The organism is Georgenia thermotolerans (assembly GCF_009193185.1).
Classification (GTDB): domain Bacteria; phylum Actinomycetota; class Actinomycetes; order Actinomycetales; family Actinomycetaceae; genus Georgenia; species Georgenia thermotolerans.
In genome coordinates, this window is sequence record NZ_VUKF01000008.1 from 57,672 (window position 1) to 115,342 (window position 57,671).

Genomic DNA, 57,671 nt, shown 5'->3' on the forward strand with positions numbered 1-57,671 from the left:
AGGCCAGCGCCCTGGTCAACGTGCGGCTGTACCGCACCTCCGAGCGGGGCCTGGCCCAGCTGCGGGTGCGCACCTTCCGGCACGTCCACGACCTGTCCGCCCTGACCCAGTCCGCCGAGCGGCGCGGCGCCCTGGTCTCGCGGGTCACCTCCGACGTGGACACCATCTCCATGTTCGTCCAGCGCGGCGGCCTCACGCTGCTGCTCAACGCCGCCCAGCTGCTGCTCGCCACCGTCGCGATGGCCCTCTACGACTGGCGGCTGGCCCTGCTCGTCTGGTTGTGCTTCGCCCCGATGGCCGTGCTCGCCCCGCGCGCCCAGCGGGCCATCTCCGGCGCCTACGCCGCGGTGCGCGTGCGGGTGGCCGCGCTGCTCGCCGCGGTCGGCGAGTCCGTCGTCGGGGCCGAGACGATCCGCGCCTACGGCGCCGCCCGGCGCACCCAGCGGCGCATCGACGACGCCGTGCGGGCCCACCGCGCCGCGGCGGTGCGCGCGCAGACCCGGGTGTCGCTGGCGTTCTCCTCCGGGGTGGTGCTCTCGGGGGTGGCGCTGGCCGCCGTCGTCGTCGCGGGCACGCTGCTCGGCGCGGCCGGGCAGCTGAGCGTCGGCGCGCTGCTCGCCGTCCTCTTCCTCGTGCAGATGTTCACCGGGCCGGTGCAGAACGCCACCGAGATGCTCAACGAGCTGCAGAACGCCGTCGCCGGCTGGCGCCGGGTCATCGCGGTGCTCGAGACCCCCGCCGAGGTCACCGACCCGGCCCGCCCCGTCCCGGCGCCGCGCGGGCCGGGCCGCCTGGAGCTGCGCGCGGTCCGCTTCGCCTACCCCGGCGGGCCCGAGGTGCTCCACGGCGTCGACCTCGTCATCCCGGCCGGCGCCCGCGTGGCGGTCGTCGGGCGCACCGGGTCGGGCAAGACCACCCTGGTCAAGCTCCTCGCCCGGCTCATGGACCCCGCGGCCGGGCGGGTGCTCCTCGACGGCGTCGACCTGCGCGACCTGGCCCTGCGCGACCTGCGCACCCGGGTGGTGCTGGTGCCCCAGGAGGGCTTCCTCTTCGACGGCACCCTGGCGGAGAACATCGCCTACGGCCCCGTCCCCGCGCTGCCCGACCGGGTGCGTCACGCCGTCGCCGCGCTGGGCCTGGACGCGTGGATCGACGCCCTGCCCGCCGGCCTCGACACGCCGGTGGGCCAGCGCGGGGAGTCGCTGTCGGCGGGGGAGCGGCAGCTCGTCGCGCTCGCCCGCGCCTACCTCGCCGGCGCCGGCGTCCTCCTGCTCGACGAGGCCACCTCCGCCGTCGACCCGGCCACCGAGACCCGGGTCAGCCGCGCCCTCGACCGGCTCACCGCCGGCCGCACGTCGGTGACGGTCGCGCACCGCCTCGCCACCGCCGAGAGCGCCGACCTCGTCGTCGTGGTCGACGACGGGCGCGTGGTCGAGGTCGGCGCCCACCCCGACCTCGCCGCCGCCGGGGGCACGTACGCGCGGATGCACCGCTCCTGGGTCACCCAGACGGCGTAGAGCGGACGGAGGGGGGGGCGGCGTCACCGCGGACGGTCCCGGTGCGGCCGCCGGACCGTCCGGGGCGCCGCCGCCGGACGGCTCCGGCACCACCTCGCGCCCGCGTGGCAAGATCGAGCGGTGCAGAAGACCTCCCTCGATCCCGCCATCGCCGCCCGCCTCAAGCGCGACGAGCACGGCCTCGTCGCCGCCGTCGTCCAGCAGCACGACACCGGCGAGGTGCTCATGGTCGGCTGGATGGACGACGAGGCGCTCGCCCGCACCCTGACCACCGGGCGCGCCTGGTACTGGTCGCGCTCGCGGCAGGAGTACTGGCGCAAGGGGGACACCTCCGGGCACACCCAGCACGTGAAGTCCGTGGCGCTGGACTGCGACGGCGACACCCTGCTGGTCCGCGTCGACCAGGTCGGGCCCGCCTGCCACACCGGCACCCGCACCTGCTTCGAGGCCGGCGGCGACCTCGGCGCCGTCGTGGGGGAGGCGGACGCATGAGCACCGAGACCACGTATCTGAGCAGCGCGCGGGTGGAGTGGGGCGAGACCTGGCCCGCCCTGCCCGAGTTCCGGCGGATGGCCGCCGACCGGCGGGTCATCCCCGTGGTCCGCCGCCTGCTCGCCGACGACGTCACCCCCGTGGGGCTGTACCGCCAGCTGGCCGGCGGGCGCCCGGGCACGTTTATCCTCGAGTCCGCCGAGCACGACGGCGCGTGGGCGCGCTGGTCCTTCGTCGGCGCCGCCTCCCGGGCCACCCTCACCAGCCGGGACGGGCACGCGACCTGGCACGGCGACGTCCCCGTCGGCATCCCGGCCGCCGGGCCGGTGCTGGAGGTCCTCGGGGCCGCGCTCGCCGAGCTGGCCACCCCCGCCATCCCGGGCCTGCCGCCGCTGACCGGCGGGCTGGTCGGCTCGCTGGGCTGGGAGGTCCTGCGCCAGTGGGAGCCGACCCTGCGGGCCCAGGCCCCGGTCGAGCACGACACCCCCGACGTGGCGCTGTGCCTGGCCACCGACATGGCCGCGGTGGACCACCACGACGGGTCGGTGTGGCTCATCGCCAACGCGGTGAACTTCGACAACACCGACGAGCGGGTCGACGCCGCGCATGCCGACGCCGTGGCCCGGCTGGACGCGATGGAGGCGGCGCTGCTGCGCCCCGCCACCACGGCCGCGGCCGTGACGGTGCCCGCCGAGCAGCCGGAGCTGCGCTTCCGCACCCCGCGCGAGGACTTCGAGACCGCCGTGCTCGCCGCCAAGCAGGCGATCTACGACGGGGAGGTCTTCCAGGTGGTGCTCTCCCAGCGCCTGGACATCGACTGCGCCGCCGACCCGCTCGACGTCTACCGGGTGCTGCGCACGATCAACCCCTCGCCCTACATGTACTACCTCCAGCTCGCGGACCCGGACGGGCCGGCGGGCGACGGGGGCGCCGGGGACGGCCCGGCGGGCGGCGCCGGCGCGGGCGGGACCTTCGCCGTCGTCGGCTCCAGCCCGGAGACCCTCGTGCACGTCCAGGACGGCACGGTGACCACCTTCCCCATCGCCGGCTCGCGCCCGCGCGGGGCGACGCAGGCGGAGGACCGGGCCCTGGCCGAGGAGCTGCTGGCGGACCCCAAGGAGATCGCCGAGCACGTCATGCTGGTCGACCTGGCCCGCAACGACCTGACGAAGGTGTGCCGGCCGGAGACGGTCGACGTGGTCGAGCTCATGGAGATCAAGCGGTTCAGCCACATCATGCACATCTCCTCGACCGTCCAGGGCCGGCAGCGGGACGGCACGAGCGCGCTGGACTGCCTCACCGCCACCTTCCCGGCCGGCACCCTCTCCGGGGCGCCCAAGCCCCGGGCGATCGAGCTCATCGACGCCCTCGAGCCGGCCCGCCGCGGCGTGTACGGCGGGGTGGTGGGGTACTTCGACTTCGCCGGGAACCTCGACATGGCCATCGCCATCCGCACCGCCGTGATCCGCGGCCGCCAGGCGTCGGTGCAGGCCGGCGCCGGGATCGTGGCCGACTCGGTGCCCGCCACCGAGTACGAGGAGACCCGGAACAAGGCCGCCGCCGCCGTCCGCGCGATCCAGGTCGCCGCCGGGCTGCGCCCGCTGGCCGACCGCGCCGGGGCGCGGCCGTGACCTCGGCCGACGCCGGGGCGGGGCGCGCGACCGGGACGCCGGGGCGGGGCACCCGCCGTGCGGTGGTGCTGGCCGCCCTGGTGCTCGCGGTGCTGCTCCTGGCGCTGGGCGGTCTGCCCTGGGTGCGCGGGGAGGTGGCCACGGTCATCGACGTGCGCCCGGTGAGCGTGACCGGGGCGGGCGCCACCCCGGCGCTCACCGCCGCCGCGCTGGTGGTGGGGGCAGCCGCGCTGACCGTGGCGATCGGGCGCCGGGTGGCGGTCGCCGTCGGCGGGGTGGTGCTGATCGGCGCCGCGGCGCTGGTCGCGGCCGCGGTGGCCGGCTTCCTCCAGGACCCGACGGCGCCCGCCCTCGCCGAGGCGGCGCAGGTCAGCGGCGTGCCGCAGCTGTCCGGCGCGGCCCACGTCACCCCCTGGCCCTGGGTGGCGCTCGTGGTGGCCGCCGCCCTGGCGGTGCTGGGCGTGCTCACGCTCGTGCGCGGGCGGGCCTGGCAGAGCGGGGGACGCCGCTTCGAGCGGACGACGGCGCCCGGGACCGTTGCCCCGAGCGCCGCCCCGAACGCCGCCCGGGACGCGCGCACCCGGGCCATGGACGACTGGGACGCCCTGGGCCGCGGTGAGGACCCCTCCGGGCAAGACGACGTCTCCTCCGGCCCCGATGCCGCCTCCTCCGGCGACGGAGACGGGCCCTCCGGCCCCGAGGCCGCTCCCTCCGGCGAGGGCGACGCCGAGCCGCCGGCGCCTCGCTGAAGCCCCCGGGCGTGCGGCCGGCCACGGCGCGCGCGACGCCGTCGGCGAGGTCGAGCCGCCGCGGCGAGGTCGCGCTTCGTCGGCGAGATCGAACCGGTCCGGCGAGGTCGCTGCCGATCGGCCGCTGACTGGCCGAGCTCCTGTTTCGCCGCTCTGGTGCCGGCTCGTCACGCCGCGACGCACGAGGTCCCGTGAGGCGGGCGCGCGCATGGTCCGGCGCGGCGAGCAGCCGCGCTTTCCCGCTAGGGTGAGCCTCATACCGCCGACAGCCCGCGAAAGGGAAGAGAAGAGATGCCGCAGACACCCGAACCGCAGACCTACACGTTGCCCCCGGCCTCGCCGTTCGCCAACCACGGCCGGACGAAGGCCGCGTGGGTCCTCATGTGGGGCGTGTGCCTGGGCTTCCTGCTCGCCGGCCTCGGCCTGATGATGAGCAACCAGGTCGTGGTGATCGTGGGGGTCGTCGTCACCGTCGGCTCGGTCGTCCTCAGCGTGATCATGCGCGGCATGGGCATGGGCCAGCCGGCGCCCGCCGCCGTCCAGGGCGACGAGCGCGACTGGTACTCCGCCTGATGGCGGGGGAGCACCAGCCCTACCCCGCCCAGCAGTACGGCCAGCCGTACGGCACCCCCGCCTACGGGCCGACGGCCGAGAAGAACAACCTCGGCAACATCGGGCTGATCGCCTCGATCGTCGGCATCGTGGGCTCCTTCATCCCCGTGCTCAACATCGTCGCCGGCTTCGGCGGCATCGTCGGACTCGTGCTCGGCATCCTCGGCCTGCGCGCCGCGAACGCCGGCCGGGCGACCAACCGGGGCATGTCGATCGCCGCGATCGTCGTCGGCGCGGTCCAGATCGTGCTCGGCATCCTGGTCATCATCGGGCTCGCCGCCTTCCTCAGCACGTACGAGACGTCGGGCTTCGAGTCCCTCTGACGCCCACCGCGACGCCCCGCCCGGACGTCCGGGCGGGGCGTCGTCGTACCCGAGGGAGGCGGCCCGGCGTCCCCCACTGCGGACGCCGTCCGGGGGTGTCGGCGGCCCGGCCTACGATGGGCGCGACGACAACGAGGGGAGACGGCACCGTGACTGTGCTGGAAGACATCGTCGCCGGGGTCCGTGAGGACCTCGCCGAGCGCGAGGCACAGCGCCCGCTGGACGTCCTCAAGGAGATGGCGCAGCGCCAGGTGGGCGCGAAGGACGGCGTGGCTGCGCTGCGCGGCGAGCACGGCGAGGTGACGATCATCTCGGAGGTCAAGCGCTCGAGCCCGTCCAAGGGCGCGCTGGCCGAGATCGCCGACCCGGCGGGCCTCGCCGCGGAGTACGAGGCCGGCGGGGCGAGCGTGATCTCCTGCCTGACCGAGCGGCGCCGCTTCGGCGGCTCCCTGGAGGACCTCGCCGCCGTGCGCGCGGCGGTGGACGTCCCCGTGCTGCGCAAGGACTTCGTCGTCACCCCCTACCAGGTGTGGGAGGCGCGGGCCTTCGGCGCGGACCTCGTGCTCCTCATCGTCGCCGCCCTCGAGCAGGAGGTCCTCGTCTCGCTGATCGAGCGGGTCCACTCCCTGGGCATGACGGCGCTGGTCGAGGCCCACAACCGCGAGGAGGCGCAGCGCGGGCTCGATGCCGGCGCCCGCGTCCTGGGCATCAACGCGCGCAACCTGCACACCCTCACCGTCGACCGCGCCGTGTTCAGCCAGGTCGTCGACGTCGTGCCCAGCGGGGTCATCAAGGTCGCCGAGTCCGGCGTCCGCGGCCCGCACGACGTGCTCGACTACGCCCGCGCCGGGGCCGACGCCGTCCTGGTGGGCGAGGCGCTGGTGACCACCGGCAACCCCCGCCAGGCGGTGGCCGACATGGTCGCCGCCGGCTCCCACCCCTCCCTGCGGGCGGTGCGCAAGTGAGCGAGCAGCACACCGACAGCGCGGCGCCGGTCACGCCCCCGGCGCACCTCGCCGAGGCCCCCGGCCCCTACTTCGGCGACTTCGGTGGCCGGTTCGTCGCCGAGGCGCTCGTCGCGGCGCTCGACGACCTCACCGCCGCCTGGGAGGAGCTCAAGACCGACCCGGCGTTCCTCGCCGAGATGGACCACCTCAACCGCACCTACACCGGCCGGCCCAGCATCATCACCGAGGTGCCGCGCTTCGCCGAGCACGCCGGCGGCGCGCGGGTCATCCTCAAGCGCGAGGACCTCAACCACACCGGCTCGCACAAGATCAACAACGTCCTGGGCCAGGCGCTGCTGACCCGCAAGGTCGGCAAGAAGCGGGTCATCGCCGAGACCGGCGCCGGCCAGCACGGGGTGGCCACCGCCACCGCCGCGGCCCTGCTCGGCCTGGAGTGCACCGTCTACATGGGCGAGGAGGACATGCGCCGCCAGGCGCTCAACGTCGCCCGCATGCGCCTGCTCGGCGCCGAGGTCATCGGCGTCTCCACCGGCTCGCGCACCCTCAAGGACGCCATCAACGAGGCCTTCCGCGACTGGGTGACCAACGTCGAGACCACCAACTACATCTTCGGCACCGCCGCGGGCCCGCACCCCTTCCCCGCGATGGTCCGCGACCTGCAGAAGGTCATCGGCGAGGAGGCCCGCCAGCAGGTCCTCGACCTCACCGGCAAGCTGCCCGACGTCGTGTGCGCCTGCGTGGGTGGCGGGTCGAACGCCATCGGCATCTTCAACGCCTTCCTCGACGACGACGGCGTCCGCTTGGTCGGCCTCGAGGCCGCGGGCGACGGCGTGGAGACCGGCAGGCACGCCTCCTCGATCACCGGCGGCACCCCCGGGGTGCTGCACGGCGCGCGCACCTTCCTGCTCCAGGACGAGGACGGCCAGACGGTGGAGTCCCACTCCATCTCCGCCGGCCTGGACTACCCCGGGGTGGGCCCCGAGCACTCCTGGCTCGCCAGCATCCACCGCGCCGAGTACCTGCCCGTCACGGACAGCGAGGCCATGGAGGCCTTCCGGCTGCTGTGCCGCACCGAGGGCATCATCCCGGCCATCGAGAGCGCCCACGCCCTCGCCGGCGCCATCCGCATCGGGAGGGAGGCCAAGGCCGCCGGGCAGCCGGCCCCGACCATCCTGGTCAACCTCTCCGGGCGCGGGGACAAGGACGTGGAGACGGCCGCGGCCTGGTTCCACCTCCTCGACGCCGACGAGCACGACGGCGCCGTGCCCGAGGCCGCCGGGCCCGAGGACGCGGCGAAGACCGGCGCCGTGGACGGCGCGGGGTACGAGGCCACCGGGAGCGTGGAGCTGTGAGCATGACGACCACCGGCGCGACGACCGCGTCCAAGACCGCCGCGGCGATCGACGCCGCCAAGGCCCGCGGGGGAGCGGCGCTGATCGGCTACCTCCCGGTCGGCTTCCCCGACGTCGACACCTCCATCCGGGCCGCGCGCGAGCTCGTCGCGGCCGGCGCCGACGTCATCGAGCTGGGGCTGCCCTACTCCGACCCGGGCATGGACGGCGAGACCATCCAGCAGGCCACCCAGGCCGCGCTCGACGGCGGCACCCGCACCGCCGACGTGCTGCGCGCCGTCGAGCAGGTCGCCGCGACCGGCGCCGCCGTGCTCGTCATGACCTACTACAACCCCGTGTACCGCTACGGCGTGGACCGCTTCGCGCGCGACCTGGCCGCGGCGGGCGGGGCCGGCCTCATCACCCCGGACCTCATCCCGGACGAGGCGGGCGAGTGGATCGCCGCCTCCGACGCCCACGGGCTCGACCGGGTCTTCCTCGTCGCGCCCAGCTCCACCGACGCCCGGCTGCGGCTGACCGCCGGCGCCTGCCGCGGGTTCGTCTACGCCGCGTCCACCATGGGCGTCACCGGCGCCCGGACCGCCGTGGACACCCACGCGCGCGGGCTGGTCGCCCGCACCCGGGAGGCCGGCGGGGAGCCGCGGGTGTGCGTGGGCCTCGGGGTGTCCAACCGGGACCAGGCGGCCGAGATCGCCGAGTACGCCGACGGCGTCATCGTCGGCTCGGCGCTGGTGCGGACCCTCATGCGCCCCGACGGCGACACCGGCGCCGGGCTGCGGGACCTCAGCGCCCTCGCCCAGGAGCTGGCCACCGGCGCGCACGGCGGCTGACGGCCGGCGAGGGCAGGGGCGGCGAGCGGATAGTCTGCACGGGTGCTGACCTCCGCCGTCCTCGCCGCCCTGCCCAGCCCGCCCCAGGGGGTCTGGCAGCTGGGCCCGCTCCCGGTGCGCGCCTACGCGCTGGCGATCCTGCTTGGCGGGGTGGCGGCCTGGTGGATCCTCGACCGGCGCTACACCGCCAAGGGCGGGCCCAAGGACACCGCCATCGACGTCGTGTTCTGGATGGTGCCGTTCGGCATCGTGGGGGCGCGGCTGTACCACGTCTTCACCACCCCGGAGCCGTACTTCGGCCCGGGCGGCAACCCCTGGAACGCCTTCGCGATCTGGAACGGCGGGCTGGGCATCTGGGGCGCGGTCGCGCTGGGCGCGGTGGGGGCGTGGCTCGGGCTCCGCCGCCGCGGGCTGCGCCTGGCGCCGTTCGCCGACGCCCTCGCGCCCGGGCTGCTCGTCGCCCAGGCCATCGGCCGGCTGGGCAACTACTTCAACCAGGAGCTCTACGGCAAGCCCACGACCCTGCCGTGGGGGCTGCAGATCGACGACGCCCACCTGGTCCCCGGGTATCCCTCCGGCACCCTGTTCCACCCGACGTTCCTCTACGAGCTGGTGTGGAACCTCGCCATGGTGGGGGTGCTGGTGTGGGCCGAGCGCCGCTTCCGGCTGCGCCACGGCCGGGTGTTCTGGCTGTACGTCATGCTCTACACGCTGGGCCGGGTGTGGATCGAGCACCTGCGCATCGACACCGCCGAGATCGTCCTGGGCCTGCGCCTGAACGTGTGGACGTCGATCCTCATCTTCCTCGTGGCCCTCGCCCTGTTCGTCGTCATCGGCCGGCGCACCCGCGGGGTACCCGAGAACCTCTGGCTGCCCGGCCGGGAGCCGGTCGACGAGGCCGTCCCCGGGGCCGACGACGGGCAGGCGCCCACCCCGACCGGCACCGTCGCGGCCGAGCGACCCGCGCCGGCCTCGGCATCCGAAGACGGGCAGGACGCCCGTGCACCGGGCGACGCGTCCGCGCCTGGCGCCGCGGACGCAGCGGACAGCGCCGCAGGCGGCCCGCAGGCATCGGACGGGGAGCGCCTGGCCAGCACGGCCCGGTCCGCCGACGACGAGCACGTCCCCTCCGCGCCGGCCGACGAGGACGTCCCCGGCCGCGCCTGAGAACGTCGTCGGCGCCTGCGGCCAACCCCGCGGCCCACGTGACGCGGCGGTTCCACAGCCGTGGGATCCACCTCCGCGGCGTCGAGCCAGCGACGTCCGGCACCGATGCGCCCGCGCGCCGTGGCGAGCCAGCAGGGAGGGGCACCGAGCTAGCGGCGTCGCGTTGCCCAGCAGTGACGACCCCGCTGCCTGGGTGCATACCGGCTGGCTGGGGTGCCCAGCCCGCTGCCTCGGCCCCGGACCGCGGCGCTCGCCAGCGAACTGGGCAACCGATGTCCCCGAAGTGCCGCCGGCAGGGGCGAAACGTGCTGGCTCGGCCCGGGGGCGCCGGCGGCCACACCCTCCTCGACAGCCTTGACAGCCCTGACAGCGGCGGGCCCCGCGCCGCTTGACAGCCCCCACCCTCGCGGCTTGTCTGGACGCGTTGTCCGCGGCCGCGGGCGGCCAAGTGTCAAGAATGTGGACAGGTCGTGTTACCTCCGGGTCATCTGGCAGTAATATCGCGCCACCATCGGGACGACGGCGACCCAACCACCACTCAGCTCAACGAAGCGGGGGTCCGTCTCGGGTCTTCGCGGTGAGGACGACACGCGGATGGAACCAGCTCAGGCGCCCAGTCCGTTTCACCCCCCGGCCCGCCACGGTCTGTACGACCCGGCCAACGAGCACGACGCGTGCGGCGTGGCCTTCGTGGCGACCCTGCGCGGCAGCCCGGGGCGGGACATCGTCGAGTCGGCGCTGACCGCCCTGACCAACCTCGACCACCGCGGCGCGGTGGGCGCCGAGGAGAACACCGGCGACGGCGCCGGCCTGCTCACGCAGGTGCCCGACGCCTTCCTGCGCGCCGTGGTCGCCTTCGACCTGCCCGCCGCCGGCGCCTACGCCGTCGGCACGGCCTTCCTGCCCGGGGGCGAGGCGGAGGCCGAGCGGGTCGAGGCGGTGCGCCGCATCGAGGCCATCGCCGCCCAGGAGGGCCTGGGGGTGCTCGGATGGCGCGAGGTGCCGGTCGACGCGTCGATGATCGGCCCCAGCGCCCTGGAGACCATGCCGGCCTTCCGGCAGTTCTTCCTCGCCGACGGCGCCAGCAGCGGCCTGGCCCTGGAGCGGCTCGCCTTCCGGGTGCGCAAGCGCGTCGAGCGCGAGCTCGGCCTGTACTTCGCGTCGCTGTCCTCGCGGACCCTCGTCTACAAGGGCATGCTCACCACCGCCCAGCTGCGCCCGTTCTTCCCGGACCTGTCCGACGAGCGGTTCGCCAGCGAGCTGGCCCTGGTGCACTCGCGCTTCTCGACCAACACCTTCCCGTCGTGGCCGCTGGCCCAGCCGTTCCGGCTGGTGGCGCACAACGGGGAGATCAACACCGTGCGCGGCAACCGGAACTGGATGGCCGCCCGTGAGGGCGTGCTGGCCTCCGACGCGCTGGGCGACCTCGCCCCGCTGCTGCCCGTGTGCACCCCGGGCGCCTCGGACTCGGCCACCTTCGACGAGGTCCTCGAGCTGCTCCACCTGGCCGGCCGGTCGCTGCCGGAGTCGGTGCTCATGATGATCCCCGAGGCGTGGCAGAACCACGACTCGATGGACCCGGGGCTGCGGGCGTTCTACGAGTACGCCTCCACCCTCATGGAGCCGTGGGACGGTCCGGCCGCCATGACCTTCACCGACGGCACCCTCATCGGCGCCGTCATGGACCGCAACGGCCTGCGCCCCGGGCGCTACTGGGTCACCGCCGACGGGCTCGTCGTGCTCGCCTCGGAGTCCGGGGTCCTCGACCTCGACCCCGCCACGGTGGTGCGCAAGGGCCGGCTCGAGCCGGGCCGGATGTTCCTCGTCGACACCGGCTCCGGCCGCATCGTCGAGGACGAGGAGATCAAGCGCGGCCTGGCCGAGCAGCACCCCTACCAGCAGTGGCTGGACGAGGGCCTCATCTTCTTCGAGGACCTGCCCGACCGCGACCACGTCGACCACTCGCGCCTGTCGGTGGTCCGCCGCCAGCAGACCTTCGGCTACACCGAGGAGGAGCTGCGGGTCCTGCTCGCCCCGATGGCCGCCACCGGCGCCGAGGCGATCGGCTCGATGGGCACCGACACCCCGGTGGCCGTGCTCTCCGCGCGCCCGCGGCTGCTGTTCGACTACTTCTCCCAGCTCTTCGCCCAGGTGACCAACCCGCCGCTGGACGCCATCCGCGAGGAGCTCGTCACCGCGCTGGGCGGGGCCATCGGCCCGGAGCCGAACCTGCTCGTCGACGGCCCCGAGCACGCCCGCAAGCTCGTCGTGCCGTTCCCGACCATCGACAACGACCAGCTCGCGAAGATCACCCACATCGGCAAGACCCCCCGCAAGGGCCACGCCTTCTCCGCCGTGACGATCTCCGGGCTCTACCCGGTGGCCGGCGGCGGCGCCGCGCTGCACGCGCGGCTGCAGGAGATCTTCGCCGAGGTCGACGCGGCCATCGAGCAGGGCCACAACATCATCGTGCTCTCCGACCGGGAGTCGACGGCGGCCCTCGCGCCGATCCCGTCGCTGCTGCTCACCTCGGCCGTGCACCACCACACCCTGCGCCGACGCACCCGCACGAAGATCTCCCTGATCGTCGAGGCCGGCGACGTGCGCGAGGTCCACCACGTGGCCCTCCTCATCGGCTACGGCGCCGCCTGCGTCAACCCCTACCTGGCCATGGAGAGCGTCGAGCACCTGGTGCGCTCCGGCGTCGTGCGCGGGGTCACCCCCCAGCAGGCGGTGGCCAACCTCATCAAGGCGCTCGGCAAGGGCGTGCTCAAGGTGATGTCGAAGATGGGCATCTCCACCGTGGCCTCCTACCGCGGCGCCCAGGTCTTCGAGGCGATCGGCCTGTCCGAGGACCTCGTGGAGGCCTACTTCACCGGCACGCCGACCCCGCTGGGCGGCGTCGGCCTCGACGTCATCGCCGCCGAGGTCGCCGCCCGCCACGCCACCGCCTACCCGCACTCGGGCATCTCCCCGGCCCACCGCACCCTGCGCATGGGCGGGGAGTACCAGTGGCGCCGGGAGGGCGAGCCGCACCTGTTCGACCCCGAGACGATCTTCCGGCTCCAGCACTCCACCCGGACGCGGCGCTACGACGTCTTCCGCAAGTACACCGAGGGCGTCAACGAGCAGTCCCGGCGGCTGATGACGCTGCGCGGGCTGCTGCGGCTCAAGACCGGCGCACACGACCCGGTCCCGGTGGAGGAGGTCGAGCCGGTCAGCGCGATCGTCAGGCGGTTCTCCACCGGCGCGATGAGCTACGGCTCCATCTCCGCCGAGGCGCACGAGACCCTCGCCATCGCCATGAACATGCTCGGCGGGAAGTCGAACACCGGCGAGGGCGGGGAGGACACCGACCGGCTGCACGACCCGCGCCGCCGCTCGGCCATCAAGCAGGTCGCCTCGGGCCGCTTCGGCGTGACCGCGGACTACCTCACCAACGCCGACGACATCCAGATCAAGATCGCCCAGGGCGCCAAGCCCGGCGAGGGCGGCCAGCTGCCCGCGCACAAGGTCTACCCCTGGGTGGCCCACACCCGGCACTCCACCCCCGGCGTCGGGCTCATCTCCCCGCCGCCGCACCACGACATCTACTCCATCGAGGACCTCGCCCAGCTGATCCACGACCTCAAGAACGCCAACCCGGCGGCGCGGATCCACACCAAGCTGGTCAGCGAGATCGGCGTGGGTACGGTGGCCGCCGGCGTCGCCAAGGCGCACTCCGACGTCGTCCTGGTCTCCGGGCACGACGGCGGCACCGGCGCGGCGCCGCTCACCTCCCTCAAGCACGCGGGCGCCCCGTGGGAGATCGGCCTGGCCGAGACCCAGCAGACCCTCGTCCTCAACGACCTGCGCGACCGCGTGGTGGTCCAGGCGGACGGGCAGATGAAGACCGGCCGCGACGTCATCGTCGCCGCCCTGCTCGGGGCGGAGGAGTTCGGCTTCGCCACCGCCCCGCTGGTGGTCGAGGGCTGCATCATGATGCGGGTGTGCCACCTGGACACCTGCCCGGTGGGCGTGGCCACGCAGAACCCCGAGCTGCGCAAGCGGTTCACCGGCAAGGCCGAGCACGTGGTGACCTTCTTCGAGTTCATCGCCGAGGAGGTGCGCGAGCTGCTCGCCGCCCTGGGCCTGCGCTCGATCGACGAGGCCGTCGGCCGCGTCGACCTGCTCGACGCCGTGGAGGCGGTGGAGCACTGGAAGGCGTCCGGCCTCGACCTCGGCCCGCTGCTCGCGCCGGTCGAGCCCCGGCCCGGCTCGGCGCGGCGGCACGCCCGCGCCCAGGACCACGGCCTGGAGAAGGCGCTCGACAACGAGCTCATCCGCCTGGCCGGCCCGGCCCTGGAGGGCGGGGAGCACGTGCGGATCGAGCTGCCGGTGCGCAACGTCAACCGGACCGTGGGCACGATGCTCGGCCACGAGCTGACCAAGCGGTACGGCGCCGAGGGCCTGCCCGACGGCACGATCGACGTCACCCTGCGCGGCTCGGCCGGGCAGTCCTTCGGCGCGGTGCTGCCCCGCGGCATCACGCTGCGCCTGATCGGCGACGCCAACGACTACGTGGGCAAGTCCCTCTCCGGCGGGCGGATCGTCGTCCGCCCCGACGCGCGGGCGATCTTCCCCGCCGAGGACAACGTGGTGGCGGGCAACGTCATCGCCTACGGCGCGACGTCGGGGGAGATCTACCTCCGCGGCCGCGCTGGGGAGCGCTTCGCCGTCCGCAACTCCGGGGCCACCCTGGTGGTCGAGGGCGTGGGCGACCACGCCGCCGAGTACATGACCGGCGGCACGCTGCTCGTCCTGGGCCCCACCGGGCGCAACCTCGGCGCCGGCATGTCCGGTGGCACCGCCTACGTCCTCGACCTCGACACCGCCCAGGTCAACGCCCCGGCGCTGGCCTCCGGCGAGCTGATCCTGTCCGCGCTGGACGCCGAGGACCACGCGATCGTCGTCGACCTGCTCCGCCGGCACCTCGAGCTGACCGACTCCGCCGTGGCGGCCGAGCTCCTCGCGGACCTCGACGCCCTCGACGCCCGCCTGACCAAGGTGCTCCCGCGCCAGTACGCCGCCGTCTCCGCCGCCCTGGTCAAGGCGGCCGAGGACGGCCTCGACCCGAGCTCGCCGGACGTGTGGGCCAACATCATGGAGGCTTCCCGTGGCTGACCCCCAGGGTTTCCTGAAGTACCGCGAGCGGGAGCTGCCCCGCCGCCGGCCGGTGCCGGTGCGGATCATGGACAGCAAGGAGGTCTACGAGCGCCGCGCGGAGGACGCCCCCGCCCTCGTGCGCCAGGCCGCCCGGTGCATGGACTGCGGGGTGCCGTTCTGCCACAACGGCTGCCCGCTGGGCAACCTCATCCCCGAGTGGAACGAGCTCACCCGCACCCAGGACTGGGCCGGGGCGATCGAGCGGCTCCACGCGACGAACAACTTCCCGGAGTGGACCGGGCGGCTGTGCCCCGCCCCCTGCGAGACGGCGTGCGTGCTGGGCATCAACCAGCCGCCGGTGACGATCAAGAACATCGAGCAGTCCATCGCCGACAACGCCTGGGACCGCGACCTCATCCGCCCGCAGATCCCCCAGCGGCTCACCGGCTCCACCGTCGCGGTGATCGGCTCCGGGCCCGCCGGGCTGGCCGCCGCCCAGCAGCTCACCCGCGCCGGGCACACCGTGGCGGTCTACGAGCGCGACGACCGCATCGGGGGCCTGCTCACCTACGGCATCCCCGACTTCAAGATGGACCGGGCCCAGGTGGACCGGCGCATCGCCCAGATGGAGGCGGAGGGCACCCGCTTCCGCCCGTCGGTGGACGTCGGCGGCGCGGGGTCGCTCAGCGGGCAGGACCTGCGCGAGCGGTACGACGCCGTCATCCTCGCCATGGGCTCGACCGTGCCCCGCGAGCTGCCCGCCCCCGGGCGCGAGCTGGGTGGCATCCACTACGCCATGGACTACCTCGTCCAGGCCAACCGGGTGGTCGCGGGCCAGGAGGTGCCCGACCAGATCCTCGCCACCGGCAAGGACGTGGTCATCATCGGCGGCGGCGACACCGGCTCGGACTGCCTGGGCACCGCCACCCGCCAGCAGGCCCGCTCGGTCGTGCAGATCGACATCAACCCCGTCCCGCCGGAGGAGCGCCCGGCGAACCAGCCGTGGCCGACCTACCCCAAGGTCTACCGGGTCTCGACCTCGCACGAGGAGAACGGCGAGCGCGTGTACGGCTCCTCGACCGTGGAGTTCCTCTCCGACGGCTCGGCGGGGGAGGGGCAGGTCACCCACCTGCGCCTCGTCGACGTCGACCGCACCTCCGGGCAGGCCGTGCCCATCGAGGGCACCGAGCGGATCATCCCCGCCCAGCTCGTCCTCCTCGCGCTCGGCTTCACCGGCGTCCCCGCCGGCGGGCTCGTCGAGCAGCTGGGCGTCGAGCTGGACGCGCGCGGGCGCGTCGTGCGCGATGAGACGTTCGCCACCTCCGTGCCGGGGGTGTACGTCGCCGGCGACGCCGGGCGCGGCCAGTCGCTCATCGTGTGGGCCATCGCCGAGGGCCGCTCGGCGGCCTCCGCCGTCGACGCCTACCTGCGCGGCGAGACCGAGCTTCCGGCCCCGATCCTGCCCTCGACGGTGTCGGTGTCGGTCTGACCTGGCCCGCCCGGCCCGCTCCGCACGGCCCGGCCCCCCGCGAGTCCGGGGGCGCCGGGCCGTCGGCGCACCCGGCGCGCAGCACACCGGTGAGCGGCACCACTGGGACCTCGCACGGGCGGCCCGGGACCGCCAGGCCCTAGGCTGGGCCCCATGCGTAGAGCGAAGATCGTGTGCACCATCGGCCCCGCCACCGAGTCCCCCGAGAAGGTCCAGGAGCTGGTGGACGCCGGCATGGACGTCGCCCGGATCAACCGCTCCCACGGTGCGGTGGAGGAGCACGAGGCGGTGTACCGCAACGTGCGGGCCGCCGCGCAGGCCTCGGGCCGCGCCGTCGCCGTCCTGGTGGACCTCCAGGGCCCGAAGATCCGCCTGGGCAACTTCGCCGACGGCAAGGTGAACCTCCGCGAGGGCGACACCTTCACCATCACCACCGAGGACGTCCCGGGCAACGCCGAGATCGCCTCGACCACGTACAAGGGCCTGCCCGGCGACGCCAACCCCGGCGACCGCATCCTCATCGACGACGGCAAGGTCGCCGTCCGCGTCCTCGAGGTGGACGGCCCCCGCGTCGTCACCCGGGTCGAGGTGCCCGGCCCGGTGTCCAACCACAAGGGCCTGAACCTGCCCGGCGTCGCCGTGTCCGTGCCCGCCCTGTCCGAGAAGGACAAGGAGGACCTGCGCTGGGCCCTGAACGTCGGCGCCGACATGATCGCGCTGTCCTTCGTGCGCTCCGCCGCGGACGTCGAGGACGTCCACGCGATCATGGACGAGGAGGGCCGCCGGGTCCCGGTCATCGCCAAGATCGAGAAGCCCCAGGCCGTGGAGAACCTCGTCGAGGTCGTCGACGCGTTCGACGGCGTCATGGTCGCCCGCGGCGACCTCGGCGTCGAGCTGCCGCTCGAGCAGGTGCCGCTGGTGCAGAAGCGCGCCATCGAGCTCGCCCGGCGCAACGCCAAGCCCGTCATCGTCGCCACCCAGATGCTCGAGTCGATGATCACCAGCCCGCGGCCCACCCGCGCCGAGGCCTCCGACGTCGCCAACGCCATCCTCGACGGCGCCGACGCGGTCATGCTCTCCGGCGAGACCTCGGTCGGGGAGTTCCCCATCGAGACCGTGCGCACCATGGCCCGCATCGTGGAGAACACCGAGGAGAACGGCGGCGAGCGGATCGCCCCGCTGGGCTCCAGCCCGCACACCCGCGGCGGGGTCATCACCAAGGCCGCCGCGGACATCGGCGAGATGCTCGAGACGAAGTACCTCGTCACCTTCACCCAGTCCGGTGACTCCGCCCGCCGCATGTCCCGGCTGCGCTCGCCCATCCCGCTGCTGGCCTTCACCCCGTCGACCGACGTGCGCAACCAGCTGGCGGTCAGCTGGGGCGTGCAGACCTACACCGTGCCCCCGGTGAGCCACACCGACGACATGGTCAACCAGGTCGACCAGCTCCTGCAGACCACCGGGCTGGCCGAGGAGGGCGACCGGGTCGTCATCGTCGCCGGCATGCCCCCGGGCAAGGTCGGCTCGACCAACTCCATCCGCGTGCACAAGATCGGCGAGACCTACACCAAGGCCTGACGGTCGACGGCGGCGGGCGGCGCGGGTGCGCCGCCCGCCGCCGCGTGCTCGGACGGCGTCCGAGCCGACGGCGCGGGCACGGTACCCTGATGCCCGCCTTCGCTCCTGTGGTGGAATCGGCAGACACACCGCACTCAAAATGCGGCGCCGCGAGGCGTGCGGGTTCGAGTCCCGCCGGGAGCACCGCGACCTTGTTGCACCCGTCACGTGGCGGTTGTTGAACGCGTCACGTGGCGCCGTTCGCGCAGGCCTGGGCGCGGATCGGCGCTATAGGCTGACCCTCGTGACGACGAAGAAGCGCAGCGAGGCCCCTGACGAGACGACGACCGCCCCCGACGGTGGCACCGCCCCGATCGACCTGCCCGGCCCCGAGGCTGCCGGCACCGAGGAGGAGCCGACCGTCCGCCGGCGCGTGGTCGTCGCCGAGGACGAGACCCTCATCCGGCTCGACATCGTGGAGAGCCTGACCGAGGCCGGCTTCGAGGTGGTCGGCGAGGCCGCGAACGGCGAGCAGGCCGTCGCGCTGGCCACCGAGCTCGAGCCCGACGTCGTCGTCATGGACGTCAAGATGCCCGTGATGGACGGCATCACCGCCGCCGAGCGCATCATCGGCAACCGCACCTGCGCCGTGGTCATGCTGACCGCCTTCTCCCAGAAGGAGCTCGTCGAGCGGGCCCGCGACGCCGGCGCCATGGCCTACGTGGTCAAGCCGTTCACCCCGGCCGACCTGCTGCCCGCGGTCGAGATCGCCATCTCCCGCCACCAGGAGATCACCTCGCTCGAGGCCGAGGTCGCCTCGCTCGCCGAGCAGTTCGAGACCCGCAAGCGCGTGGACCGCGCCAAGGGCCTGCTCATGACCAAGATGGGGCTGAGCGAGCCCGAGGCCTTCCGGTGGATCCAGAAGACCTCGATGGACCGCCGCCTGACGATGCGCGAGGTCGCCGACGCCGTCATCGAGCAGGTCGGCGCCAAGTAGCGCCCGGACGCCTCCGGCTTCTCGCACGGCCCGCTTTCCCCTGGGAAGCGGGCCGTCGCCGTCCCCGGCGACACGGCTCAAGTGTGATGCGCGCCACAATCGTGACCGTTCTGTGACATTACGGGGCCGGATCCCCCTGACACGGACGCCCCTCGTCAATACGTTGGCGCGAACGGGCGCAGGGGCCCGCGCCGGGCACAGGGGCCCGCGGGCACGCGCCGCACTCGGGAGACGAAGGAGACGGCATGACTCGCAGGAAGACAGGCCTCCGCTCGCTGGCCGTGGTGGCGGCGCTCTCGCTGACCCTCGCGGCCTGCGGGTCGGGGGGCGGGGACACCGGGGCGACCGGCGACGGCGACGCGGCCGGCGGGGGCCTGCTCATCGGCACGCTCCTGCCCCAGACCGGGTCTCTCTCGCAGCTCGGCCCGCCCGAGATCGCGGGCGTGGACCTCGCCGTCAAGGAGATCAACGCGGCCGGGGGCGTCAACGGCGCCGACGTGAAGGTCAGCCACAAGGACTCCTCCGACGCGGACAACGCGCAGGTGGCCACCCAGTCCGTCACCGAGCTGACGGGCGAGAAGATCTCCGCCCTGGTCGGCGCCGCCTCCTCCCAGGTCACGCTCAACGTCATCGACGACGTGGTCGGCGCCCAGATCGTCATGGTCTCGCCCGCGAACACCGCGGCGAAGCTGTCCGGGTACGACAAGTTCTTCTTCCGCACGGCCCCGCCGGACACCGTGCAGGGCGACGTGCTGGGCAACCTCATCGTCAGCGACGGTGCCGCCAACGTCGGCATCCTCGTGTTCAACGAGGACTACGGCACCGGGCTGCGCGACGTGGTCCAGAAGGTCGTGGAGACCGCCGGCGGCACGGTGACCTACGGCAAGTCGGGGCAGGAGTTCGACCCGACGGAGCAGAACTTCTCCACCATCGTGGGCAACGCGCTGGCCACCCAGCCCGACGCCATCGCGATGATCGCCTTCACCACGCAGACGCCGCTGATCATCCAGGAGCTGGTCAACCAGGGCTTCGACATGTCCAAGACGTACTTCGTCGACGGCAACCTGCAGAACTTCGGCGACCAGTTCGACCCCGGCACCCTCGAGGGCGCACAGGGCACCCAGCCGGGCGTGTTCCCCAGCGAGGAGTTCCGCAGCCGGCTCAAGGAGGTCGACGCGGGCCTGAAGGACTTCAACTACGCGGCGGAGTCCTACGACGCGGCCATGCTCATCGCCCTGGCGGCGGTGCGCGGGAAGGCCAACGACGGCCCGACCATCCAGGAGAACATGGCCGCCGTCTCCGGTGCCGACGGCGGGGACGAGTGCACCGGCTTCGAGGAGTGCGCCAAGCTTCTCCAGGACGGCAAGGACATCACGTACAAGGCGGTCTCCGGAGTCGGCCCGTTCAACGCCGAGAACGACCCCTCGGCGGCGAACATCGGCATCTACCTGTTCGACGGCGAGAACAACAACTCCTTCCAGCGGGTGGAGTACGGCAAGATCGCCGGCTGACGACGGCGACCCTCGGGTCCGCCCACGGCGCGCAGGGGCTCGGCACTCCCGCCGGGCCCCTGCGTCGCGTCCGGGGACAGGGCGAGGGCCGCGGAGCCGACCAGGCGCGTGCGACGGCGCCGGGGCTCGCTCAGGCGCCGGCGTCCTCGGCGTCGGCGCGGTCGACGTCGGCCGCCAGGGTGCCCAGGTACAGCTCGATGACCTTGGGGTCGTCCATGAGGTCCCGGCCCCGCCCGGAGTAAGCGTTGGTCCCCTGGTCGAGGACGTAGGCGCGGTCGCAGATCTGCAGGCAGCGCCGGGCGTTCTGCTCGACGATGACGATGGAGACGCCCGCCCGGTTGATCTTGCGCGTGCGGATGAAGGTCTCGTCCTGGCGGACGGGGGAGAGGCCGGCGGAGGGCTCGTCGAGCAGGAGCACCTGCGGGTCCATCATCAGCGCCCGGCCCATGGCGACCATCTGCCGCTCCCCGCCCGAGAGCGACCCCGCGCGCTGCTTCCGCCGCTCGCCCAGGGTGGGGAAGATGTCGACGATCCGGTCGAACCGCTCGGCGAAGCGCCGGGGGGCCTGGAAGACCCCCATCTGCAGGTTCTCCTCGATGGTCAGGGACGGGAAGACGTTGTTGTTCTGCGGGACGAACCCGACCCCGCGGTGCACGAGGGTGTCCGCGCGCCGGTTGGTGATGGCCTCCCCGGCCAGCGTGACCGAGCCCGCGCGGACGTGCACGAGCCCGAACAGCGCCTTGAGCAGGGTCGACTTGCCGGCCCCGTTCGGGCCGATGATGCCCACGAGCTCACCCGGGTGCAGGGCCAGGCTGCACCCGCGCAGGATGTCCACGCCGGGCAGGTAGCCGGCGACGACGTCGTCGGCCAGCAGCAGCGGCTCGCCGGCCGGTGCGCCGGCGTGCGGGTCGGTCGCGCTGACGGTGGTGGTCATCGGGGCCTCCTCAGTCCTCGAGCAGCGCGTCGTCGCCGAGGTCGGTGTCGTGGTGGGCGCCGAGGTAGGCGTCGACCACCGCCTGCTCGTGCATGACCGTGCGGGCCGGCCCCTCGGCGACGATGCGGCCCTCGGCCATGACGACCACCCAGTCCGAGACGTGGCGGACCATGTGCATGTCGTGCTCGACGAACAGCACGGTCATGCCCTCGTCGCGGAGCTGGCGGATGTGCCCGAGCAGGGACTGGGTCAGGGCCGGGTTCACCCCCGCCATGGGCTCGTCGAGCATGATCAGCTTCGGGTCGCTCATCAGGGCCCGGGCCATCTCGAGGAGCTTGCGCTGCCCGCCGGAGAGGCTGCCGGCGAAGTCGTCCTTCTTGGCGTCGAGGCGGAACCGCTCGAGCAGCGTCATCGCCTTGTCGGTGATCTCCCGCTCGCGGCGCCGCCACAGCGGCGCGGCGAGCGCGACGGCGAGCTTCTCGCCCGGCTGGCCGGACGCCCCGAGGCGCATGTTCTCCAGCACGCTCATCCGGTTGAGGGCCTTGGTCAGCTGGAAGGTGCGCACCATGCCGGCGCGCGCCGCGCGGGCGGCGCCGAGGCGCTCGGCGGGCTGCCCGTCGAAGGTCCACCGGCCGGAGTCGGCCCGGTCGAAGCCGGTGAGGACGTTGAAGAAGGTCGTCTTGCCCGCCCCGTTGGGCCCGATCAGGGCGGTGATGGCGTGGCGGGGCACCTCGAGGTGGGCGACGTCGACGGCCGCGATGCCGCCGAAGGCCCGGGTGACGTCGTCGGCGACGAGGATCGGGTCCGCCTTGGGGGCGCCGGGGACGTGCGCGGCGCCGGCGAGGTCCGGCGCGGGCGCGGACGTGGCCGCCGTGGTCGTCTCAACGGGCATTGATCGCCAGCTCCTTCTTGTCCCCGAGGATGCCCTGTGGTCGGAAGATGATGAGGAGCATCAGGGTCACCCCGACCACGATCCAGCCGAACGCCTCGATCTCCGCGACCGACATGAAGCTCGGGGGCACCACCTGGCGCATCACGGACTTGATGAGCATGAGGGCCGACCAGAACAGCATCGAGCCGAGGATCGGGCCGAACACCGTCGCGGCGCCGCCGAGCAGCAGGATGGTCCACACCCAGAACGTCGTGGGCCGGCCCATGGCGTCGGGCTGGACCGCGCGGGGGAGGACGAACAGGATGCCGGCCAGGGCGCCGAGGACCCCGCCGAGCACGAGGGCCTGCATCTTGTAGGCGAAGGCGTTCTTGCCCAGGGAGCGCACGGCGTCCTCGTCCTCCCGGATGCCCTTGAGCACCCGGCCCCACGGGCTCCTCATCAGCCGCCACACGAGCAGGCAGGCGAGGGCGACGACGACCCAGGCGACCAGCCGCAGCCACCAGCTGTTGGAGGCGTTGAGCGCGTAGCTGAACGGCCCGAGGGCGAAGGTGCCGTCCGGGAACGGCGAGGCGTCCTGGAAGGTGTGCTTGAACGAGTTGCCCAGCAGGCCGTTGGAGGCGCCGGTGAGGTCCGACAGGGCCGTGGACCGGCCGACGATGCGGACGATCTCCGCGGCGGCGATGGTCACGATCGCCAGGTAGTCCCCGCGCAGCTTCAGCGTAGGGATGCCCAGGAGCACCGCGAACCCCACGGCGCAGACGACGGCGACGAGGACGGCGGTCCACAGCGGCCAGCCCGCGATGGTGGAGATCGCGAAGCCGTAGGCGCCGAGCAGCATGAAGCCGGCCTGGCCCATGTTGAGCAGGCCGGTGAGCCCGAAGTGCACGTTCAGCCCGATGGCGGCCAGCGCGAACGCCGCGGTCGTGGGCGCGAAGAGCTCGCCGGCGACGTTGGTGAGGAGGTTCGACCAGTCCATGACCAACCCTTCCGTTACCCGACCCGGGCGGTGCGGCCGAGGATTCCCTGCGGCCGCAGCAGCAGGACGAGGATGAGGATGAGGAGGGCGGCGGCGTAGCGCATGTCGCTCGGGATGAACAGCGTCGACAGCTCGACGACCAGGCCGATGACCAGCGACCCGATGAGCGCGCCGAACGCGGTGCCGAGACCGCCCAGGGTCACGGCCGCGAACATCAGCAGCAGCAGGGCGGTGCCCATGTTCCACCGCGTGGCGCTGAGGTAGAGGCCGAGGAGCACCCCGCCCAGCGCGGCCAGCCCGGTCCCGGTGGTCCACACGAGCCGGATGATGCGGTCCACCGCGATGCCGGAGGCCGCCGCCAGCGCGGCGTTGTCGGCCACGGCCCGGGTCGCCCGGCCGATCCGGGTGCTCGTGAGCACGTACCCCACCGCCGTCAGGACCAGCACGGCGATGAGCACCGACACGGCGGACTGGACGGTCAGCCGGACCGGGCCGAGCTGGAGGACGTGCGGGTTGGACGTGACGATGCGCAGCACCCCGCCGCCCGCGAAGAGGTTGAAGGCGTACTGCAGGGCGAGGGCGAAGCCGATGGTGACGATGAGCTGCTGGGTCAGGCCCACCCCGCGGCGGCGCAGCGGACCCCAGATCGCGCGGTCCTGCAGGTAGCCGGACGCCAGCCCGGCGACGACGGCGAGGGCTCCCGCGACGGGCAGGGGAAGGCCCAGCGGCTGGGCGAACAGGTAGGCGAGCAGGGCGCCGAGGGTCACCTGCTCCCCGTGCGCGAAGTTGCTCAGGCCGGTGGTGCCGTAGATGACGGACAGCCCCACCGAGGCCAGGGCGAGCAGCAGGCCGAAGATCAGCCCGCTGACGACGAGCTGGACGACCCGCTCGGTGGTGGAGGCGCCGGCGGCGGCGGCGCTCTCGGCGGAGACGTCGGCCTCGCCGCCCGCGGTGCCCGCCTCGGTCGTCGGGCCTCCGTCGCTGCCGGTCGCCGTGGCCGTCGCCGACGGCGACGTCGGTGCCGCCGCGCCGCCGGCCCCGCCGAGCGGGAACAGGGCGCCGGCGCTGCTGCCCAGCTCCACCGTCACGGTGCGCGGGTTGTTGCCCGGGTCGCGCAGGGACTCACCGGCCGGCAGCGTCGCGGTGTCCAGCGAGACCGTGTACTGCCCCGGCGACGTGACCGCAGCGGTCCACCGGCCGGCGTCGTCGGTGGTCGCCTCGACGGCACCGCCCGCGCCCTCGATCTTCAGGACGACGCCGACGGCCGGCTGGCCCGCGGCGGTGCGGATGGTCCCGCCCAGGCACCCGGTGGCGGCGTCCGGTGTGCACCCGGCCCCCGCGGCGGCGGCCGCCGGGCCCGCCCACGCCAGCGAGGTCAGGCCGAGGAACGCGGCGACGAGGAGCGTGAGGAGCAGGGCGGGGGTCGTGCGGCGGGCGCGGGTGGGAGCGGCACCGGATGTCACCGGGGGCCTCCGTCCTGTCGGCTCGCTCGGGTTTCGGCCGCCCGAGTGGTGGTGAGCCTAGAGGACACCGGGGACATGAGTGTGACGTTCGCCACACGACCTGCCGTCCTCCGGACGAGGGGCGCCGTATTGGCGCCGCCCCGGCGCCGGTCCGGGCGCTCCTCCGGCTCAGGACGCCGGCGCGGTCCCGGCGTCGACGAACATGCAGCTGAGCCGGGCGGTGCACACCCGCCGGTCCGCCTCGTCGACGATGGCGATCTGGTAGCTCGCGGTGCGCCGGCCCTCGTGCAGGGCCCGGGCCGTGCCGGTCACGTACCCGTCCCGGCCGCCGCGGTGGTGGGTGGCGTTGAGCTCGGTGCCGACGGCGGCGCGTCCGGGCCCGGCGTGGATGGTGGCGGCCAGGGAGCCGAGGGTCTCGGCGAGCGCCGCGCTCGCCCCGCCGTGCAGCAGCCCGGCGGGTGTGGTGTTGCCGGCCACCGGCATGCGGCCGACCACGTGGCCGGGGGCGGCCTCGAGCAGCTCGATGCCGAGCCGCTCGATGAGGGTGCCGGGGATGCGGGCCCGCAGGCGGGCGAGGAGCGTGTCGTCGGTCATGGCACCAGGGTGTCACCGTGGCGGGCCGGACCCCGCCAGGCGCCGGGCCCGCGGCCTCCTCGCCCGCGCCGTCCCGCGCGCCGGAGCCCTTACACCCGCGCCGTGCCGCGCTTCCGGCGGCCTCCCACCCGTGCCGGGCCGCGCGCCCGCTCCCGCATCCGGCGCCCTCGCCCGCGCGTCCGCGCCGCCACGCCGTGCGGGTCGGTGTCGGTGCGGGCACTTAGGGTGTCTGTCGTGACCGAGAGCCAGACCGACAACCAGCCGCCGCGCCTCCTCCTCATCGACGGCCACTCGATGGCCTTCCGGGCCTTCTACGCCCTGCCCGCGGAGAACTTCTCGACGAAGACCGGTCAGGTCACCAACGCCGTCTACGGGTTCTTGTCGATGCTGATCAAGCTGCTCGCCGACGAGCGGCCCACGCACCTGGCGGTTGCCTTCGACGTGTCGGACCAGACCTTCCGCACCGAGGAGTACGCCGAGTACAAGGGCACCCGGGACGCCACGCCCCAGCCGTTCAAGGGCCAGGTCCCGCTCATCCAGGAGATCCTCCACGCGATGAACGTGCCGGTGCTCGAGAAGGACAACTACGAGGCCGACGACATCCTCGCGACCCTCGCCTCCCAGGCCGAGGCCGACGGGCTCGAGGTGCTCATCTGCTCCGGGGACCGCGACACCTTCCAGCTCGTCACCGACCAGGTCACCGTGCTCTACCCGGTCCGCGGGGTGTCCACCCTGTCCCGGATGACCCCCGAGGCCGTGCTGGAGAAGTACGGCGTCGGCCCGGCGCGCTACCCCGACCTCGCCGCCCTGGTCGGCGAGACCAGCGACAACCTCCCCGGCGTGCCCGGCGTGGGCCCGAAGACCGCCGCGAAGTGGATCAACCAGTACGACGGCCTCGAGAACGTCATCGCCAACGTCGACCTCATCGGCGGCAAGGCGGGGCAGAACCTGCGCGACAGCCTCGACCTCGTGCTGCGCAACCGGCGCCTCAACCGGCTGCTCACCGACCTCGAGCTGCCCCTCGCCGTCGACGACCTCTCCCGCCGCCCGCTCGACCGCGAGGAGGTGCACCGGGTCTTCGACGCCCTGGAGTTCGACACGCTGCGCCAGCGCCTGTTCGAGACTCTCCCCGAGGAGGAGACCACCGAGCCGGCCGAGGGGCTCGACGTCGACGTGGTGGCGCTGGACGCGCTGCCCGGCGGGCTGGCCCCCTGGCTCGAGGCCCGGCGCGGCGCGCTGCTCGGGGTCGACGTCACCGGCAGCGCGGCGCAGGGCACCGGGGACGCCTGGGCGCTGGCCGTCGCCGACGGCGAGGGGCACGCCGTCGCGGTGGACCTGACCACCCTGCCCGCCGAGGAGGAGCAGGTGCTGGCCGCCTGGCTGGCGGACCCGGCGCAGCCGAAGACCCTGCACGAGGCGAAGTTCGCCTGGCACGCCCTCGACGGGCGCGGGCTGCGGCTCGAGGGCATCGTCTTCGACACCGCCCTGGCGGCCTACCTGTGCCACCCCGACCAGCGTCGCTACGCCCTGCCCGACCTCACCATCCGTCACCTGCGGCGGGAGCTGCGCGACGAGGACGAGCCCGGCGGCCAGGGCGTGCTGGACCTGGACGGCGCGACCGCCGACACCCGGGGCGGCGTGCGGGCCAGCGCCGTGGTGGAGCTGACCGCGGCGCTGCGCACCGAGCTCGCCGACCGGGGCGCGGCCGACCTGCTCGAGTCCCTCGAGCTGCCCGTGCAGCGCGTGCTCGAGCGGATGGAGAAGGTCGGCATCGCCGCCGACGTGCCCAACATCGAGGAGCTCCAGGCCGGGTTCGACCACGCGGTGGAGCTGGCCGCCTCCCAGGCGTTCGAGGCGATCGGCCACGAGGTCAACCTCTCCAGCCCCAAGCAGCTGCAGGAGGTCCTCTTCGGCGAGCTCGACATGCCCAAGACGAAGAAGACCAAGACGGGCTACACCACCGACGCCGACGCCCTGGCGGACCTCTACGCCAAGACCCAGCACCCGTTCCTCCAGCACCTCCTCGAGCACCGCGACCAGATCCGGCTGCGCCAGACGGCCGAGGGGCTGCTGCGGTCGGTCTCCCCGGACGGGCGCATCCACACCACCTTCCACCAGACCATCGCCGCCACCGGCCGGCTCAGCTCCACCGACCCCAACCTGCAGAACATCCCGGTGCGCACCGAGGACGGGCTGCGCCTGCGCGAGGGCTTCGTCGTGGGGGAGGGGTTCGAGACCCTGCTGACCGCGGACTACTCCCAGATCGAGATGCGCATCATGGCGCACCTGTCCGCCGACGACGGGCTGATCGAGGCCTTCCGCTCCGGGGAGGACCTGCACTCCTTCGTCGCGTCCCGGGTCTTCAGCGTGCCCACCGACGAGGTCACCCCGGCCCAGCGCAGCAAGATCAAGGCGATGAGCTACGGCCTCGCCTACGGGCTGAGCGCCTTCGGGCTCTCGCGGCAGCTGAAGATCGACGTCGCCGAGGCCCGGGACCTCATGGAGGGCTACTTCCAGCGGTTCGGCGGGGTGCGGGACTACCTGCGCAGCGTCGTCGACCAGGCGCGGCGCACCGGCTACACCGAGACGATCATGGGCCGACGGCGCTACCTGCCGGACCTGACCAGCGACAACCGGCAGCGCCGCGACATGGCGGAGCGGATGGCGCTCAACGCCCCCATCCAGGGCTCGGCCGCCGACATCATCAAGGTCGCCATGGTCAACACCCAGCGCGCCCTCGACGACGCCGGCCTCGCCTCGCGGATCCTGCTGCAGGTCCACGACGAGCTCGTGCTCGAGGTCGCCCCAGGGGAGGCCGCCCAGGTGGAGCGCCTCGTGCGCGAGCAGATGGGCTCGGCCGCCGACCTGTCGGTCCCGCTCGACGTCTCCGTGGGCACCGGCCGCTCCTGGCGCGACGCCGCCCACTGAGCCGCGGCGGATGGCACGGGCGCGCTCCTGGGCGGAGATGAAGGAGTGGATGGCGGGGCTCGTCGCGCGCAGCGGGGCGGACGTCGCCGAGTGGAACCGGCGCATCGACGCCGCCGGGATCACCGACGAGCCGGCGCTGCGCGCCTTCCTCGACGAGCAGGGGGTCACCGGGTACGCCCAGATGCTGCTCGTGTTCGAGCGCTTCGGGTACCCGGACTTCTTCACCCGCACCGGCGAGGAGCTCATCGACGCCCAGTACGCCGACCGCACGCACCTGCGCCCGGTGTACGACGCCGTCGAGCTGCTCGCGCTCGGGCTCGCGGGCACCCATGTGCAGGCCCGCAAGGGGTACGTCTCCTTCGTCGGGCCGCGGCGCACGTTCGCCGCGGTCCAGCCGTCCACCCGGGCCCGGGTGGACCTCGGCCTGCGCCTGGACGACCCGCCCGGCGGCCGGCTCGCCACGGCGCCCAGCGTCGGCAATGCGGCGATCCGGGTGCGGGTGCCGCTCGGATCCGTCGAGGACGTCGACGACGAGGTCGCGGATTTGGTGCGCCGGGCCTACGCCGAGAACCTCTGACCGCTCCCGGGTGGCCGGCAGACCGGACCGGGACGCCCTGCCGTCAGGCCTGCCGAACCGGCCGCCCGGTGCGCGCCGACTCGTACATCGCCAGGACGGTGGCCAGCGTCAGCCGGCCCTCGGGGGTGCCGACCCGTGGCCGCGCGGTGGTGTCCCCGGCCTGGCGGGCGCGGATCACGCGCACGAGGTCGGCGAGCTGACGCTGGTGGGAGGTGCCGAGGCCCCGCTCGTCCGCCGCGAGCCGGTCCGCGGCGGTCACCTGGTTCGCCGTGGCCCCCGACTCCGCCATGCCCACCTCCGGGCGAGGCCCGGAGGTCGTGTGCCAGAAGGCCAGCTCGTCGTCGACGATCGCGGCCGATCCGGCGTCGCCGAAGACCCGGAGCGCGGCCTCGACGCCGGGATAGGCGGCGGTCGTCGCGTGGATCGTGCCCAGCGCGCCGGAGGCGAAGCGCAGCGCCGCCACGGCGGTGTCCTCGACCTCGATGCGCTCGTGCGCCAGCGTGCCGGTGAACGCGAAGACCTCCGCGGGCGGCCCCATCACCGCCAGCAGCAGGTCGATGATGTGCACCGCCTGGTTCATCGTCGCCCCGCCGCCGTCGAGCGCCCAGGTCCCGCGCCAGGCGCCGGAGTCGTAGTAGGACTGCCCGCGCCACCACGCGCACGAGGCGGTCGCCGAGGTCAGCCGGCCCAGCCCGCCGTCACGCACCGCGGCCACCAGCTTCTCGCTGGAGCGGTCGAAGCGGTGCTGGGAGACGACGGCGACGACGTTGCCCGTGCGGCGCTCGGCGTCGATGATGCGGTCCGCCGCGGCGAGGCTGACGTCGAGGGGCTTCTCGACGAGCACGTGCCTGCCCGCCTCGAGCGCCGGCACGGCGAGGTCGGCGTGCGTGCCCGACGGCGTCGCCACGATGACGACGTCGACATCGTCGGCCGCCTCGAGGTAGCCGGCGGTGTCGGTGCTCCACCGTGCCGCGTGGGCCTCGGCCAGCGGCCGGGCCGAGGCCTGCGAACGGGCGACGACGAGGCGCAGCTCGGCGCCGTCGACCTGGGCGAGGGCATCGGCGAAGACGCGGCCGATGGCGCCGGCGCCCACGAGGGCGAAACCGAGGGGACTCATGAGCCGATCGTGCCACCTTGGGCGTGACGACCTGGGCACCGACGGGCCCGCACGGCCGAGATCGGGCCGTCAGGCGCGGTGGGCCACGAAGATCGCCGTGCCCGGCAGGACGGCGCCGCGCTCGGGCCCCCACCCGCCCCAGACGTTCGTGTTGCCGGTGGGCCACTCGGGCTCGAGCAGGTCGTCGAGCACGAACCCGGCGGCGACCAGGTCGCGCACGTGGTCGCCGAGCGTGCGGTGGTACTCGGCGTACAGCGGCGCCCCGTCGGCGCCGGTCTCCACGTAGGGCGTGCGGTCGAAGTAGGACCGGTTGGCCGTCAGGCCCCGCGCCGTGGGGTCGTCGGGGAAGGCCCAGCGCACCGGGTGGGTCACCGCCCACACCCACCGCCCGCCCGGGCGCAGCACCCGGGCGACCTCGGCGTGCACGCGGGCGGCGTCCGGGACGAAGGGGATCGCGCCGAAGGCGGTGAAGGCGACGTCGAACGCGGCGTCGGGGAAGGGCAGGGCGCGGGCGTCGGCCTGGACCGTCGGCACGGCCACCCCCGTCAGGGCGTCGAGCTCGGCGGCGCGCCGGAGCATCCCGGCGGCGACGTCGGTGGCCACCACGTCCACCCCGCGGGCGCGCAGCCACCGCGCGCACTGCGCCGCCCCGCAGCCCACCTCCAGCACCCGCAGCTCGCGCAGCCGCTCGAGCGGGCCGAGCAGGTGGGCGTCGCCCTCGCGCAGCCCCTCCGGGCACCAGCAGAAGTCCGCGTCCCCCAGGAACGCGCCGTGCTCCTCGAGGTACTCGGCGGACGCGGCGCTCCACCAGTCGGCGTTGGCGCGGGCCGCCGCGGCGCCGTCGACGGCGTGGTAGCCGGCGCTGAGGATGGGGCCGTCGGCGTCGCTCATGGGACCAGTCTGCGACACGCCCGCTGTGACGCAGCGCGCGTCCCGGCGGGGGAGGGACGGTTGCCCGGCTGCGAAACCGCTCGGTAGGATCGTCCTCGGCGCACGTATGCTTTCACGGCTGCTGCACTGAAGCACGACCATCCCTGTCCGCACTACTTCCTGTCCGCATCGGAGTCCATTCCTCAATGACCACCACTACGCCCACGCAGCCGACGTCCCCCCAGGTTGCCGTCAACGACATCGGCTCGGCCGAGGACTTCCTCGCCGCCGTTGACGAGACCATCAAGTACTTCAACGACGGGGACATCGTCGAGGGCACCATCGTCAAGGTCGACCGGGACGAGGTCCTCCTCGACATCGGTTACAAGACCGAGGGCGTCATCCTCTCGCGCGAGCTCTCCATCAAGCACGACGTGAACCCCGACGAGGTCGTCTCGGTCGGCGACCACATCGAGGCGCTCGTCCTCCAGAAGGAGGACAAGGAGGGCCGGCTCCTCCTCTCCAAGAAGCGCGCCCAGTACGAGCGCGCCTGGAGCACCATCGAGAAGATCAAGGAGGAGGACGGCGTCGTCACCGGCACCGTCATCGAGGTCGTCAAGGGCGGCCTGATCCTCGACATCGGCCTCCGCGGGTTCCTCCCGGCCTCCCTGGTCGAGATGCGGCGCGTGCGCGACCTCCAGCCCTACGTGGGCCGCGAGCTCGAGGCGAAGATCATCGAGCTGGACAAGAACCGCAACAACGTCGTGCTCTCCCGCCGCGCCTGGCTCGAGCAGACCCAGTCCGAGGTGCGCAGCCACTTCCTGCAGACCCTGCAGAAGGGCCAGGTCCGCCACGGCGTGGTCTCCTCGATCGTCAACTTCGGTGCGTTCGTGGACCTGGGCGGCGTGGACGGCCTCGTGCACGTCTCCGAGCTGTCCTGGAAGCACATCGACCACCCGAACGAGGTCGTCGAGGTCGGCCAGGAGGTCACCGTCGAGGTGCTCGACGTGGACATGGACCGCGAGCGCGTGTCGCTGTCCCTCAAGGCCACCCAGGAAGACCCGTGGCAGGCCTTCGCCCGCACCCACGCCATCGGCCAGGTCGTGCCGGGCAAGGTCACCAAGCTGGTCCCCTTCGGTGCGTTCGTGCGCGTCGAGGACGGCATCGAGGGCCTGGTGCACATCTCCGAGCTGGCCCAGCGCCACGTCGAGGTGCCCGAGCAGGTCGTCAAGGTCGGCGACGAGGTGTTCGTCAAGGTCATCGACATCGACCTCGACCGTCGCCGCATCTCCCTGTCCCTCAAGCAGGCCAACGAGGGCGTCGACCCCAACAGCGAGGACTTCGACCCGTCGCTGTACGGCATGGCCGCGGAGTACGACGAGCAGGGCAACTACAAGTACCCCGAGGGCTTCGACCCGGAGACCAACGAGTGGCTCGAGGGCTACGACGCCCAGCGCGAGGCCTGGGAGAACGAGTACGCCCAGGCGCACGCCCGCTGGGAGGCCCACAAGAAGCAGGTCGCGGCGGCCATCGAGGCCGACGCCGAGGCCGCCGAGGCGGGCACCCCGGGTGCCGGCACGGCTGGTCCGACCTCCTACACCTCGGCCCCGGCCGAGGCGCACGGCACCCTGGCCTCCGACGAGGCCCTGGCCGCCCTGCGCGAGAAGCTCACCGGCCACTGAGCCGGCCGGCGGGGGATCCCCGCTGAGCACGACGAGGCCCGTCGCCCCTTCCCGGGGCGGCGGGCCTCGCCGCGTGTCGGGCGCCGGTGCGCCGCCACCGGCGCGGGGGTCACTCCGGGTGGTTCGCCGCGTCGCCGCCGATGACGTACGGCGTGCTGACCCCCGCGTAGGCCAGGTGGGCCACCATGCCGTCGGCCGCGTGCTGGAGGTTGTGGCAGTGGTCGAGCCAGATGCCCGGATTGTCGGCGACGAACGCCACCTCGTAGCTGTCCCCGGAGGCGACGTCGAGGGTGTCCGCCCACCAGGGACTGCCCGTCGCGCGCTCGCCGTTGCGGCTCAGCACGACGACGTGGTGGCCGTGCAGGTGCATGGGATGGACGGTGCCGGAGGAGTTCCGCAGCGTCATGACGACCACGTCGCCCTCCTCCACCATGAACATGGGCACGTCCGGGTAGAGGCGCCCGTTGATGGTCCACCACAGGCCGGGCCGGCCGTCGACGAACCCGACGCGCCGGCCCACCGCGTACTCGAAGTGCCGGGCGGGGGCCGTGACGTCGAACGGCAGCGGCGCGGGCTCGCCGTAGGTGAGCAGGTCCACCTCCCGGTGGGGGACCGCGCCGGGCTCCGTTGCCGGCTGCTCGCCGGGGCCCACGCTGAGGGTCGGCCGGCCGCCCACGTGGAGGACGAGGCCCGCGGCCGGCACGTCGACGCCGAGGTCGACGCGGCCGCCGCCGGGCACGTGCACCGCCTCGCCGTGGACCGGTGGCGGGGCGTTGATCTCGCGGCCGTCGACGGCGAGCACCCGGAAGTCGGCGCCGGTGAGCCACGCGCGCAGGTTGGCGCTGTCGGTGTTGAGCACGCGCAGCCGCAGCTGCGTGCCGGCCGGCACGGGCACGTGGGTGGGACCCGAACGTCCGTCGAGGGTGCGGATGCCGTCGTAGGTGTGCACGGGCAGGACCAGGTCGGCGGGGGCCGGGTTTCCGGCGGCGCGCGCCGCCCCGTCCGGATGCACGACCACCGCCCCGAAGAGCCCCCCGACGACCTGCTCGTGCGAGACCTGGTGCGAGTGGTACCAGTAGGTCCCGGCGTCCCGCGCGACGAACCTGTAGGTATGGCTGGCGTGGACCGGTACGGCGTCCTGCGTCACGCCCGCCACGCCGTCCTCGGCGTTCGGCACGGCGATCCCGTGCCAGTGCAGCGCCGCGCCGTCGCGCACCGACTCGTTGACGAGCGTCACCTCCACCAGGTCCCCCTGCACCGCCTCGATGGTGGGGCCGGGAGAGGCGCCGTTGACCGTGAAGCCGTCCACCTCCTCGCCCGAGGCGAGGGTGAAGCGCTCCTGGCGGGCGGTGAGTGTCACCGAGACGTCGGGGACGCCGTCGCGCGGCCCGGTCAGGTCGGTGACGGCCACGGCCCCCGCGCCTCCGGCGGTGGTCGCGGCCGCCGGGGCCGCCTGGCCGTGGTGGGCGGCCGGGGATCCCGCGGGCGCATGCCCGACGGCGGAGCCGCCGCCGTAGTCGGGATACCCCATGTCCATCACGGAGTACGTCCGCGGCAGCAGCGAGACCCACCAGCCGGCGCCGAGCACCCCGAGAGCCAGCGCCAGGAGCAGGACGCCCCACGTCGTCGGCCGCAGGAGCAGGCTCCGCCGGCGCCGGCCCGTGCGCATCACGCCGGGGCGGGCGCCGTCACCCGCACCGGGACGGCCTGCGCGACCTCCACGGCGGATCAGGCGTCCGCGGTCGCCGGCCGGCGTGCCGCGGTCGGCAGCGCCTGGGCCGCCCGCCCGGCCGCCCGTGCGGCCAGCAGCGCGAGCAAGAAGATCGCCAGCGCGTTCGCCCCGTGCAGCAGCCCCACGACGGGCGCGCCGAAGGCGAGGAGCCCGAAGGCCCACTGCGCCAGCACCGCGACGAAGGTCCACACCGCCCACGTCTTCGCGCCCGGGAACCGGACGAAGAAGGACGCGAGGAGCAGCAGGATGGCGAGCCCGGCGACCACCATCGCCCCCATGGAGTGGGTCGCCAGGCCGGGGTTGGCCGAGCTGTCGTAGGTGGAGTCGATGACGGCACCGCCATCGACGTCGTTGATCATGCGGAAGACGCCGAAGGCGATGGCGGCGGCCTGGACGAGGACCCCGAGCGCGACGAGCGAGGCCAGGACGCGGAACACGGAACGCATGAGGACCTCCGAAGGGCCCCGGCGCCCGCGGGCCGAGCGCTGGTGGCGCGACACTATGCCGACGGGCCCGCCCGGAACATCCCCGATGCCTGGGATACCGTGGCCCGATGACTCTGCCGACCGTCGCCGTGGGCGCGCTCGGTGGCACCATCGCCATGACCCCCGCCCACCCCGGCGAGCCGGTTGCGCCCGAGCTGAGCGCCGCGCAGCTGGTCCGGGCGGTGCGCGGGCTCGACGCGGTCGCGCACGTGACGGCGACGTCGCTGCGCAACCTGCCCTCGCCGGCGCTCACCACCGCCGACGTCCTCGACGCCCTGGCCTGGGCCCGCGCCCAGGTCGACAGCGGCGCGGCCGGGGTCGTGCTCACGCACGGCACCGACACCCTCGAGGAGTCGGCCTTCCTGCTCGACCTGCTCTGGGACCGCCCCGCCCCGCTCGTGCTCACCGGCGCGATGCGCCCGCCGCGCAGCCCCGGCCCGGACGGTCCGGCGAACCTCTACGCGGCCGTGGTCGTCGCCGCCGCGCCCGCCGCCCGCGACCTCGGCGCCGTCGTCGTGCTCGACGACGAGGTGCACCTGGCGCGGTGGGCGACCAAGACCCGCACCGCGGGCGTCGGCGCGTTCGCCTCGCCGGGGGCCGGGCCGGTCGGCCGGGTGGTGGAGGGGAGGCTGGTCCTGATCCTGCGCCCGGCGCGGCGGGACGCCCCGCTGCCCGACCCGGCGGGCGCGGCGCAGGTGGCGCTGCTGGAGTTCGCCCTGGGCGACGACGGCGGCCTGCTGCGGCTCGTCGCCGGCGGCGGGTTCGACGGCGTCGTCGTCGCCGGGGCCGGGGCCGGGCACGTCTCCCCGGCGGCCGCCGAGGCGGTCTCGTGCGCCGTCGAGCGGATGCCGGTGCTCGTCGCCTCGCGGACCGGCAGCGGCCCGACGGCGACCCGCACCTACGGCTACCTCGGCTCGGAGACCGACCTCGCGCGCCGCGGCGCCCAGCTCGCCGGCTCGCTCACCGCGCGCAAGGCCCGGCTGCTGCTGTGGGCGCTGCTCGCCGGCGGCGCGGACGCCGCGACGGTGCGGCGGGAGGTCGCCCGGCGCGCGGGCCTGCCGGGGGACTGACCGCCGGAGCGGCCGGCGCGAGAACGCGGGAAGGCCCGGCGTGCTGGCAGCTGCCCGCGGGAACCGGCCGGGCCCGCTGAGGCCCGCCGCCTCGGGCGGCGGGCCTCGCCGGCGCTCAGGCGGAGGCCAGCTTGGCGGTCAGGGTGATCTCGGTGCCCTTGAGCGCCTGGCTGACGGGGCAGCCGACCTTGGCCGCGTCCGCGATGCGCTGGAAGTCCTCCGGGGAGATGCCCGGGACGTCGGCGTCGACCGTGAGGTGGATGCCCTTGATGCCCTCGCCTGCCACGAACGTCACCTCGGCGCGGGTGCGCAGCTCGTTCGGGGCGGTGTCGTTCTGGGCGAGCTCGTTGGACAGGGCCATCGAGAAGCAGGTGGCGTGCGCCGCGGCGATGAGCTCCTCGGGGGAGGTGGTGCCGCCGGCCTCCTCGGCACGGGCCTTCCAGTTGACGTCGAAGCTGGCGAGGCCTGAGGTGTCCAGCGACGTGCGCCCCTTGCCGGAGAACAGGTCGCCGTTCCAGGTGGTGCTGCCCTTGCTCACGATCGGTGTCGGCATGGTCTCCTCCTTCGGGCGCCCGGACCCTCCGGGCACCGGCGGGCCCATCCTGCCCTGCCCGGCCGCCCGACGCGCAACCGCTGGGTGTCCGGGATGCCGGGTTATGGTCGGGGTGTGACCGACGATCTCGCCGCCACCGCGCCCGCCCTGCGCCGGGAGCGGGTGCGCCACCCCCTCGCCGTCCGCCACCTCACGGTGCTCCGCCGCCGTCAGCTCAGCGCCCGCATGCTGCGGCTGACCCTCGGCGGGGAGGATCTCACCGGCTTCACCGCCGACGGGCCCGCCGACCACGTCAAGCTCTTCGTCCCCGACCCGGCCACCGGCGAGCTGCACGCCCCGCGCGTCGTCGGCGAGGCGATGGAGCGCCCCGACGTCGCGCCCACGGTGCGCGACTACACCCCGCGCGCCCTGCACGACGGGGGCCTCGACATCGACGTCGTCCTCCACGCCCACCCGGGCCCGGTGTCGGCGTGGGCGGAACGCGCGGTGCCGGGCGACCCGGTGGCCATCGCCGGCCCGCGCAGCTCCCAGCTGCTGCCGGCGGCCGACCACCTGCTCCTCGGCGGGGACGAGACGGCGCTGCCCGCCCTGGCCCGCTGGCTCGAGCGGGCGCCCGCCGGGCTGCCCGTGGACGTGCTCGTCGAGCTGTCCGACCCGGCGGACGCGGAGTACCTGGCCGCGGTCGCCCGGCCCGAGCACGCCCTGCACGTGCGCTACCGCGGCGACGCGGCCCCGGGCACGACGACGCTCCTCGCCGACGCCGTGCGGGCCGTCCCGGCCCGCGCCGGCACCGGCTATGCCTGGTTCGCCGGGGAGGCGGGGTCGCTGGTGGCCGTGCGCCGCTGGCTGCGCCACGACTCGGCCTTCGCCCGGGGGAACGTCAAGGTGGACGGGTACTGGCGCCGCGGCGTCGTCGCCCTCGACCACCACGCCCCGGTCGATCCCGAGGACGTCGACTGAGGGCCGGCTGCCCCTGCTTCGCCACGTGATCAGCTGACGGCGCCCGTGCCCGCTGAGCGCGCCATTTGCCACCGGGCGCGCCAGTTCTCACCGAACGCCCCAGTTGGAGCTGTCGTGAGCGGTCCATGCCGTCACGCCGGCGATAGGGTCGGCGGCGTGCTGACTATCGGGCTCACCGGCGGGATCGGCTCGGGCAAGAGCACGGTCTCGGCCGAGCTGGCGCGCCTGGGCGCCGTCGTCATCGACGCCGACCGGATCGCCCGTGACGTCGTCGCGCCGGGCACCCCCGGCCTGGCCGCCGTCGTCGACGCCTTCGGCGCCGACGTCCTCGCGGCGGACGGGTCCCTCGACCGGCCCGCCCTGGGCCGGCGCGTCTTCGCCGACCCCGAGGCGCTGCGCCGCCTCGGCGAGATCACCCACCCGCTCATCAAGGCCGAGACCGCCCGCCGGGAGGCCGCCGCGCCGCCCGACGCGATCGTCGTCCACGACGTCCCGCTCATCGTCGAGAACCGCCTGGCCGACGCCTACGACCTCGTCGTGGTGGTGGGGGCGAGGGAGGAGGTCCGGCTCGAGCGGCTGGTGCGCGACCGCGGCATGACCCCCGAGGACGCGCGCGCCCGCATCCGGGCCCAGGCCACGGACGCCGAGCGGCGCGCCGTCGCGGATGTGTGGCTGGACAACTCCGGCACGGTCGAGGACCTGCTCGCCGCGGTGGACGCGGTGTGGCGGGAGCGGATCGTGCCCGCGCACGATCGACGGCGGACGGGCGGGTCGAGCGGGCCACGGGCCCCGCGGGGTGCCGCCCGGTCCTGAGGCGGCGCCGCGGCGGCGGTCACTCTCCGGACGGCCCCGCGGTCATTCCCTGGGCGGCCCGGGGCGCCGCCCGGGCGAGCCGGGGCGACGGATCAGCCGTTCGCGCAGCTGCCGGGCCGTCGTGGCGGACTCGATGGGCCAGTTCGGCGGCGTGTCGGCGCCGCCCAGCTCGCCGACCACGGCGGTGACCAGGCGCTCGCGCACCATCGAGCGGCGGATCTCCTCGGACCGCTCGTGGTCCGCCTGCAGGGAGCGGAACAGGCCCACGCACATGAAGATCATGACGACGCTGAAGGGCGCGGCGACCAGGATCGCCATCGTCTGCAAGGAGGCGAGGCCGCCCGCGGTGCCCCCTGTGCCGAGGAGGACGGCGGCGATGGCGCCGGACAGGGCCGCCCAGCTCAGCCGGGTCCACAGCTCGGGGTTGGGGTTGCCGCCGGCGGAGAGCATCGACACGACGTAGGACCCGGAGTCCGAGCTCGTGACGAAGAAGATGACGATCAGCAGGATGGCCAGGCCGGAGAGCACCGGCCCGCCGGGGAGCCCGGCGAGCATCTGGAACAAGGCGGTGTCGTTGTTCACCGTGCCGTCGGGGGCGATCAGGCCGCCGGCGCCGAAGAGCTCGCGGTACAGCGCGGTGCCGCCCAGGACCGAGAACCAGGTGAAGGTCACCAGCGTGGGCACGAGGAGCACGCCGATGATGAACTCGCGCACCGTCCGGCCCCGGGAGATGCGCGCGATGAAGATGCCGACGAAGGGCGACCAGCTCATCCACCAGCCCCAGTAGTACGTCGTCCAGCTCGCCAGCCAGCTCTCGCCCTGCACGCCCTGATAGGGCAGCGTCGCAAAGGACAGCCGGACGAGGCTGCCCAGGTAGGAGCCGATCGACTGGACGGCCTCGCGCAGGACGAAGAGCGTCGGGCCGAAGGAGAGCACCAGGAGCATGAGCAGGCCCGCGAGCACGAGGTTGATGTTCGAGAGCCACTTGATGCCGGCGTCGAGACCGGTGGCGACGGAGATCGCCGCCAAGCCGGCGATGACGATGATGAGGACGACGAGCGTCGTGCGCGAGAGCGTGAGGATGCCGAGGAAGTCGAGGCCGGCGCCCACCTGCGCGACGCCGAAGCCCAGGGAGGTGGCCACGCCGAACATCGTTCCCACGACGGCGACGACGTCGACCAGGTGGCCCCACCCGCCCTGGACCCGGCGGGTGCCCAGCACGGGCTCGAGCGCCCAGCGCAGCGACACGGGCCGACGCCGGCGGTGGACGACGTAGGCGACCGAGAGCCCCACCACGATGTAGATGGCCCACGCGTGCAGCCCCCAGTGCAGGAAGGTGTAGGTCATCGCCCCCTGGGCGAGGACGTCGGGGGAACCCTGCGCCCGCGGCGGCGGGCTCGCGTAGTGGTTGAGCGGCTCCGCCACGCCCCAGAACACCAGCCCGATGCCCATGCCGGCGGCGAAGAGCATGGCGAACCAGCTGAAGAGGCGGTACTGCGGCGGTTCCTCGTCGCGGCCCAGCTTGATGTCGCCCAGGCGGGAGAGCGCCAGGAAGATGGCGAAGATGACGAACCCGGTGACGATGAGGACGTAGTACCAGCCCAGCGAGTTGACGACGACGTCGTTGGCGGCGGCGATGACCGAGCCGAGCCACTGGGGGAACGCCACGGCCACCACGACGAAGAGCAGCACCAGCCCGGCCGCCGGGTAGAAGACCGGTCGGGCGACCCCGTGCCGGGTCTTCACGGGCCGGTGCTCCAGCGTCACGTTCTCCAGCGCCACCGCGCCGGCCGGAACGCCTCCGACCTCGGCCTGAGGGGTCGTGGACGGCTCCGGCGGCTGCTGGCCGGCGCCAGACGCGGTCGTGCTCATGTCGTGCTCTCCTCGTAACGCGGCGGCGGGTGTGCGCCCTTCGAGGATGGCCGCGGGACTGGCGTCCCGCCACATGGGGGCCGCGCGTCAGGGGGAGGGCGACGCCGCCGGCCCGTCGGGGCGCGCGTCCCGCGAGGTGCGGCCCGGGGCCGTGGCGCCGACCGCGTCGGTGCCGCCGTGCCCCGGGGAGCCCGGCGCCGCCCCCACCAGCAGCGGAGGGGCCGGGGTGCGCTCGATGCCGGCGACGGCGTAGGCCTCCTCCTCGTCGAGCGTCTCGCGGTCCATGAGGGCCCGGACGATCGCCTCGAGCTGGTCGCGGTGCTCGCGCAGCAGGCGCCGTGCCTCGGCGTAGCACTCGTCGATGAGCGTACGGACCTCGTCGTCGACGGCCTCGAGCAGCCCCTCCGAGGCGCCCGCCCCGCGCGGGTCCCCGTCCGCGGGATAGACCTGCACCGGGCCGATCTTCGCGGACATGCCCCATCGCCCGATCATCTGCCGGGCGATGCCGGTGGCGCTCTGGAGGTCGGACTCCGCGCCGGTCGTGACGACGCCGAAGATCTCCTGCTCGGCGGCCATCCCGCCCAGCGCCCCGATGATGCGGCCCTTGAGGTAGGCGACGTCGTAGCCGTAGCGGTCGGTCTCCGGTGTCGACAGCGTCACGCCGAGCGCGCGCCCGCGGGGGATGATCGAGATCTTCCGCACGGGGTCCGCGCCGGGCTGGAGCATGCCGAGCAGGGCGTGCCCGGCCTCGTGGTAGGCGGTGCGCAGCCGTTCCTCCTCCGGCAGGACGACGCCGCGCTCGGCGCCGAGCTGGATCTTCTCCAGCGCGTCGGCGAGGTCCCGGGCGTGCACCTGCTCCTCCCCGCGCCGGGCGGCCCCCAGCGCGGCCTCGTTGACGAGGTTGGCCAGGTCGGCGCCTGTCATGCCGGGCGTCGAGCGGGCCACGACGGCGAGGTCGACGTCCGGGGCGAGGGGCACCTTCTTCGTGTGCACCGCCAGGATCTGCTGGCGGCCCTTCTGGTCCGGGGTGGAGACGGTGACCTTGCGGTCGAAGCGGCCCGGGCGGGTCAGGGCCGGGTCGAGGACGTCGGCGCGGTTGGTGGCGGCGAGGACGACGACGCCCTCCTCGCCCGAGAAGCCGTCCATCTCGGTGAGGATCTGGTTCAGCGTCTGCTCGCGCTCGTCGTTGCCGCCCATCGAGCGGGCGCCGGTGCGTGCCCGGCCGATGGTGTCGATCTCGTCGATGAAGATGATCGCCGGCGCCACCTTGCGGGCCTCCTCGAACAGCTCGCGCACGCGGGAGGCGCCGACGCCGACGATCATCTCGATGAACTCCGAGGCGCTGGCCGAGAAGAAGGGCACCCCTGCCTCGCCGGCGGTGGCACGCGCCAGGAGGGTCTTGCCGGTGCCCGGGGCGCCCTCGAGCAGCACGCCCTTGGGCACGCGGGCGCCCAGCCGGCGGTACTTGTCGGGGTTCTTGAGGAAGTCGACGATCTCGGAGATCTCGCTCTTGACCTCGTCGATGCCGGCGACGTCGGCGAAGGTCACCCGCACGTCGCCCGGCTCCACCCGCTTGGGCTTGCGGCCCTTCCCCAGCATGCCGCCCATCCGGCCGGCCTGGCGCCGGAAGAACCACACGAAGAAGCCGATGAGCAGCGCGATGGGCAGCAGGGAGATGAGGAGGTTGGACAGGATGCCGCGCTGCTGGACGACGGGCGTGGCGCGCACGACGGTGTCGGACTTCTGCAGCTCGGCGAGCAGGTCGTCCTGGGCGAAGATGGGACGTTCGGTGGCGAACTCGGTGTAGGTGCCGTTGCCGGCGGGGTCGGGCGCCGCCGTCTTGAGCACGCCCTGGATCGTCTGGCCGCGGGCGAAGACCTCCTTGACGTTGCCCGCGTTCACCTGCTCGGTGAACGCGGTGTAGGAGATCGGCGTCGTCCGGATGGTGCTGAGGTCCTGGAAGGTGGCGATCGCGAAGAGCGCGAGCCAGCCGATCGCCACCCACACGAGGATCTTGATCCACCTGGGCCGCTGCGGCGGCTTCTTGTCGGGCAGCCCCTCGGTGCGCCACGGGCGGTTGTTCGACGCACCCGGTCCGCCGCCGTCCTCGCGCCGCGAGTCCGGGGGCCGGCGGCCCTCCCGCTCGCTGCGGGCGTCCTGCGGGGGTCGAGCGTCCCGCGGCCGGCGGGAGTCCTGCGGGTCGGGCATGAGCACTCCTTCGGCGCGGACCCCCACTGGTTGGACCTTCCCAACCAGGCTACAGCGCGTGCCTCCGCTCTGGGGGTGCTAGGCGGCACCCTTCTCAGGCCCTCGCGCCGGCCCAGCTCTTCCCGGCCACGTGCCGCGCCGGCCTCGGGCCGGGCGCCGGGGCCTGGCAGGGTCGCCGCCAATTGGTTGGTGTAGTCTCCCTAACATGGAGAAGGTCACGACCTTGCTCGGCCCCGCAGCGGTGGACGAGGCTCCCCGGCCCGGTGACGCCGACGAGCAGCTCCACTCCGCCTTCCTCGCGCTGCTGCGCTGGACGAGCCGCTCGGCGGTGCGCACCCGCCTGTGGACCGGCGACGGCGTGGAGCTCACGCCCACCGACGCCTGGCTCATCGACGCCCTCGCCGCGCACGGGCCCATGCGGGTCACCACGCTCGCCGGGTGGCAGGGCGTCGACAAGTCGACCGTCACCCCGCAGGTGCGGCGCCTGGAGCGGGCGGGCCTCGTGGACCGGCGCCCGGACCCGGAGGACGGCAGGGCGTCCCTCCTCACCCTCTCCGCCCACGGGCGGGAGGTGCGTGAGCGTGTCCGGGCGGCCGGCGGCCAGGCCCTCTCGAGGTCCCTCGCGTCCTGGGACGACGCCGACCGGCGGGCGCTCGCCGAGCTGCTCATCCGCTTCGTCGCGACCGTCGAGCAGGCCGAGGGGGACGAGGCCGCCGGGCACGGTGCCGATCGGCGCCCGACCGAGCCGGGGGAGACCGGGCGCGGCTGACCGAGGCGGCCCGCGCGGCGGGCCGGGTGCCGCCGTCCGCCCATGGCGTACGCGGCGGCGCCGATGTCAGTGCTGCGACGTACGGTTGCCTCATGCGTCCAGTGACCGACCTCCAGCGTGCGGTGGCCCCGTTCCAGGTCGTCTCGGAGTACACGCCCTCGGGCGACCAGCCCACCGCCATCGCCGAGCTGACCGAGCGGCTGCAGGCGGGGGAGAAGGACGTCGTGCTGCTCGGCGCCACCGGCACGGGCAAGTCGGCCACGACGGCGTGGCTCGTCGAGCAGGTGCAGCGCCCCACCCTCGTGATGGCGCCGAACAAGACGCTCGCCGCCCAGCTGGCCACGGAGTTCCGCGAGCTGCTGCCGAACAACGCCGTCGAGTACTTCGTCTCCTACTACGACTACTACCAGCCGGAGGCGTACGTCCCGCAGACGGACACCTACATCGAGAAGGACTCCTCGATCAACGACGAGGTGGAGCGGCTGCGGCACAGCGCCACCAACTCGCTGCTGACCCGCCGCGACGTCGTCGTCGTCGCCTCCGTGTCCTGCATCTACGGCCTGGGCACGCCGCAGGAGTACGTCGACCGGATGGTCCAGCTGCACGTGGGCCAGCAGGTCGACCGCGACGACCTGCTGCGCCAGTTCGTCTCGATGCAGTACACCCGCAACGACATGGCGTTCACCCGCGGCACCTTCCGGGTGCGCGGCGACACCATCGAGATCATCCCGGTGTACGAGGAGCTCGCCATCCGCATCGAGCTCTTCGGTGACGAGATCGACTCGCTGAGCACGTTGCACCCGCTGACCGGGGACGTGGTGCGCACCGAGGACGCGGTGCACCTGTTCCCGGCGACCCACTACGTGGCGGGACCGGATCGGATGGAGCGCGCGATCGCGGGCATCGAGGCGGAGCTCGCCGAGCGGCTGGACGAGCTCGAGCGGCAGAACAAGCTCCTGGAGGCCCAGCGGCTGCGCATGCGCACCACCTACGACATCGAGATGATGCGCCAGATCGGCACGTGCTCGGGCATCGAGAACTACTCCCGGCACATCGACGGCCGCGAGCCCGGCAGCGCGCCGAACACCCTCCTCGACTACTTCCCGGAGGACTTCCTCCTCGTCATCGACGAGTCGCACGTGACCGTGCCGCAGATCGGCGCCATGTACGAGGGCGACATGTCCCGCAAGCGCACCCTCGTCGACTTCGGCTTCCGGCTGCCCTCCGCGATGGACAACCGGCCGCTGCGCTGGGAGGAGTTCCTCGAGCGGATCGGTCAGACCGTGTACCTCTCGGCCACGCCGGGTCCCTACGAGCTGAGCCAGTCCGACGGCGTCGTCGAGCAGATCATCCGGCCGACCGGGCTGGTCGACCCCGAGGTCGTGGTCAAGCCGACCAAGGGGCAGATCGACGACCTGCTCGGGGAGATCCGCGAGCGGGTGGAGCGCGACGAGCGTGTCCTGGTCACCACCCTGACCAAGAAGATGGCCGAGGACCTGACTGACTACCTGCTCGAGCGCGACGTGCGGGTGCGCTACCTGCACTCCGACGTCGACACGCTGCGGCGCGTCGAGCTGCTGCGGGAGCTGCGGCTGGGCCAGTTCGACGTGCTGGTCGGCATCAACCTGCTGCGCGAGGGCCTGGACCTGCCCGAGGTGTCCCTGGTGGCCATCCTCGACGCCGACAAGGAGGGCTTCCTGCGGTCGTCCACCTCGCTCATCCAGACCATCGGCCGCGCCGCCCGCAACGTCTCGGGCCAGGTGCACATGTACGCCGACACCATCACCCCCTCGATGGCGCAGGCGATCGAGGAGACCACCCGCCGGCGCGAGAAGCAGGTGGCCTACAACACCGAGCACGGCGTCGAGCCGCAGGCGCTGCGCAAGAAGATCGCCGACGTCACCGACATGCTCGCCCGCGAGGACATCGACACCGCCGAGCTGCTCGAGGGCGGCTACCGCGGGGCGGGCAAGGGGCCGAGCGGCAAGGAGAAGAAGAAGGCCGGCACGTCGACGCGGGAGAAGCTCGCCGGCGCCGCGGCCAGCGACCTCGCCCAGCTCATCCAGGACCTCTCCGACCAGATGCACGCCGCCGCCGAGGAGCTGCAGTTCGAGCTCGCCGCCCGGCTGCGTGACGAGATCGCGGACCTCAAGAAGGAGCTCCGGCAGATGACGGCGGCCAACGCCTGACCGGCCTGACGGCGGCCAACGCCTGACCGGGGCCGGCCCGTCGGCGAGCCCTCTCGGGTCCGCGGTGGGTCCGCTCACGGCGTGCCCCGGTGCACCGGCCCGCGCGGCTGGACGTATCCTGGGACGGCGGAGGGGAGTATTCCCGCAACGGTGGTGCCGTCATCACGGCAGGCGTCGCGCCTGCTCGGTGCCATCGGCCGCGCCCAGACCGGGGATCCGGCGGGCACGGCGGAAGAGACCTCCGGTACCTCGTGCTGCGCGCACATCCCTACGTACCGGAGGAAGTTGTGGACGTCCACGCCCTCGGATGGGCCGGCCTCGGGCTGGTCGTCGTCATCCTGATCACCATCGACATCGTCGGACACGTGCGCACCCCGCACGCGCCGTCGATGCGGGAGTCGGCGCGCTGGACGGCGTTCTACGTGTCCCTGGCCGTCGTGTTCGGCCTGATCATCTGGGGCATCTACGGCGGGCAGTACGCGGGCGAGTACTTCGCCGGGTACATCACCGAGTACAGCCTGTCGGTGGACAACCTCTTCGTCTTCATCATCATCATCGGCGCGTTCCGGGTGCCCCGGGAGTTCCAGCAGAAGGTGCTGCTCTCCGGCATCATCATCGCGTTGGTGCTGCGGCTGATCTTCATCCTCGTCGGCGCCGCCGTCATCCAGAACTTCTCCTGGGTCTTCTACCTCTTCGGCGCCTTCCTCCTCTACACCGCCTACTCCCAGGCCCGCGAGGGCTCCGGCGGCCCGGCCGAGCAGGACGAGGGCTACCACGAGAACGCCGTCGTCCGGCTGATCCGCCGCGTCATGCCGGTCAGCGAGGGCTTCGTCGGGGACAAGATGCTCCACCGCGCCCACGGCAAGACGTTCATCACCCCGCTGCTCATCTGCATCTTCGCGCTCGGCACCGCCGACCTCATGTTCGCCGTGGACTCCATCCCGGCGGTGTTCGGCCTGACCAAGGAGCCGTACATCGTCTTCGCGGCGAACGCCTTCGCGCTCCTCGGCCTGCGCCAGCTGTACTTCCTCATCGACGGCCTCCTCGACCGCCTCGTCTACCTCCACTACGGCCTGGCCGCGATCCTGGGCTTCATCGGCGCCAAGCTGGTCATCCACGCCCTGCACGAGAACGAGCTGCCCTTCATCAACGGTGGCGAGCACTGGGACGTCATCCCCGAGCCGACCATCCTCGTCTCGCTGGCCTGGATCGTCGGCGTGCTGACCATCACCGTCCTGACGAGCCTCGCCAAGAACCGCAAGGACGCGCGCATCGCCGCCGCCGAGCGCGCCGTGGCGCAGGCCCGGGCGGCCCAGCAGCGTCACGTCATCCCCGAAGCCCCGGCCGACCGCCGGCCCGCCGGGGGCGTCGCCTCTGTCGCGGGCTCGGCCACCGATGGGGTGTCCGGGCGAGGTCCGGCGACCGACCCGGCCGACCCGGCCGACGCGGACGACGCGCCGGGCGCGGAGGACCGGGTGGACGAGGGCACCGGCCGCCGGGAGTGAGCAGGGGGCGCCAGGGACCGGCGCGCCCCGGTCCGTGGCCCACCGTCAGCCGCCCTCGGTTCCGCCGCGCCGACGGGCGCAGCCGGGCCCGGCGGCGCCGGAGGGCGGGCGGCGGGCCGGTAGCATGCCGGGAATGAGCGCAGGCGACGGCGCGCCCCGCCAGAACCCCGGCGCGGGCGCCGACCTCACCACCGAGACCGCCCGCGCGTCGGAGACGATCCGCTCCCTCGAGCGCGGGCTGACCGTCATGCGCATCTTCGACGCCGAGCACCCGCGGCTGACCCTCAGTGAGGCCGCGGTGCGCTCCGGGCTGCCGCGCGCCGGGGCGCGCCGGGCGCTGAACACCCTCGTCGAGCTCGGCTACGCCGGGCAGGCGGGCCGCGAGTTCTACCTGCGGCCCAAGGTCCTCGAGCTCGGCTTCGAGCAGCTCGCCGACGTCACCCTCGCCGAGGTCATCGCCCCGCACCTGCAGGCCCTGTCCGAGCGGGTGGGGGAGTCCGCGTCGGCCTCCGTGCTCGACGCGGGGCAGATCGTCTACATCGCCCGGGTGGCCACCCGCCGCATCATGCGCGTGCGCATCCGCACCGGCACCCGCTTCCCCGCGGAGTCGACGTCCATGGGGCGGGTGCTCCTGGCGTCGCGGTCCGACGACTGGATCGCCGGGTTCGTCGCCTCGGTCCGTGTCGAGCGCCGCTCGGCCTACACCACCACCGACACCGGCCAGCTGCGCGCGATCCTCGACCAGACCCGCCGGCAGGGGTACGCGCTGGTCGACCAGGAGCTCGAGGAGGGGCTGCGGTCCCTCGCCGTGCCGGTGCGCGACGGGGACGGCGTCGTCGTCGCCGCCATCAACGTCGCGACGGCGGTGGTCCCCGGCCGCCCGGACGACCTCGTCGCCCGCGTTCTGCCCGAGCTGCGCCGAGCCGCGGCGGCGATCGAGGCCGATCTGCGCCCCCTGGGGCACCTCGAGGTCTGAGGGTCCCGCGCCGTGTCGCCCCGCGGGCCCGTCAGCGTGTCCGCCATCCGGCTCCTCTGTACGCCTGCCGAACAATCTTCGGGCACAATGGGCCGGGGCGCCGTGTCGACGCGACGCCCGGGGGCGCCGGAGGGCGCCCCCGCAGGCCACCGACGGCGAGGGAGGCTGTCATGTTCGACGCGGAGCTGTTCGGGGACACGGCCGACCACGGCGCCGCCCGGGCGGTGGACGACGCCGCCGTCGTCACCGCCATGGTGCGCGCCGAGGTGGCCCTGCTCCGCGCGCTGGAGACCTGCCGGCTCGTGCCGGCCGGTGACGACGGCCCGGCCGCCGCGCTGGAGCGGGCCACGGCCGACCTCGTCATCGACCCCGCGGATCTCGGGCTGCGCGCCCGCGGCGCGGGCAACGCCGTCGTCCCGCTCGTGAAGACCTTGCTCGCCGCGGTTCCCGAGGGGGCCCGGCCCTGGGTCCACTACGGCGCCACCAGCCAGGACATCGTCGACACGGCCCTCATGCTGCTCGCCCGCGACACCGCCGCCGCCGTCGCCGCGGACCTGCGCCGCGCCGCCCGCGCCGCGGCCGCGCTGGCCGACACGCACCGCGACACGGTCATGGCCGGGCGCACCCTCGGCCAGGTCGCCGTGCCCACCACCTTCGGGCTCAAGGCCGCCGGCTGGGCGACCGGCCTGGCCGCGGCCGCGGCCGACGTGGAGCGGGTCGGCCGCGAGCGGCTCGCCGTCCAGCTCGCCGGCGCCGCCGGCACCCTCGCCGTCTACGGCGCCCAGGCCCCCGCCGTCGTCGCGGCCTTCGCGGCCGAGCTGGGCCTGGCGGCGCCCGCCGCGCCGTGGCACACCGAGCGCTCCCGGGTGCGCGAGCTCGCCGCCGCCCTGGCCGGGGCGGTCGCCGCGCCGGCCAAGATCGGCACGGACGTCGCGCTGATGGCCATGTCCGAGGTCGGCGAGGCGAGCGAGGGCGGCGGCGTCGGGCACGGCGGGTCCTCGGCCATGCCCCACAAGCAGAACCCGGTCACCTCCGTCATGCTCCGCGCGGCCGCCGTGCGCGCCCCCGGGCTCCTCGGCACCGTCTTCGCCGCCGGCCTGCAGGAGCACGAGCGGGCCATGGGCCACTGGCACGCCGAGTGGCAGGCGCTGGAGGAGCTCATGACCCTCGCGCGCGGCTCCGCCCAGCGGGTCGCCGAGCTGCTCGACTCCCTCGCCGTCGACGCCGCCCGCATGACCGCCAACCTCGACGCCGCCCGCCCGTTCGTCATGGCCGAGGCCCTGGCCACCCGGCTCGGCCCGCACCTGGGCCGGGGCGAGGCGCAGCGGGTGGTCAAGGCCGCGCTCCAGGACGCCGACGCCCACCCCACCGACGAGCAGGTCCTCGACGCTCTCGCCCGGCAGAGCGCGCAGGCGGCCGACGTGCCCGCCGCCGCGCTCGACCCGCGCGCGGCCCTCGACGGTGCCGGCCCCCTCCTCGACCACGCCCTGCGCGCCCTCGCCGACGGCGCCCCGGGCACCGCCTAGCGGCATCCCCGCCGGCGCCCCGACCCGACCAGCCCACCGCCCATGAGGAAGGACCCTCCTTGGCCAGCACCACCACTCCCTACCTGCCCGCCTACGAGGTCAGCGGTCCCGCCGACGCGCCCGTCGTCGTCATGGGCTCGTCACTGGGCACCGACCGGCACATGTGGGACGCCCAGGTCCGGCTCCTCGAGCGGCGCTACCGGGTGGTGCGCTACGAGCTGCGCGGCCACGGCCGCTCGGCCTCGCCGCGCACCGATGCGCCCACGACGATCGCCGACCTCGGCGAGGACGTCGTGCGGCTCATGGACCACCTCGGCATCGAGCGCGCCCACCAGGTGGGCCTGTCCATCGGCGGCATGATCGCCCTGTGGCTCGCCGAGCACCGCCCCGAGCGGGTGCACCGGGTCGCCGTGGTGTGCAGCGCCGCGTACCTGCCGCCGGCCGAGAAGTGGCTGACCCGCGCCGCCACCGTGCGCGAGCAGGGCATGGGCGCGATCTGGGACGGCGTCGTGGCGGGCTGGTTCACCGAGACCTTCGCCGACGACGCCGTCCGCGAGCGGATGCGCCAGACCTTCCTCGCCGTCGAGCCCGAGGGCTACGCGCAGTGCTGCGAGGCCATCGCCGGCATGGACCTGCGCCCCGACCTCGCGCGCGTCGCCGGGCCGGTGCTGGTGCTGGCCGGGCGGCAGGACCCGGCGACCCCGCCGTCGATGGGGGAGGAGGTCGTCGACGCCGTCCTCGCCGGCGGCGGCCAGGCCCGCCTCGAGCTCGTCGACGACGCCGCCCACATCGCCGCGGTGCAGCGCCCCGCCACCGTCACCCGCCTCCTGCTGGACCACCTCGACGCCGACCGGCCCGGCCACGCGGCCGGGATGCGGGTGCGCCGGGAGGTGCTCGGCGACGCCCACGTCGACCGCGCCCAGGAGAGCACCACCCCCCTGAACGCCGACTTCCAGGACTTCATCACCCGCTACGCCTGGGGCGACGTGTGGACCCGCCCGGGCCTGGACCGCCGGATGCGCAGCGCGATCACCCTGGCGCTGCTCATGACCCTCGGGCACGACGGCGAGTTCCAGATGCACGTGCGGGCGGCGCTGCGCAACGGCCTGACCGTCGACGAGATCCGCGAGGTGCTGCTGCACGTGGCGGTCTACTCCGGCGTGCCGGTGGCCAACCACGCCTACGCGCTGGCCACCGAGGTGCTGCGCGCCGAGGGGCTGGTCTGAGTGGCCGACGAGCCGCTCGGGCCCGCCGCCGCGGCCGAGACGGGCGAGGCCGCCGGCGCCGGTGAGGAGGACGCACCCGCCGAGGGCCTGCAGTCCCTCGCCCGCGGGCTCGCCGTCGTCCGCGCGCTGGCCGCCGCCGGCGAGCCGCGCACCCTGGCCCAGGTGGCCCAGGCCGCCGGGCTCAACCGCGCCGTCACCCGCCGGGTGCTGCTCACCCTCGTCGAGGTCGGCTACGTCCTGGCCCGCGGCCGCGAGTTCAGCCTGCGCCCGCGGGTGCTCGAGCTCGGGCAGGCCTACCGCAGCAGCCTGCGGCTGCCGGCCCTCGGGGAGGCGGCGATGGCGGAGCTCGTCGCCACCACCGGGCAGTCCTGCTCCATGGCGGTGCTCGACGGCGACGAGATCGTCTACGTCCAGCGGGTGCCCGGCTCGCGGATCATCGACGCCGTCATCCACGTCGGCACCCGGCTGCCGGCCCACGCCACGGCCATGGGCCGGGTGCTGCTCGCCGCCCTCGACGACACCGCGCTCGAGCCGGCGCTCGGGCCCGGGCGCCTCGCCGGGCTCACCGAGCGCACGGTCACCGACCCCGACGCGCTGCGCGCCGAGCTGGCCCGGGTGCGCGAGCGCGGGTACAGCCTCATCGAGCAGGAGTTCGAGCGGGGGCTGACCACGCTCGCCGCCCCCGTGCGGGACGCCGCCGGCGCGGTCGTGGCCGCGGTCAACCTGCCCCTGAGCAGCTACACCCTGCCCGACGGGAAGGTGCCCGAGGAGTACGTCGACGCGCTGCTCGCGACGGCGCAGAAGATCACCGACGCGGCGGTGGCCACGGGCCTGCGCAGCTGACCGGGGGAGACTCCCGGCGACCAGGCTGCCGTTCTGCCTGTGACCACGGTGCCGGTCCGGACGACGGCGGGGCGGGAGGTCATCGACCTCCCGCCCCGCCGTCCGCTTCGGGCTGGGTGCGTGCGGCGCTCAGGCCTCCAGCACGACCGCCAGGCCCTGGCCGACGCCGATGCAGATGGCGGCCACGCCGATGCCGCCGCCGCGGGCCTTGAGGGCGTGGGCGAGGTGGCCGATGATCCGCCCGCCGGAGGCACCGAGGGGGTGGCCGATGGCGATCGCGCCGCCGTCGACGTTGACCTTGGCCGGGTCGAGCTCGGGCCAGAGCCTGAGGCAGGCGAGCGACTGGGACGCGAAGGCCTCGTTCAGCTCGACGAGGTCGACGTCCTCCCACGTCTTGCCCGCCCGGCGCAGGGCGAAGTTGGCCGCCTCGACCGGGCCGATGCCGAACACCTGCGGCTCGACCGCCGAGACGCCGCGCGAGACGACGCGGGCCAGCGGCTCGCCGTCGAAGTCCTCCCCGGCGAGCAGCACGGCGGAGGCGCCGTCGTTGAGCGGGGAGGCGTTGCCGGCGGTCACCGTGCCCGTCTCGGCGGGGCGGAAGGCGGGCTTGAGCTTGCCGAGGGCCTCCAGGGAGCTGTCCGGGCGGATGTTCTCGTCGCGGGCCAGGTCGACGCCGGGGACGGCGACGATCTCGTTGTCGTAGCGCCCGGCGTCCCAGGCCTCGGCGGCCAGCCGATGGCTGCGCAGGGCGAACTCGTCCTGCTCCTGGCGGGAGATGGCGTGCTGGTCGGCGAGGATCTCCGCGCCCTCACCCAGCGCGACCGTCCACTCCTTCGGCATCTTCGGGTTGACCAGGCGCCAGCCCAGGGTGGTGGAGACCAGGGTCTGGTCACCGGCGGGGAAGGGCCGCTCGGTCTTGGGCAGCACCCACGGCGCGCGGGACATCGACTCCACGCCGCCGGCGAGGATGACGTCGGCGTCGCCGGTCTCGATGGCGCGCGAGCCCTGGATGACGGCCTCGACGCCGGAGCCGCACAGCCGGTTGACCGTCACGCCGGGGACCGAGGTGGGCAGCCCGGCGAGCAGGGAGGACATCCGCGCGACGTCGCGGTTCTCCTCCCCGGCGCCGTTGGCGTTGCCGAAGATGACGTCGTCGATGCGCTCGGGGTCCAGCCCGGGGTTGCGCTCGAGCACGGCCTGGATCACGACGGCGCCGAGGTCGTCGGGGCGCACCCCGGCCAGGGCCTTGCCGTAGCGGCCGAACGGGGTGCGGACGGCGTCGTAGACGAACGCGGACATGGGGTTCCTCCTCACCGCACCGGGGCGGACTGGTCGATGAGCGCCAGGCCGGTGGTCTCGCGCAGGCTGTCGATGGTGTGCTCGCCGAAGATCTCCAGGACGGCGACGCCGTCGGGGGTGATGTCGAAGACCGCGACGTCGGTGTAGACCCGGCTGACGCAGCCGATGCCGGTGAGCGGATAGGTGCATTGCTCGACGAGCTTGGACTCGCCCTTCTTAGTGAGCAGCTCCATCATCACGTAGGTCCGCTTCGCCCCGATGGCGAGGTCCATGGCGCCGCCGACGGCGGGGATGGCGTCGGGCCTGCCGGTGTGCCAGTTGGCGAGGTCGCCGGTGGCGGAGACCTGGAAGGCGCCGAGGACGCACAGGTCCAGGTGGCCCCCGCGCATCATGGCGAAGGAGTCGGCGTGGTGGAAGTAGGCGGCGCCGGGCAGCTCGGTGACGGGGATCTTGCCCGCGTTGATCAGGTCGGGGTCGATCTCGTCCCCGTGCGCCTCCGGGCCCATGCCGAGCATGCCGTTCTCGGTGTGCAGGGTGACGCGCCGCTCGGCCTCGAGGTAGTCCGAGACCTTGGTCGGCATGCCGATGCCGAGGTTGACGTAGGCGCCGACCGGGATGTCCCGGGCCAGGCGCTGCGCGATCTGGTCGCGGGTCAGCGGCTCGCTCACTGTCCGACCTCCTCCTGCACCGGCGCGGGCTCGACGCGCACGATGCGGTTGATATAGATGCCCGGGGTGACGACGTTCTCCGGGTCCAGCGCGCCGGTCTCGACGATCTCGCTGACCTGGGCGATGGTCGTGGTGGCCGCCGTCGCCATGATCGGCCCGAAGTTGCGGGCGGTCTTGCGGTAGACGAGGTTGCCGACCCGGTCCGCGCGCAGGGCCTTGATGAGGGCGTAGTCGGCGCGGATGGGGTACTCGAGGACGTAGTCGCGCCCGTCGATGCGGCGGGTCTCCTTGCCCTCGGCCAGCAGGGTGCCGAAGCCGGTGGGGGTGTAGAAGGCGCCGATGCCCGCGCCGGCGGCGCGGATGCGCTCGGCGAGGTTGCCCTGGGGGACCACCTCGAGCTCGATCTCGCCGGCGAGGTACTTGGCGTCGAAGTGCCAGGAGTCCTTCTGCCGGGGGAAGGAGCAGATGATCTTGCGGACCCGGCCCAGGCGGATGAGCTCGGCCAGGCCGACGTCGCCGTTGCCGGCGTTGTTGTTCACGACGGTGAGGTCGGAGGCGCCCTGGGCGATGAGCGCGTCGATGAGCTCGACCGGCTGCCCGGCGGTCCCAAAGCCTCCGATCATGACGGTGGCCCCGTCCGGTATTCCCTCGACCGCCTGGGCGATGTCGTCGGTGATCTGCAGCATCGGTGCCGGCCACCCCTTCATGTGTTCGGTATGCGCACGACTGCGCGTGTAATGAACAGAATGATGGGTGGCGGCGGGCGGGGTGTCAAGGAAGCGGGCCGCGGGGCGGACGGCCACCTGCGCGCGGGGTGGGCGCCGTCCGGTGGTTCGCTGTCCGCCCCGCACTCAATGGCCACCTGCGCGGGCTGCTGTTTGGGGCGAGCGCGAGCCGTTGCGGCACGCGCGGGTGTCGCAGCACCGCGCGTGACGCATTCACGCGCGCTCGCGTGTGGGCCGCGAGCACCCCCGGCCAGGCCCGAGACGGGCCCGCGTCAGCGGCGGCGGGCGAGGTGCCGGGCGAGCACGGCGCACACCACCAGCTGCAGCTGGTGGAAGACGATGACCGGCACGGCCACGGTCGCGGCCGCGGCCGGCGAGAAGAGGACGGCCGCCATGGGCAGCCCGGTCGCCAGGGACTTCTTCGAGCCGCACATGAGCAGGGCGACGCGGTCGGCGAGGTCGAGCCGCAGCGCCGCCCCGCCGTACCAGTTGACCGCGAGGACGACGGCGAGGACGACGGCGCTGAGCACGAGCAGCGCCACGACCATCCCCCAGGTGACGCCGGCCCACACGCCCGCCGCCGTCGCCGAGGCCACCGCGCCGAGCACGACCAGCAGGATGGTGCCGCGATCGACGGTGCGGCTGATCCAGGGCCGGGCGCGCACCCACCGGCCGACGAACGGCTGCAGGAGCTGGCCGACGATGAACGGGACGAGCAGCTGCAGCAGCACGTCGCGCAGGCCACCCGTCCCGGTGCTGCCCGCGCGGCCCATGAGCCACAGCACGAGGAGCGGGGTGAGGAACATGCCCGCCACGTTGGAGACCGTGGCGGCGCAGATCGCCCCGGCCACGTTGCCCCGGGCGATGGAGGTGAACGCGACCGAGGACTGCACGGTGGAGGGCAGCAGGGTGAGGTAGAGCAGGCCGGCCGCCAGCGCGGTGCCGAGCCAGGGCGCGGCGACGGCGTGGACCAGCAGCCCGATGGCCGGGAAGAGCACGTAGGTGGCGGCGAGGATCGCGCCCTGCAGGCGCACGTTGCGGAGCCCGGCGACCACCTCCGTGGTGGACAGCCGCATGCCGTAGACGAGGAAGAGGACGGTGACGGCGACGTCGCCGGCGCCCGAGACGACGGCGAGCGCCGCCTGGGGGAGGGGGACGAGGAGGCCGAGGGCGAGGGTTACGAGGAGTGCTACGACGAAGGGGTCGATCCAGGTCCGCAGGAACCGCAGCATCAACCGATGGTGCCGATGACCGGCTGCCACGCGCGGGCGTGCCGGCGGACGATCAGGTGCGCCCGGTGGAACGGGTCGGGGTCGAGCAGCTTGAGGGCGGCGTCGTGGTTGTCCGCCCGCAGCAGCATCAGCGCCCCAGGGGCAGCGGCGTCGAGCCAGGGCCCGGAGGCCACCAGCACGCCGGACTCGTGCAGCTCGCGGAGGAACGCACGGTGCTGCGGCCGCAGGGTCTCGATGTCCGAGGTGCGCGCGATGTCGTAGTGGTACTCCACGGCGAAGAGCGTCATAGGGGGAGGGTAGTGGCCCCGTCGCGGCAGCGGGGCTCACCCGGAGCCGCGCGCGATGACCGGGCTGTCGAGGAAGGCGACCACTCCCGCCGGACCGCCCGCCTCGTGCTGCGTTGACGTCTCGCGCCGGACTTGACGTCTCGCGCCGGACTTGACGCGTCGTGGCGGAGTTGACGTCTCGCGCCCCACTTGACGTCTCGTGGCGGAGTTGACGTCTCGCGGGATGGGCGGCGGGGTTACCAGCCGCGCGCGCGCCACTCCGCCAGGTGCGGGCGCTCGCGGCCGAGGGTGGTGTCGTCGCCGTGCCCCGGATAGACCCGGGTGTCGTCGGGGAAGCGGTCGAAGATCCGCGCCTCGAGGTCGTCCATGAGCGACTGGAAGTCCGCCGGCGACCAGGTGCGCCCCGGCCCGCCGGGGAAGAGCGAGTCCCCGGTGAACAGGTGGACCCGGCCGGGGGAGGGGGCGCCGTCGGGCTCGGTCAGGGCCAGCGCCACGGACCCGGGGGTGTGCCCGCGCAGCGCGATGACCTCGAGGCTGAGCGGGCCGAGCGCGATGCGGTCGCCGTGGGTCAGCGGACGGTCGGTGGGGGCGGGCAGCTCGGGGGCGTCCGGGGCGCCGGCGAGGGCCTTCGCGCCGGTGGCGGCGAGCACCGCCGCCAGGGCCCGGTGGTGGTCCCAGTGCCGGTGCGTCGTCACGACCGCGTCCAGGCGCCCGGAGCCCTCGGCCACCAGCGCGAGCACGCGGTCGGCGTCGTCGGCGGCGTCGACGAGCAGCTGGGCGCCGTCGGGGGCGGTGATGAGGTAGGCGTTGTTGTCCTCGGGCGAGACGCTGGCCTTGCGCACGGTCACCGGCCCGAGCGGGTGGGCGGCGGTGGGGCCGCCGTGCGTGACGTGACCGCCGGGCAGGGCGCCGGCGTCGCCCGAGGTCTCCTCGGCGGGGCTGGGGTGATCGTCGGTCATGGGCGACTGTGCTCCTCCCGGGCGCCGCGCGGTGGCGGCGACGTCAGTGCGTGGGCTCGCCCGCCGCCCCCACCGGGGCGTGCGGGCCGACGGGCTCCACACTGGCACGGGCGACGCGCAGGGCGTGGGCGGCGCGCACGAGCGCGAGGTGGGAGAAGGCCTGCGGGTAGTTGCCGACGTACCGTCGCCGCACCGGGTCGTACTCCTCGGCGAGCAGGCCGACGTCGTTCATCGCCGCGCACAGCGCGCGCATGTGGCTGGTCGCGGTGACCAGGTCGCCGGTGCGGGCGAGGGCGTCGACGAGCCAGAAGCAGCACGCGAGGAACGGGTGCTCGTCCCCGCGCACGCCGTCCACCCCGGTGGCGACGCGGTAGCGGCGCACCCACGGCCCGTCCGCCAGCTCGGCGCGCACCCGGGCGATCGTGCCGAGCAGCCGCGGGTCGTCCGGAGGTAGGAAGCCCACCTGCGCCATCTGCAGGAGCGAGGCGTCGGTGTGCCGGGCGCCGTAGTACTGCACGAACGAGCCGAGCTCGGCGTCCCAGCCGTGGGCGAGGACGTCGGCGTGGATCTCCGCCCGCGCCGCCCGCCACTCGTCCACCGGCCCGTCGCAGCCGAAGCCCTCCACGGCCCGGACGGCGCAGTCCAGCGCCGCCCAGCACATGACCTTCGAGTGGGTGAAGTGCCGCAGCGGCCCGCGCACCTCCCAGATGCCGTGGTCCGGCGAGCGCCAGCGGGCCAGGAGGTTGTCCACCAGGTGGCGCTGCAGGGCCCAGCCGTCCTCGCTGGCCGGCAGGCCGACGCGGCGGGCCAGGTCGAGGGCGAGCATGACCTCGCCGAGGACGTCGTTCTGGTGCTGGGCGGCGGCGCCGTTGCCGATCCGCACCGGCCGAGCCCCGCCGTACCCGGCCAGGTGCGGCAGCTCGCGCTCGGGCAGGTCCCGCGACCCGTCGAGGCGGTACATGATCTGCAGGTTCTCCGGGTCGCCGGCCACCGCGCGCAGCAGCCAGCTGCGCCACGTGTCGGCCTCCCGGCGGAACCCCAGCTCCAGCAGGGCCTCGAGCGTCTGGGCGGCGTCGCGCAGCCAGCAGAAGCGGTAGTCCCAGTTCCGCTCGCCGCCTGGATCCTCGGGCAGGGAGGTGGTCGCCGCGGCGGCGATCCCGCCGGTGGGGTGCTGAGTGAGCACTCGCAGCGCCAGCAGGGACCGGATGACCCGCTCGTCGAACTCGCCGGCGAAGGTGCTCGTCCGGCACCAGCGGGCCCACAGCCGCATCGTGCGGACCAGGTCGGTGCTCACGTCCGGAGGCCCCGGGACAGGCTCCCACGAGTGGTTCCAGGTGAGGACGAGGTCGACGTGGTCGCCGGGCCCGACGGCGAAGCGGTCGCGGTGGCGTCCCTCGGCGC

Annotated in this window: 47 protein-coding genes and 1 tRNA gene (2 of these 48 cut by a window edge); 29 read left to right on the plus strand and 19 right to left on the minus strand. The window is 74.0% G+C overall.

Going from position 1 to position 57,671, the window contains the following annotated elements; genetic code table 11:
* The 16 genes from GD970_RS05450 to GD970_RS05525 all read left to right on the plus strand — a co-directional run.
* Positions 1 to 1,517: the 3' portion of an ABC transporter ATP-binding protein gene (locus tag GD970_RS05450; RefSeq protein WP_152201734.1), read on the plus strand. The gene continues 259 nt to the left of window position 1, outside the view; 1,517 of the gene's 1,776 nt are visible here — the last part of the coding sequence; the start codon falls outside the window, past its left edge; its stop codon occupies positions 1,515 to 1,517.
* A 120-nt stretch (positions 1,518 to 1,637) separates the two neighbouring features.
* Entirely contained in the window at positions 1,638 to 2,009 is a 372-nt protein-coding gene (gene hisI / locus GD970_RS05455; RefSeq protein WP_152201736.1) for a phosphoribosyl-AMP cyclohydrolase, read from the plus strand.
* On the plus strand, positions 2,006 to 3,640 hold the full coding sequence (locus tag GD970_RS05460) for an anthranilate synthase component I (protein ID WP_152201738.1): 1,635 nt from the start codon (positions 2,006 to 2,008) through the stop codon (positions 3,638 to 3,640). Before hisI ends, GD970_RS05460 begins: the two co-directional genes overlap by 4 nt.
* Entirely contained in the window at positions 3,637 to 4,389 is a 753-nt protein-coding gene (locus GD970_RS05465; RefSeq protein ID WP_152201740.1) for a Trp biosynthesis-associated membrane protein, read from the plus strand. The genes GD970_RS05460 and GD970_RS05465 overlap by 4 nt, the downstream gene beginning before the upstream one ends.
* A 291-nt stretch (positions 4,390 to 4,680) precedes the next feature.
* Positions 4,681 to 4,962: an HGxxPAAW family protein gene (locus GD970_RS05470; protein WP_152201743.1), complete on the plus strand. Its 282-nt coding sequence runs from the start codon at positions 4,681 to 4,683 to the stop codon at positions 4,960 to 4,962.
* The gene (locus GD970_RS05475; protein WP_152201745.1) at positions 4,962 to 5,324 is read left to right on the plus strand and encodes a DUF4190 domain-containing protein; all 363 of its coding nucleotides are present in this window, start codon (positions 4,962 to 4,964) and stop codon (positions 5,322 to 5,324) included. The genes GD970_RS05470 and GD970_RS05475 overlap by 1 nt, the downstream gene beginning before the upstream one ends.
* Before the next feature lie 149 nt (positions 5,325 to 5,473).
* Complete coding sequence (trpC, locus tag GD970_RS05480; RefSeq protein ID WP_152201748.1) at positions 5,474 to 6,289, plus strand: indole-3-glycerol phosphate synthase TrpC; 816 nt, start codon at positions 5,474 to 5,476, stop codon at positions 6,287 to 6,289.
* A complete protein-coding gene (gene trpB, locus GD970_RS05485) occupies positions 6,286 to 7,644 on the plus strand; it encodes a tryptophan synthase subunit beta (protein ID WP_152201750.1) in 1,359 nt (452 codons plus the stop codon). Before trpC ends, trpB begins: the two co-directional genes overlap by 4 nt.
* 2 nt (positions 7,645 to 7,646) lie before the next feature.
* Entirely contained in the window at positions 7,647 to 8,474 is an 828-nt protein-coding gene (gene trpA / locus GD970_RS05490) for a tryptophan synthase subunit alpha (RefSeq protein ID WP_152201753.1), read from the plus strand.
* Between the two features lie 45 nt (positions 8,475 to 8,519).
* Complete coding sequence (gene lgt / locus GD970_RS05495) at positions 8,520 to 9,641, plus strand: prolipoprotein diacylglyceryl transferase (protein ID WP_152201835.1); 1,122 nt, start codon at positions 8,520 to 8,522, stop codon at positions 9,639 to 9,641.
* Positions 9,642 to 10,235: 594 nt separating this feature from the next.
* Complete coding sequence (gltB, locus tag GD970_RS05500) at positions 10,236 to 14,804, plus strand: glutamate synthase large subunit (protein WP_152201756.1); 4,569 nt, start codon at positions 10,236 to 10,238, stop codon at positions 14,802 to 14,804.
* The gene (locus GD970_RS05505) at positions 14,797 to 16,275 is read left to right on the plus strand and encodes a glutamate synthase subunit beta (protein WP_152201758.1); all 1,479 of its coding nucleotides are present in this window, start codon (positions 14,797 to 14,799) and stop codon (positions 16,273 to 16,275) included. The genes gltB and GD970_RS05505 overlap by 8 nt, the downstream gene beginning before the upstream one ends.
* A gap of 153 nt (positions 16,276 to 16,428) precedes the next feature.
* The gene (pyk, locus tag GD970_RS05510) at positions 16,429 to 17,853 is read left to right on the plus strand and encodes a pyruvate kinase (protein ID WP_152201761.1); all 1,425 of its coding nucleotides are present in this window, start codon (positions 16,429 to 16,431) and stop codon (positions 17,851 to 17,853) included.
* Positions 17,854 to 17,954: 101 nt separating this feature from the next.
* A tRNA-Leu gene (locus GD970_RS05515) sits at positions 17,955 to 18,036 on the plus strand.
* Positions 18,037 to 18,211: 175 nt separating this feature from the next.
* Complete coding sequence (locus tag GD970_RS05520) at positions 18,212 to 18,829, plus strand: response regulator (protein WP_193314890.1); 618 nt, start codon at positions 18,212 to 18,214, stop codon at positions 18,827 to 18,829.
* 245 nt (positions 18,830 to 19,074) lie between these two features.
* Entirely contained in the window at positions 19,075 to 20,340 is a 1,266-nt protein-coding gene (locus GD970_RS05525) for an ABC transporter substrate-binding protein (protein ID WP_152201763.1), read from the plus strand.
* Between the two features lie 130 nt (positions 20,341 to 20,470).
* On the opposite strand, the gene GD970_RS05530 is transcribed toward GD970_RS05525, so the two are convergent.
* From GD970_RS05530 to GD970_RS05550, 5 genes are all read right to left on the minus strand, one after another.
* A complete protein-coding gene (locus tag GD970_RS05530; protein ID WP_152201766.1) occupies positions 20,471 to 21,274 on the minus strand; it encodes an ABC transporter ATP-binding protein in 804 nt (267 codons plus the stop codon).
* Positions 21,275 to 21,284: 10 nt separating this feature from the next.
* The gene (locus GD970_RS05535; RefSeq protein ID WP_152201768.1) at positions 21,285 to 22,166 is read right to left on the minus strand and encodes an ABC transporter ATP-binding protein; all 882 of its coding nucleotides are present in this window, start codon (positions 22,164 to 22,166) and stop codon (positions 21,285 to 21,287) included.
* Complete coding sequence (locus GD970_RS05540) at positions 22,156 to 23,142, minus strand: branched-chain amino acid ABC transporter permease (RefSeq protein ID WP_152201770.1); 987 nt, start codon at positions 23,140 to 23,142, stop codon at positions 22,156 to 22,158. Before GD970_RS05540 ends, GD970_RS05535 begins: the two co-directional genes overlap by 11 nt.
* Positions 23,143 to 23,156: 14 nt before the next feature.
* Complete coding sequence (locus GD970_RS05545) at positions 23,157 to 24,605, minus strand: branched-chain amino acid ABC transporter permease (protein ID WP_152201773.1); 1,449 nt, start codon at positions 24,603 to 24,605, stop codon at positions 23,157 to 23,159.
* Between the two features lie 168 nt (positions 24,606 to 24,773).
* Positions 24,774 to 25,199, minus strand: a complete 426-nt coding sequence (locus tag GD970_RS05550) for a hotdog fold thioesterase (RefSeq protein WP_152201775.1) — start codon at positions 25,197 to 25,199, stop codon at positions 24,774 to 24,776.
* 234 nt (positions 25,200 to 25,433) lie between these two features.
* Between GD970_RS05550 and polA the strand changes: the two genes are divergently transcribed.
* Positions 25,434 to 28,127 carry a DNA polymerase I gene (gene polA, locus GD970_RS05555; protein ID WP_226925178.1) on the plus strand — a complete coding sequence of 898 codons (2,694 nt, stop codon included), beginning with the start codon at positions 25,434 to 25,436 and terminating at the stop codon, positions 28,125 to 28,127.
* Positions 28,128 to 28,137: 10 nt separating this feature from the next.
* Positions 28,138 to 28,704 carry a DUF5655 domain-containing protein gene (locus GD970_RS05560; RefSeq protein ID WP_152201777.1) on the plus strand — a complete coding sequence of 189 codons (567 nt, stop codon included), beginning with the start codon at positions 28,138 to 28,140 and terminating at the stop codon, positions 28,702 to 28,704.
* Positions 28,705 to 28,747: 43 nt separating this feature from the next.
* Here the strand turns inward: GD970_RS05560 and GD970_RS05565 are convergent, their stop codons facing one another.
* Together GD970_RS05565 and GD970_RS05570 are read right to left on the minus strand one after the other, a co-directional pair.
* A complete protein-coding gene (locus tag GD970_RS05565; RefSeq protein ID WP_152201779.1) occupies positions 28,748 to 29,821 on the minus strand; it encodes a Gfo/Idh/MocA family protein in 1,074 nt (357 codons plus the stop codon).
* Positions 29,822 to 29,890: 69 nt separating this feature from the next.
* Positions 29,891 to 30,712 (minus strand): class I SAM-dependent methyltransferase, encoded by an 822-nt coding sequence (locus GD970_RS05570; RefSeq protein WP_152201782.1) that lies wholly within the window; start codon positions 30,710 to 30,712, stop codon positions 29,891 to 29,893.
* A gap of 185 nt (positions 30,713 to 30,897) precedes the next feature.
* On the opposite strand from GD970_RS05570, the gene rpsA reads away from it, so the two are divergent.
* Positions 30,898 to 32,373, plus strand: a complete 1,476-nt coding sequence (gene rpsA / locus GD970_RS05575; protein ID WP_152201784.1) for a 30S ribosomal protein S1 — start codon at positions 30,898 to 30,900, stop codon at positions 32,371 to 32,373.
* Between the two features lie 109 nt (positions 32,374 to 32,482).
* Here rpsA and GD970_RS05580 read toward each other — a convergent pair whose 3' ends face one another.
* Both GD970_RS05580 and GD970_RS05585 read right to left on the minus strand, forming a co-directional pair.
* Complete coding sequence (locus GD970_RS05580; protein ID WP_152201842.1) at positions 32,483 to 34,042, minus strand: multicopper oxidase family protein; 1,560 nt, start codon at positions 34,040 to 34,042, stop codon at positions 32,483 to 32,485.
* Between the two features lie 59 nt (positions 34,043 to 34,101).
* Positions 34,102 to 34,551: a hypothetical protein gene (locus GD970_RS05585; RefSeq protein WP_152201787.1), complete on the minus strand. Its 450-nt coding sequence runs from the start codon at positions 34,549 to 34,551 to the stop codon at positions 34,102 to 34,104.
* Positions 34,552 to 34,658: 107 nt separating this feature from the next.
* Here GD970_RS05585 and GD970_RS05590 point away from each other — a divergent pair, with 107 nt between their 5' ends.
* Positions 34,659 to 35,660, plus strand: coding sequence for an asparaginase (locus GD970_RS05590; protein WP_152201789.1), 1,002 nt, complete (start codon positions 34,659 to 34,661; stop codon positions 35,658 to 35,660).
* A 115-nt stretch (positions 35,661 to 35,775) separates the two neighbouring features.
* On the opposite strand, the gene GD970_RS05595 is transcribed toward GD970_RS05590, so the two are convergent.
* Positions 35,776 to 36,213, minus strand: coding sequence for an OsmC family peroxiredoxin (locus GD970_RS05595; protein ID WP_193314887.1), 438 nt, complete (start codon positions 36,211 to 36,213; stop codon positions 35,776 to 35,778).
* Between the two features lie 114 nt (positions 36,214 to 36,327).
* Between GD970_RS05595 and GD970_RS05600 the strand changes: the two genes are divergently transcribed.
* A complete protein-coding gene (locus tag GD970_RS05600; RefSeq protein ID WP_170297194.1) occupies positions 36,328 to 37,173 on the plus strand; it encodes a siderophore-interacting protein in 846 nt (281 codons plus the stop codon).
* A 156-nt stretch (positions 37,174 to 37,329) separates the two neighbouring features.
* Positions 37,330 to 37,986, plus strand: coding sequence for a dephospho-CoA kinase (gene coaE / locus GD970_RS05605; protein WP_152201794.1), 657 nt, complete (start codon positions 37,330 to 37,332; stop codon positions 37,984 to 37,986).
* Between the two features lie 42 nt (positions 37,987 to 38,028).
* Here the strand turns inward: coaE and GD970_RS05610 are convergent, their stop codons facing one another.
* Together GD970_RS05610 and ftsH are read right to left on the minus strand one after the other, a co-directional pair.
* Positions 38,029 to 39,858 carry a BCCT family transporter gene (locus GD970_RS05610; protein ID WP_152201795.1) on the minus strand — a complete coding sequence of 610 codons (1,830 nt, stop codon included), beginning with the start codon at positions 39,856 to 39,858 and terminating at the stop codon, positions 38,029 to 38,031.
* 87 nt (positions 39,859 to 39,945) lie between these two features.
* Positions 39,946 to 42,066 (minus strand): ATP-dependent zinc metalloprotease FtsH, encoded by a 2,121-nt coding sequence (gene ftsH, locus GD970_RS05615; RefSeq protein WP_152201796.1) that lies wholly within the window; start codon positions 42,064 to 42,066, stop codon positions 39,946 to 39,948.
* A gap of 205 nt (positions 42,067 to 42,271) precedes the next feature.
* Here ftsH and GD970_RS05620 point away from each other — a divergent pair, with 205 nt between their 5' ends.
* The 7 genes from GD970_RS05620 to GD970_RS05650 all read left to right on the plus strand — a co-directional run bounded on the left by GD970_RS05620 (position 42,272) and on the right by GD970_RS05650 (position 51,100).
* On the plus strand, positions 42,272 to 42,835 hold the full coding sequence (locus GD970_RS05620) for a MarR family winged helix-turn-helix transcriptional regulator (RefSeq protein WP_152201797.1): 564 nt from the start codon (positions 42,272 to 42,274) through the stop codon (positions 42,833 to 42,835).
* Positions 42,836 to 42,927: 92 nt separating this feature from the next.
* Positions 42,928 to 45,024, plus strand: a complete 2,097-nt coding sequence (gene uvrB, locus GD970_RS05625; RefSeq protein ID WP_152201798.1) for an excinuclease ABC subunit UvrB — start codon at positions 42,928 to 42,930, stop codon at positions 45,022 to 45,024.
* 287 nt (positions 45,025 to 45,311) lie between these two features.
* Positions 45,312 to 46,529 (plus strand): TerC family protein, encoded by a 1,218-nt coding sequence (locus GD970_RS05630; RefSeq protein WP_152201799.1) that lies wholly within the window; start codon positions 45,312 to 45,314, stop codon positions 46,527 to 46,529.
* A 133-nt stretch (positions 46,530 to 46,662) separates the two neighbouring features.
* Positions 46,663 to 47,505 carry an IclR family transcriptional regulator domain-containing protein gene (locus tag GD970_RS05635; protein WP_152201800.1) on the plus strand — a complete coding sequence of 281 codons (843 nt, stop codon included), beginning with the start codon at positions 46,663 to 46,665 and terminating at the stop codon, positions 47,503 to 47,505.
* Positions 47,506 to 47,675: 170 nt separating this feature from the next.
* Positions 47,676 to 49,031 (plus strand): lyase family protein, encoded by a 1,356-nt coding sequence (locus GD970_RS05640; RefSeq protein WP_152201801.1) that lies wholly within the window; start codon positions 47,676 to 47,678, stop codon positions 49,029 to 49,031.
* A 59-nt stretch (positions 49,032 to 49,090) separates the two neighbouring features.
* Complete coding sequence (pcaDC, locus tag GD970_RS22070) at positions 49,091 to 50,257, plus strand: bifunctional 3-oxoadipate enol-lactonase/4-carboxymuconolactone decarboxylase PcaDC (protein ID WP_211489700.1); 1,167 nt, start codon at positions 49,091 to 49,093, stop codon at positions 50,255 to 50,257.
* Positions 50,258 to 51,100 carry an IclR family transcriptional regulator domain-containing protein gene (locus GD970_RS05650; protein WP_152201802.1) on the plus strand — a complete coding sequence of 281 codons (843 nt, stop codon included), beginning with the start codon at positions 50,258 to 50,260 and terminating at the stop codon, positions 51,098 to 51,100. It begins immediately after the preceding gene.
* A gap of 129 nt (positions 51,101 to 51,229) precedes the next feature.
* Here GD970_RS05650 and GD970_RS05655 read toward each other — a convergent pair whose 3' ends face one another.
* From GD970_RS05655 to GD970_RS05685, 7 genes are all read right to left on the minus strand, one after another.
* On the minus strand, positions 51,230 to 52,399 hold the full coding sequence (locus GD970_RS05655) for a thiolase family protein (protein ID WP_152201803.1): 1,170 nt from the start codon (positions 52,397 to 52,399) through the stop codon (positions 51,230 to 51,232).
* Between the two features lie 11 nt (positions 52,400 to 52,410).
* Positions 52,411 to 53,067, minus strand: coding sequence for a 3-oxoacid CoA-transferase subunit B (locus tag GD970_RS05660; RefSeq protein WP_152201804.1), 657 nt, complete (start codon positions 53,065 to 53,067; stop codon positions 52,411 to 52,413).
* Positions 53,064 to 53,753, minus strand: a complete 690-nt coding sequence (locus GD970_RS05665; RefSeq protein ID WP_152201848.1) for a 3-oxoacid CoA-transferase subunit A — start codon at positions 53,751 to 53,753, stop codon at positions 53,064 to 53,066. Before GD970_RS05665 ends, GD970_RS05660 begins: the two co-directional genes overlap by 4 nt.
* 311 nt (positions 53,754 to 54,064) lie before the next feature.
* Positions 54,065 to 55,024 (minus strand): bile acid:sodium symporter family protein, encoded by a 960-nt coding sequence (locus GD970_RS05670; RefSeq protein ID WP_152201805.1) that lies wholly within the window; start codon positions 55,022 to 55,024, stop codon positions 54,065 to 54,067.
* Positions 55,024 to 55,311 carry a YciI family protein gene (locus GD970_RS05675; protein WP_152201806.1) on the minus strand — a complete coding sequence of 96 codons (288 nt, stop codon included), beginning with the start codon at positions 55,309 to 55,311 and terminating at the stop codon, positions 55,024 to 55,026. The genes GD970_RS05670 and GD970_RS05675 overlap by 1 nt, the downstream gene beginning before the upstream one ends.
* A 236-nt stretch (positions 55,312 to 55,547) precedes the next feature.
* Positions 55,548 to 56,270, minus strand: coding sequence for an MBL fold metallo-hydrolase (locus GD970_RS05680; RefSeq protein WP_152201807.1), 723 nt, complete (start codon positions 56,268 to 56,270; stop codon positions 55,548 to 55,550).
* 43 nt (positions 56,271 to 56,313) lie between these two features.
* A protein-coding gene (locus tag GD970_RS05685) for a glycoside hydrolase family 15 protein (RefSeq protein ID WP_152201808.1) crosses the window boundary here: on the minus strand, positions 56,314 to 57,671 show its 3' portion. The gene runs 529 nt beyond the window's last position; the window shows 1,358 of its 1,887 coding nt (coding positions 530–1,887); its start codon lies beyond the right edge, outside the window — the gene reads right to left on this strand; it ends in the stop codon at positions 56,314 to 56,316.

Bases quoted from the DNA above. Each gene is read 5' to 3' on its own strand.
- gltB (WP_152201756.1), top strand. From the start codon at position 10,236: ATGGAACCAGCTCAGGCGCCCAGTCCGTTTCACCCCCCGGCCCGCCAC.
- GD970_RS05580 (WP_152201842.1), bottom strand. From the start codon at position 34,042: ATGCGCACGGGCCGGCGCCGGCGGAGCCTGCTCCTGCGGCCGACGACG.
- pyk (WP_152201761.1), top strand. From the start codon at position 16,429: ATGCGTAGAGCGAAGATCGTGTGCACCATCGGCCCCGCCACCGAGTCC.
- GD970_RS05460 (WP_152201738.1), top strand. From the start codon at position 2,006: ATGAGCACCGAGACCACGTATCTGAGCAGCGCGCGGGTGGAGTGGGGC.
- GD970_RS05620 (WP_152201797.1), top strand. From the start codon at position 42,272: ATGGAGAAGGTCACGACCTTGCTCGGCCCCGCAGCGGTGGACGAGGCT.
- GD970_RS05610 (WP_152201795.1), bottom strand. From the start codon at position 39,858: ATGAGCACGACCGCGTCTGGCGCCGGCCAGCAGCCGCCGGAGCCGTCC.
- GD970_RS05655 (WP_152201803.1), bottom strand. From the start codon at position 52,399: ATGTCCGCGTTCGTCTACGACGCCGTCCGCACCCCGTTCGGCCGCTAC.
- GD970_RS05550 (WP_152201775.1), bottom strand. From the start codon at position 25,199: ATGACCGACGACACGCTCCTCGCCCGCCTGCGGGCCCGCATCCCCGGC.
- GD970_RS05560 (WP_152201777.1), top strand. From the start codon at position 28,138: ATGGCACGGGCGCGCTCCTGGGCGGAGATGAAGGAGTGGATGGCGGGG.
- GD970_RS05635 (WP_152201800.1), top strand. From the start codon at position 46,663: ATGAGCGCAGGCGACGGCGCGCCCCGCCAGAACCCCGGCGCGGGCGCC.
- GD970_RS05475 (WP_152201745.1), top strand. From the start codon at position 4,962: ATGGCGGGGGAGCACCAGCCCTACCCCGCCCAGCAGTACGGCCAGCCG.
- GD970_RS05570 (WP_152201782.1), bottom strand. From the start codon at position 30,712: ATGAGCGACGCCGACGGCCCCATCCTCAGCGCCGGCTACCACGCCGTC.
- GD970_RS05540 (WP_152201770.1), bottom strand. From the start codon at position 23,142: ATGGACTGGTCGAACCTCCTCACCAACGTCGCCGGCGAGCTCTTCGCG.
- GD970_RS05470 (WP_152201743.1), top strand. From the start codon at position 4,681: ATGCCGCAGACACCCGAACCGCAGACCTACACGTTGCCCCCGGCCTCG.
- GD970_RS05680 (WP_152201807.1), bottom strand. From the start codon at position 56,270: ATGACCGACGATCACCCCAGCCCCGCCGAGGAGACCTCGGGCGACGCC.
- GD970_RS05535 (WP_152201768.1), bottom strand. From the start codon at position 22,166: ATGCCCGTTGAGACGACCACGGCGGCCACGTCCGCGCCCGCGCCGGAC.
- GD970_RS05595 (WP_193314887.1), bottom strand. From the start codon at position 36,213: ATGCCGACACCGATCGTGAGCAAGGGCAGCACCACCTGGAACGGCGAC.
- GD970_RS05640 (WP_152201801.1), top strand. From the start codon at position 47,676: ATGTTCGACGCGGAGCTGTTCGGGGACACGGCCGACCACGGCGCCGCC.
- GD970_RS05665 (WP_152201848.1), bottom strand. From the start codon at position 53,753: ATGCTGCAGATCACCGACGACATCGCCCAGGCGGTCGAGGGAATACCG.
- GD970_RS05525 (WP_152201763.1), top strand. From the start codon at position 19,075: ATGACTCGCAGGAAGACAGGCCTCCGCTCGCTGGCCGTGGTGGCGGCG.
- GD970_RS05675 (WP_152201806.1), bottom strand. From the start codon at position 55,311: ATGACGCTCTTCGCCGTGGAGTACCACTACGACATCGCGCGCACCTCG.
- GD970_RS05585 (WP_152201787.1), bottom strand. From the start codon at position 34,551: ATGCGTTCCGTGTTCCGCGTCCTGGCCTCGCTCGTCGCGCTCGGGGTC.
- uvrB (WP_152201798.1), top strand. From the start codon at position 42,928: ATGCGTCCAGTGACCGACCTCCAGCGTGCGGTGGCCCCGTTCCAGGTC.
- trpA (WP_152201753.1), top strand. From the start codon at position 7,647: ATGACGACCACCGGCGCGACGACCGCGTCCAAGACCGCCGCGGCGATC.
- GD970_RS05670 (WP_152201805.1), bottom strand. From the start codon at position 55,024: ATGCTGCGGTTCCTGCGGACCTGGATCGACCCCTTCGTCGTAGCACTC.
- rpsA (WP_152201784.1), top strand. From the start codon at position 30,898: ATGACCACCACTACGCCCACGCAGCCGACGTCCCCCCAGGTTGCCGTC.
- GD970_RS05565 (WP_152201779.1), bottom strand. From the start codon at position 29,821: ATGAGTCCCCTCGGTTTCGCCCTCGTGGGCGCCGGCGCCATCGGCCGC.
- ftsH (WP_152201796.1), bottom strand. From the start codon at position 42,066: ATGCCCGACCCGCAGGACTCCCGCCGGCCGCGGGACGCTCGACCCCCG.
- GD970_RS05590 (WP_152201789.1), top strand. From the start codon at position 34,659: ATGACTCTGCCGACCGTCGCCGTGGGCGCGCTCGGTGGCACCATCGCC.
- GD970_RS05530 (WP_152201766.1), bottom strand. From the start codon at position 21,274: ATGACCACCACCGTCAGCGCGACCGACCCGCACGCCGGCGCACCGGCC.